The sequence below is a fragment of the Arenibacter troitsensis genome, from assembly GCF_900177645.1.
GTDB lineage: Bacteria > Bacteroidota > Bacteroidia > Flavobacteriales > Flavobacteriaceae > Arenibacter > Arenibacter troitsensis.
This window is the reverse complement of record NZ_FXAO01000005.1, coordinates 144,143-201,813: the sequence shown is the minus strand read 5'-3', so window position 1 is coordinate 201,813 and position 57,671 is coordinate 144,143. Positions and strand designations below refer to the sequence as shown.

Here is a 57,671-nt window from a genome sequence, read left to right as displayed (position 1 = left end):
TCGCCACTTGTTAATTGAATGGGTTGATTTTTAATGGGTCCAAGAATTCCCTCAGGAAGTTTTACAGGTTTGGACCAGGTTTTTCCATCATCATTCGACGTCATATAGAGTCCCCACCATTCGGTAGGACTTGGTCCTACCTTATAATATAGAAAAAGCGGTTGGTCTTTGGGTTTAAACAGAACAGGGTTCCAACATGGGTATCTACTTCCATCTTCCTGTACACCATTTATTACTTCTACAGGGGTAGTCCAGGAACCGTTGGTCTTTCGGGAAACCCAAATACCTACGTCATCATTTTTTTCTTCGGTGCCACCAAACCAAGAGGCTATAACGGTACCATTGCTTACTTCTACTGTAGAAGCATGGCATTCCGGGGTAAGTGCATCATCCAATTCATAAATAAATTCCTGTTCCACTATGGCAGGATGGTCCAATGGAACAACTTCCGGTAATTTTTCCATTTTTCCTTTACACGATACCACTAAAAAGGTGCACAATAAAAATAAAAGTCTCATAAGGTAGATTTATAGGATTGTTTGTTAATTAAAAACTGTGGCTCTTTGGCCATAATGAAGGTCAGTTGGGCCCCTTCGGCTATTTCATCATGCTTAATCCAAGTGCGGTCCAAGGGACGCCCGTTTAGCAATATTTTTTTTACATATATATTTTTGGGGTCGTAATTTTCCGTACCTATGGTCAATTTATGTTCGCCCATTTGCAGAACGGCGTTTTTGAATAATGGTGCGCCCAATTGATAAATGTCCGTTCCGGCAATGGGATAAAATCCAAGGGAGCTAAAAATATACCAGGCGGACAAGGTGCCCGCATCATCATTACCGTCTATGCCCACATAGGAATTATCGTATTTGTTATCCAAGATCCAACGGACCCATTTTTGCGTCAAGTCTGGCCGGTCCACAGCATTGAAGAGATAGGCCGCATGGATATCGGGTTCATTGCCATGCCAATAATAGGACCCTGGGGTCCAGGTAGCCATTTTTGGATCTGCTTTGGCAAAAAAGTTGTTCAGTTCGTCAACAAAATAATCTTTGTTCTTAAATAGGGATACCAAGCCGTCGGTATCATAAGGTACCGCCCATCGCCATTGCAGGGCACTTCCTTCGGTATAGTCCTTGGTATATTCATCGTTCCAATCTGTATAGGTGAGTTGTAAGGGCTTAAATTTTTCCACAAATCGTCCGTCCTTGTGTCTGGGTTGAAAATATTGGGTGTCTGGGTTCCATACATTTTTGTAAAATTTGGAATGATTTTCAAAAAGTGCTTGGTCTTCAGGGAGTTGTAGTTCTTTAGCCAAAAGGCTTATGGAATGGTCGGCCCAGGCATATTCCAAGGTCTTGCTTACGGCTTCATCGCCAAATTCCGTAGGACAATAACCGTAGGTAAGGTATCCGTTTATCTCTTCCCGGCCAGCAGCGGAACTGTCTTTGGGAATGGTTTCCAGGGCCACTTGTCTCATTTTTTTATAAGCAAGGTGCACATCAAAATTGTGTATGCCCTTTAGGTAAGATTCCGCAATAACCATATCCGCTGGAGAGCCCAGCATGGAGTTGCTATATCCGTAACCTGAGGGCCATCTGGGCAGGCTACCCCCTTGTTTGGACATTTCCACCAAAGAGACCAACATATCCCTTTGCTCCTGCTTTGCTATTAGATTGAATAATGGATGGACGGTTCGGAAAGTGTCCCATAAGGATAAATCCGTGTAGTAGTTGAAATCGGTAGTTTGGTGTATTTTTTTGTCAAATCCTTTATATTCCCCATTTAAGTCATTAAAGATGGTAGGCATTTGAAAACTGCGATATAAAGCACTGTAAAAGACTTTTTTTTCCTCCAAGGAGCCGCCTTCGATCTTAATTAAAGCCAGTTTTCTTTCCCATTTGTCCTTGGCCATTTGGAGTATTTCGGCAAAATTAAAAGGGCCCGCTTCTGTCTCCAGGTTTAAACGGGCATTTTCTATACTGACATAGGAAATACCAACCTTGGCGTTTATGCTTTCGGGGGCAAATCGGAGATAAATTTTTAGACTGTCACTTTTTTTGCTCAGAACTTTTTTGTCCAATTTTTGTCCATCCCAGATACCATAATCGGAAAATGGTTGGTCAAATTTGGCCACAAAGAAAACCTGTACGCCACCGAATCGGCTAGCAAAGCTGCCGAAAGTCCTAACCGAACCTTCAATTTCATTGTTTTTGGGGATTATGTTTACAAATCCGTCTTTTGACCGATGGTTTCCGGTGGTATTGGTAATATGGACAAGTAAATTTCTGTTGCCTTCTTTGGTAAAGGTATACCGATGCAGGCCACTGCGTTCTGTGGTCGTTAGTTCGGCAACAATGGCCTCTTTATTCAATGCTACACGGTAATAACCCGGAAATGCGGTTTCATCCTTATGGGAAAATTTATGTGTGTAATCTAAATGGAAATCAATTTTATCAATGGGGCTCGTGGTTGGTGTAAATAAAAAATGTCCTCCATCGGTAGCTCCTGTGCCGGCCAATCGGGTATGGCTAAAGCCAAGTATTTTATTGTCCCCGTAATAGTACCCAGAGGTGCTAAAATCTTTGGTGTTGTTAAAGAAGGACATGGTTTCGGGGCTTAGGCGTACCATTCCGAAAGGGACCGTAGCGCCCGGAAAGTTAAATCCACACACCCAATAGGGAAAACCTCCGGTACCTATAAAGGTATTTACGAATTTGCCCAATTGTCCGGGGCTTATATTTTCTATTCGGTTATTGGGAGTTGCCTTTACAATGGTATTGTACTTATTGCTTGCAATAAAAATAGCAACCAGCACTACGCATATGGCCGTTACAATGGCAATGAACGTGACTTTCGCTATTCTTTTCAGCAACTTCATGAGGATTCTTAAAATTTAGTTGAATGGGATGTACTTTTCAAAAAACCTGTCCATATGGTATTGGCCATAGGCATTTACCTTTACCGAGGCATCCATCGTATGGGGCCATCCTTTTAGTTTGTGGTAATAGGAAATGGCACCGGCCTTTTGCAGGGTGGCATGTAATATGTCCGATTGCTCATAAGGCACCAACTCATCCAAAGTTCCTTGGAAAGTTAGGGTTGGAGGCACTTTATTGGAGATTAGAAATAATGGGGAGGCCTTTTTGTACATTTCTGGGGCCTCTTCATAGGATTTGCCTATTAAGTATTGTACAGAGGACGCATTGATGGCTGTTTCGTCGGTTAGGTTGGAAGGCCCATAAAAATTTACAATAGCCTGAACATTTGCGGATACCCCGTTTGCATCCACATCATCAGGTGTGTTGGAGTAAGCGTTCATCATGGCCAAATGTCCACCTGCCGAACCACCTACCATAGCAACTTTGGAAGCATCTATATGATAATTGGCCGCATTGAGTTTAAGCCATCTCACAGCGTCCTCCACGTCAAGGAGCTGGGCAGGATATTTTGCTACACCCGTCAATCTATATTGAACGGTAGCGGTAACATAGCCCTTTTGCGCGAAACTGGCCAAATAGACCAAATAGTCGTGCTTATTTCCTTTTTTCCAGGCTCCACCGTGGATAAAAATTATAAGGGGTGCATCCTTTTTTAGGTCTTTGGAATGGTAAATGTCCAATTTAAGCTGGATAGTGTCCACGGTTTTGTAGGTGACATCTTTGTATTCCTTGACATCCTCAGGAAGGGGGAAGTCTTTTTCAATTATTTTTAATGCACCGGTTGCATAGGCCAACTTTAAGGTGGTATTGTTGGAATATCCTTTTGGTGGTACCGAAACATCATTTTGTTTCGCTTTGCAACCCAGTAATAAGGTGAATGTAACTATGGCAATGAATATATATCTAATCATGATTTTAAATGTTTTTCCAAGAATATGTCCGTATGATATTGAATGTATGAGAATACCTTTGCGGAAAGGTCCATGGCATGTGGCCAACCCTTCAATTCGTGATAGTAACTGGGTACTCCATAAGTTTTCAGGGTTTCATGAAGTTTTTTGGATTGGCTATAAGGTACCAGTTCATCCAAAGTGCCATGAAAGGAAATAGTAGGCGGGGAGTTTTTGTTTACATATAGAATGGGTGAGGCCTCTTTGTACATTTCCGGAGCTTCTTCATAAGTTTTTCCAATAAATCTATGTACCCGCTTTTCATTTTTTGCAATCTCGGTTGTTAAATCGGAGGGCCCATAAATATTAACTACGGCCTGGACATTGGAGGGTAAGCCATTGCTGTCCATTGTATTGGAAGAATGGGTATAGGCATACTGCATGGCCAAATGCGCCCCTGCAGAACCACCAGCGATAGCTACTTTATGGGCATCGATGTTGTATTCCTTGGCATGGGATTTCAGCCATTCTACGGCGTCCGAAACATCAAGGAGTTGGGCAGGGTATTTTGCCACGCCGCTTAATCTGTATTGTACGGTTGCCGTTACATATCCCTTCTGGGCATAGCTGATCAAATAATGTAAAACATTGCTTTTTCTTCCTTTTTCCCAAGCACCACCATGCAAAAAAATAATTAGGGGCGCATCCTTTTTTAAAGCTTTTGGTTGGTAGATGTCCAGTTTTAATGAAGTGGTGTCTATGGTCTTATAAACCAGGTTCTTATGTTCCTGTATATTTGCAGGGATTGCTACCTTGGTAATGGTGGGCTCAATGGCTCCCAGGGTGTATGCTATTTTAAGGCTAATGTTATTTGCAAAGCCTTTGGGTGGCAGGGAAGGGTCGTATTGATTTGACTTACAACCAACAAATAATAAAACCATCCATAAAAGAAACACTATTCTAGCGGCCATAAATGATTATCCTTAAGGTTCGGATTGTTTATTGTTGCCAAAAAAAAATTCAGTTTTATTGTTTTGCTTTTTGCCAAGGGAGCTGAAATATGGATAAGCAAGGAAATGACAAAAAAGATGAATAAAACAAGGATATCAATGTGTTGATTTTTTTCCATCTTAATGTTGGTCAGGATTAATTGGCCGAGTCTTTCTCAAGGCTTAATTCATCTTTTACCCCAAGGGGTTTCCTTATAAAAATTATTACCGTGGCCGTAACGAACATTAACAGGCCATAAATGGCAGGCACAATAGAGTATTCGGCATTGTTGAGGGCAATGGTTGCCAAGGTAATTGCCAAGGTGCCATTTTGGATTCCGGTTTCAATGGATATGCTTATAGCCTGTGGTCTTGTTAGTTTAAAGAGTACTGCCATTAAAAACCCAATGGTCATGGTACTCACATTGAGCAATATTGCCGGTAGCCCTGCCTCGCTTAAATAACTCATAAAAACATCCTTGATGCTAATGGTCACCCCAATGATAACCAATACAAATATAAGGGCCGAAGCTATTTTTACCGGTTTCTCCATCTTGTTCGCAAAGGCTTCAAATTTACTTTTTATGAACATGCCGATGCCTACTGGAATGATCACAATGACCAACAATTGTTTTATCATAGTAAGGGCATCGACAGTAATGGCCATACTCTCATTGGAAAATTCTTGTAGCGCAAATTGAACAATAAATGGGATGGTTAAAATGGAAATAATACTGGATACAGCCGTTAGGGAAACGGATAAGGCCAAATCCCCTTTGGCCAAATAGGTCAACATATTGGAGGTAGGTCCGCCAGGGCAGGCCGCCAATAACATAATGCCGATTGCGGTAGTCGGGGACAAGCTTAGGGAAACGGCAATAAGGTATCCTATCATTGGCAACAACATCATCTGGCAGATAAGACCTACAATCATGGCCTTTGGATAGGTTACCACCCTTTTAAAATCTGAAAGTGTCAAGGATAGGCCCATTCCGAACATAATAATGATCAATGAAATGGCAAGGATAATTCCAGAGGTAGAATTCATGACAATAAGGTTTTAAGTAAATGAGTATCATTTCCCGCTAAAATGGGGCATACACAAATAAAACTTATTAAATATTATTTTCCTTATTATATTTTGTTGGATTTGCATTATAATTTACCAGAAAACGGTATACCTGTTAATTTTTCTGTTAAAATGGTTAGGATAATTTAGATTTTATAATTGTTTCGTTTGAAGGTCCAAAAGAAAGGACCGGGAAGGTCGGTTGGCCTTATCCGGTCCTTAGATTAACGTGCTTTTAAGTGAATATTCCCTTATCTTCTATATATAGTGGATATCCTATATGGGTGTTTATTTCATGGAATTAAAACGGGTCATAATTTCTTTCCAATTGGTAAAAATTATACCCTCTTCTTTGAAGAAATTGATGAGGTCTGGATCACCAAAAATCTGTGATTCCCAAACACGCTGTTGCCATGATCCCGTTATGCCCCTTAGGTTATCGGTTTCTACGGATGGGTGAAAAATGATTTCCGTTAATCCGGGGGGTAAGGATTTTATCAAGGTTTTAAAACCTTCCACCTTTTCTTCATAGGAATCCGCCTTTGGTGCACTGGAAAAAAAATCCAGTTTGGGTAAGGTGTACTCTTCGGACATTTTAACCACAGTATCATCCATAGGATAGCCCTGTGCTCTAAACTCGGCCAGGACCGAAGGTACGGAAATATCTATAATATTGGCGGGAATGCCGTATTCCTGGGCCACTTTCATATAGACCTTTACATAGCTGGGGTCGCCGAACAGGGTCCCCATATGGGTGTCTATATGGTCTGGCCTATAGCCCCAGGCTATGGATTGTTCTATTTGTGCCCTTATTTCTTTTTCCACTTCCTCGGCTGAAGCGTGTTGTACTACTTCCGGTACGCTCCTCCATAGCTTGTCTTCCGGGTCCAATAGCCCGGGGACTTCTGCATCTGGGGTAATTGGGCCCCAACGATGTTTTTTCCATTCACTGGTTAAGGTAAGGTGTAGGCCAATATCCATAGCAGGATTTTCCTTGGCCCAATTGATGAATTCTTCGGCGTTGGGGCAGGGTATCATCACTGCAGCGGATTGAATTTCCCCTTTGGTCAGTTGTTCCTTGGCAGCAATGTTCGCCTCTGGACACATCCCAATGTCATCTGCGTGTAACATGATTACCTTTTTACCGGCAGGCCATCCCAATTTTTCGGCCCAGTTTTTTGCCTCTAAGGTTGTTTCCAATTCCGCAGGGGTATTATTGATGGCCTCATCGGCATTTTTTTTCTTTTCCCCACAACTAAATAGTAAGAGAGCCATACAAAGGCTCATGAACAAGGTAATTGGATATGACTTTTTCATTTTTTTCATTTTTTATTGATATTGTAATTTATAAATATTCTCTAAACCAATTGAGCCCGTCACCATAAATGGTATCTATAGGGGCATCGCGATGTTTTGCATCGTACCATATAATTTCTTTGGGCGCTTCTGCAGCTTTAAAAAGCAGTCTGCTCATTAAGGGAGGTACTATTTCATCATTTTTTGCATTTAACATAAGTAAAGGACGGGGAGCAATCTGCTTTACAAAGTTTAAGGGTTCAATGATGCTAACAAAATCTTTTGCCTCCTTGGTCAATGCTTCTTTTTCGTACAATAAATTTAATTGTCCACCAGCCAAGGCTACAATTGGAACTTTTATTCGATTATCTATTCCGCAAAAAATGGTGCCTGTAATGCCACCTAAACTGATGCCGTAGTATCCAATTCTCTGGGCATCCAGTTCATCCCGTGTTTCGATAAAGTCGACCGCCCGTCTTAGGTCGAATACGGTCTGACTAATAATGTTCCTGCTCCAGTGTTTATATTTCCCTGTAAGGTTAAAATCGTATACATCTTCTTTTCTTTCCCCGTGCCCGCTGAAGTCTATCCTTAACACGGCATAACCGTTTTTAAGGAAAAGTTCGTTTCCGTAGGATACATAATCTACCTTTTTGTGGTCTCCAAGACCGTGCATTAATATAACTACGGGTAGGGGAGATGTGGCATTTTTGGGTAGGCTCAAAAGGCCTGTTACCTTTTTATGGTGAACACTATAGTAAGATAAGTGATATAACTTAAAATCTGTAGTGTCCTTTAATAGACTAAGGGTATCTTTAAGCGGGATGGCCTTGTCATAGGTATAATATTCCCTTACCGGAAAAGTCTCACTAGTATCACCGGCGAAAATGATGGTAAATGCCAATAGGAGGAGAATGGTGATAATACCAAAAAACCAATATATCCGTTTTTTCTTATAGGATTTCATCGTCGTCCGCTACATACATTCTGGTACTCTTGGTGTATTTTCCGCCGTTGGGGTCTTTATACTCCAAATCTATATAAAATGCCTTATAACCACTTGTAGGAAATTTTACCTGCTGTAAAATCTGGTCGTGGTTTTTGGAGTCCAATTTTTTGGAGGTCCATGTTTCGTCCCTAAAGTCCCGATCCGAGGAATCTGCAGACCATATATAGGCATTTTCAAGTTCATCGGAAGTGGTTTTTACCGTTAGGGTCGCCGAGGTATTATCGGTCGTTAGGTCATAGGATAATGAGGCCTGTGGCGTTTTCTTCAGTGATTTTCCCCAAAAGGCGCTCAAGGCCCTTAAGGCCTGTTCCCCGTCACCAAGGTCATGGCCGGCATTGGGCACATAATGTATATAATTTTCGCCAGGAATATCATCAATATAGTTTTTGATGGCATCCACAGGCCAGTACTCATCATTGGTGCCGATAAATATTAATTTGGGCATGGTTAAATTGGCCCTATAGGAATATGGGTCAACCATTTGCGTTATGGCTTTTCCATCCTCAGTTCCTACGGTTTGAGGGATTTCCAGTTGAATATAGTCGTTGATCTGTATACTATATTCGTTCCAGGCCGTAATTTGATAATCCAGACTTACGGGCATATTTAAAACATCTATTACCATCGGAGCAATGGTCTCGACCCTCTTGTCGTTTGCTCCGGTCAACCAAGTCGTCCAACCCCTTTTGGAAGCCCCTGTTACCGTAAATCGTGTTATCTCCTTTTGAAGGTTTTTGCTAGTGAATTCTTGTACGGCATCCATGGCTCTGACGGCGCTTTTTACCATTGGAAATAACAAAGGCCATGTTGGGTCCTTGTCATTTTTGTAATTGTGGAGGGTATACGATATAAGTGCATCTTCCGTAAGGCCATCGTACAAAGGTTGGTTGGGAACCTGTCTTACAATGGCTACTATGGCCTTGTTCTTATCTGCTACTTGGGCAAAACTGATGGATTTCTTGTCCTCTTCATTGGATGACCAATTGGGTATCCCCTCTTTTATGCTGCCACCTGTGATTAATAGTAGTGCTCCATCATGGGCAACTTCATTGGGAACCAATACGGTAAGTTCATGGTTCCAGACATGTTCGCGCCATTTTTGGGAGGTCAGCATAAGCTCATAGGCGGTGACATCCCCTATGGCGTAATTCTCCTTTAGTTCCCATTTATACGTTGTGTCGTCATTGTTTAGGTAGCTTTGCAACGCAATGGAAGGGGTTATCTTAGTTGCTGCTGGGGCTATGTTTTCCACCAGTTTTTTTGGACTGTCCTTACAGGAAAAAACAAATAATAAGGACATCGATAAAAAAATAGAAACCAACTTTTTCATTTGGAACTTGTATTAAAAGGTTAAGAATTGTTTTATTTATCAGGTTTTGGACTATTTTGGATGAGGGTCAATAAATCATTGATAAGGATTTCTCCTGTTTTTTCCCCTAGGCTAGTGCGACTTACATACATATATCTTTTAAAACTGTTAAAATCTTCTTTGGTCAAAATATACCCAAATGCATCATTGGTCAGCCCAAAAAGAAAGGGATGTTCCGTGGGCATATTTCTTTTTAAATAGAATCCTATATTGGGTAGGGCTTCACCAGGTATGGTCAGTATTTGGGCCGATCCAATATTTAATAGGTTAAGGGTTGTATTAATAAAACGGTCGGAGTTTCCCATTTGTAAAGGCGAATTGTTTATAATATACCGCATCATTTCCGAATCTATTGGGAATTCGGCCTGGATGGAAGTACAAAAGATCTTTGGGTCCTCCTGAATCTTAGCGTCGGATAAAATCCTTAGGGCCTCGTCCGCCAAAAGGTTTCCTATACGTGTGCATTCTTCCCAATCATTGGCTTCCATATTATTGTCGCGCCTATTATCTGCCGTTACCATGCCTCCTTGGGCACCGTTCATAAACAAGGCCATTCCACCTGCTTTGGCTTCAATTCTATCGTATAAGGGGCCTATTAGATCTGGACTCAATATTCCCTGATCGCTACCTATGATCTCTGGATGAATGGCATAGTTTACCAAAGTTACTATGGGCAGGTCCTTGTTTTTGCCCTTGGTCCCGAGTGCCTGTATTATACCGCATCTGGGGTCGTACAATTCAGGGGCGTAATAATTGTAGGCTATTTTGCCCAGGGCTTCGCCAACAGCTATTTTTAATTTTGCGGGTTCCAGATTTGCTGAGGCTTCATTTACGGCATCGGCAATTTGTGTTACGCACCAGTCAAGATATTTTAAATCGGCTGCATTATTACCTTTTTCATCAGGGAAAGCATACGCATCGGGAGCGCTATGGGTATGCGTGGCACCGATGAGTATGTTGTTGAACGGAATATCCTTGATCAATTTCCTTGCCCTATTGCCGAGTGCCGCCGGCCATCCCAGATTGTCTATATTAACAATGGCAATTTTTTCGTTTCCCTTTTCCAGAACCATGGCCCTAACATAAAGTTCACCTTTCTTTTCGGTAGTGGGTTTGGGGGTGCCCACACCGCCGGAAACGGCAATCAGGGGGTCGGGGGTAATTATTCGTTTGGCCGCACCCGCCTTTAGTTGCTGGCAATGTACTTGGAAGGAAACAATAAAGATAAAGATTTGTAACATCAAAATTGACTTACAGGCTTTGTAAGAATAAATTTTCATAAATCTTCACATTTAAATGTTAAAAATGCTCCTATTATGCATGCATAAAACTTAATAAGAATATTGACTTATTTTACAAAAATATATTTAATTTCCTAAATCGAGGGTTAATATTTAATGCATATTTAATAATATATCTGAATTGTTTTGAAAAATTTAAATATATTTTTGGTAATAGTGTAATCAAAAGGTTCTTAAATTAACATATCGTTAACCTGAGGTTATCAAACTGGGAACAAGATTTTGGCAATCGTTAATTTTTGATCTTTGACTGCAGAAAAAACTAACTAAAAACTGTTATTTATGACTAAAAAAAATCTAATACTGTTGTATGGAATTTTATTTTCGATGATGCTATCCCTGTCTTCCTGTAGCTCAGATGATAGTTCAGGTTCGAATGATATTCCTCTTTCCGCCGATATTTTTCAAAGTGTCGTTGGGAAAAAAGTAGCCTTCCAGGGGTTGACCAATAATGCTGTGTCATGGACGTGGGATTTTGGGGATGGATCTACTAGCAGTGAGAAAAACCCGGTACATGTTTATTCTGATGGGGGGTACTATACGGCCAAGTTAACGGCCACATCTTCAGATGGAAGTTCTGTTAGCAAGGAAATTACACTTGCCATTGATCTTACTCCATATATCTTGCTTACAGGTGGACCAACTGCTACCAATGGTAAAACTTGGAGGATTGCAAGTGCACATTCGGCTGCTGATAAGTTGGCGGATGCCGATGCTGATTTAAGTCCCATAGAGCAGCCATTGGCTACTGGAATATTAGGATTGTTGGGGATGGGTGAGGTTTACGAGGATACCTTTACTTTCCACTTTGAGGGAGGTTATGAGATTGATACCAAGGCCGATGGTGCGGTTTTTAGTGGTTTGGTTTACCAAATAGTAACTGCGGGCTTTGGTGGTGTTGTAAATCCCAATGGTCAGGATTATGGTCTTTGTACGGGGCTGTTTACACCCGATGATAATCTAACTTTTACTTTTGTGGAAAATGAGGATTTGAATGTGCCTTCGGTATATGGTCCGGGCGGCGTATTAAATTTTGGTAATGTAGCCACGCTTGATTTTTCTGGAAATGGTTTTCTTGGATTCAAGGATTTTCAGAGCAAAGTGATTGTACAGGAAATAAAGGATAATTCTATGAGGGTGGTTATGTTTATGGCAGCTTCGCAAGATTTTATTGGGGTAAATACACATGCCTTAGTGTTTACTTTTGAAGTTGTGAAGTAATAAATTATGGCGTAAGCATCTAATATAAATAACTAACTACAAAATAATTCTATGAACACATATTTAAAAAATAAAATTCGGATGTTTGGGCAAATGTCCATGGTGTTGCTAGTTTTTTGCACCACTTCGCTAATGGCCCAATCTGCTCAACATACGGTAACAGGTAGTGTTACATCTTCCGAAGATGGAATGCCATTGCCAGGGGTCAGTATCGTACTTAAAGGGACTTCCCAGGGAGTTTCATCAGATTTTGATGGTAACTACAGTATTAATGTTCCCAACGGTAACGGTACCTTAGTTTATTCCTATTTAGGTTTTGAAACTCAGGAAGTGGCAGTAAACGGAAAAACCTCCATTAATATTGCCTTGGCCCCTGGTGCACAGGCATTGGACGAGGTGGTAGTAACGGCCCTAGGTATAAAAAGGGAAGATAAGTCTTTAGGTTATTCCGTAGAAAATGTAGCAGGGGAGGAGCTAACAAGGGTTGCCCAAGAAAACGTTTTAAACTCACTGTCCGGAAAGGTAGCGGGTGTAACGCTAAACTCCACTGGAGGTACAGGTTCTTCGGTTAGTATGGTAATTCGTGGGGCCATATCCCTTAGTTCGGACAACCAACCGTTATTTGTTATAGATGGGGTTCCGGTTACCAACTCTTTGAACAATATAGGAGGTTTTGGTAGTGACAACCGCGTGGATTACGGAAATGCCGTATCGGATTTGGATCCAAACAGTATAGAAGATGTAAGCATCCTTAAAGGTCCTAGTGCTGCTGCCTTATATGGATCAAGAGCAGGTAATGGGGTAGTGTTGATTACTACCAAAAAAGCGAAGGACAAGGAAAAAATGAAAGTTTCCTTTACTACCAATACGGTGTTCGATGTTCCTTATAGATTCCTTGAACAACAAACTAGGTTTGCTTCAGGTCTGTTCTCTTTTTCTCCTGAATCACAAGGTGGTAGTTACCTACTTCCAGATGTTCAATTATCTGGAGGCAACGGTGGTCCGGAATTGGATCGTGGATATTTTGCGGTACAGTGGAACGCTCCTCGGGATGCCAATGGCGCTCCTATTCCAACGGAATTGAAATCATACCCGAATAACGTAAGGAATTTTGTACAGACCGGAATTACAACCACCAATAGTCTTGAGGTTACCAATAGTACTGAGTTTATGAACTATAGAATGGGGGTGACCAATATGCAGAATACCGGTCTTGTCCCCAATTCCGATGTCAACAGGAATAGCTTCTCCTTATCGGCCTCATCAAGTCTGAACGATAAGTTAATTTTGAGTACCAATGTAAACGTGGTGCACAGTTATGCTGATAACAGGCCGGCCTCCAACAGGGGTGCCAATCCTTTACAATGGGCATATTCTACTCCGGCCAATATTGATTTGGGCCTTTTAAGGGATTATGACCTTCCTGGAACGGATGTACTAACCTTGGCGCCAGGCTACAATAACCCTTATTTCTTGGCTTATGGGGTAAATAACAGTTATTCTCGATACAGGGTATATGGGAACATGGTGTTGGATTGGAATATTTCTCCTTCCTTTAAGTTGCGAAGTAGTTATAATTTAAATAGTTATAATCAGACCCAAGAGACTAAAATGTCTCCAGGTTATAGTGCCGAATCCAACAATGGTACCTATGGAATCTCCAAGACAGATGGTGTGGAGACCAACGTAGATCTATTGGCCACTTTTACCAAGGATTTTGGGGATTTTGATTTCAGTATCTCCGGGGGTGGAAACCTGATGTACCAAAAGAATTCAGGCTTGAATAATTCGGCTTCTTCACGTGTGGGACTTGTGGTACCAGACCTTTTTACGGTTTCAAACATTGCCCCAACGGCATTGAATTATTCCAGTTTTATAAGCGAAAGGGGAATCAATAGTGTGTATGCACTAGGTAACTTTGGTTTTATGGACATGTTGTATCTGGACGTAACAGCTAGGAACGATTGGTCCAGTACCTTGCCTGTAGATAATCGTTCTTATTTTTATCCTTCAGCATCCTTGAGTTTCTTGCTGAGCGAGGTTGTAGATATTCCTAAGGTAGATCTATTTAAACTTAGGGGCGGTTGGGCCAGAGTGGGTAACGATACCAGTCCCTATCAGTTGGGTGCATATTACAATAATGCAGGGCAATGGGAGAATGCGGTATTGTATTCGGCACCAGGAAGTTTAAGTACGCCTACCTTGGAGCCTGAAGAGGCCACTTCCAAGGAATTGGGGCTAGACTTGACCATGTTCAATAACAGGTTTCGTTTTGAGGGTACTTATTATACGGTTGAAAATAGGAACCAAATTGTTCCCAGTATTCCCATTCCAGGATCTTCTGGATACAGTAGTGTAAGTATAAACGCCGGGGTATTGGAGAGTAAGGGGTATGAATTGTCTTTGGGCATTACCCCTGTAAGAACTGAAAATTGGAATTGGGACCTCAATCTAAACTACACTACCAATGAATCTAAAGTAGTTGCCTTGGCTCCAGGAGTTGATTATATTGAACTTTGGAGTGAAAATAAGAGTGTTTCCAGAGCTTATATTGCAGATCCTACGACCGGTGAGGACGGGTTAGTAGGGAATCTGTATTCTCCTAGGATTAAAAGGGTTACCGATCCCAATTCGCCATATTTTGGTTATCCGCTTATTGGACAGGCGGAAGATTCCGAATGGTTGCCAGAGGAAGAACGTGTAAAGGTGGGGAACTATAATCCAGATTTTATTATGGGTCTACAATCCAGCCTTACCTTTAAAAACTTTACTTTGAATATGACCTTCGATTGGCGTTCGGGAGGACAGTATATGTCACAAACCTCAAGATACATGGTAGAGGATGGTTACGGCCAACAATTGTTGGATAATTTGGTTAATCCAGGAATAGCGGAAGCAGGTCCGGAATTGAAACAATGGGTACTGGATAGAGCCGATGAATTGATTTACGGAGAGAATTTCCTTTCCGTTGGTGGTACACCAGGTAATGGCGGTTTTCCGGAGACCTTTAGTGGAAACGTGGTTTATGACGGAGTTTTTAGTCCAGGGGTTAGGGGAACCCATGATGAAAATGGTAACTTTATATTGGAAAGTGAGAACTTAGGGGATGTGGGAACAACTTTTCTTCCCTTTTCCGTTGCGAATCCTTGGGAATTTGGAACTCCCCATATGTTCGATGCCGATTATATTAAACTAAGGGAGGTGTCCTTAAGTTATAGCCTACCCAACAAGGTGATAGAAAGGACAGGATTGGATAATATTAGTGTATCCGTTTACAGCAGAAATATCATGTTATGGACCAAGGATTCTTCCTTTGGAGTAGATCCTGAAAGGGCGTTCCAGGCAGAATCAGGCAGGGATAAAAGGGGAACACAGTTTAAACAGGGTATAGAACGGTATAATGTTGATCCCTGGGTAATCCCGGTAGGTTTTAAAATTGGTATAACATTTTAATATAAAAAACTAAGATCATGATGTATCAAATAAAAAGTAAAATGGCCATATTGGTTTTGGGACTCATCGTATTGGTTTCCTGCCACGGTCTAGAGGATTTAAATGAAAACCCCAACCAAATTGGATCGGACAATGTGGATCCCAACCTATTGGTGGGTACCGTAATTTCGGGAACCGCTAAGAATGTGGTCGGTTTGGGATTCGGTGAAATGGCCGGTGTTATGCAACACACCCAAAAGGATGGTTGGTCTAGCGGGCATAATGCTTATGACTGGAGTAATGATTCCCATAGTTGGAGCGGGTATTATAGACTGTTGACCAATAATAAAACCTTAATTGAAAAGGCGGAAGCCGATAATTTGGAATTCCATATAGGGGTAGGTTTGGTAATGAAAGCCTATCTGTTTGGGATGATAACGGATTTGTGGGGAGATGCTCCCTATTCCCAAGCGCTTAGGGGTGACGAGGGAGCTGAGTTTTTTGATGCTTCTTTTGATGATCAAAAGGATATCTATTTGGGTATTTTTGCCGATTTGGCTCGGGCCAATACCCTGTTGTCCAAAAATCAGAGTGAATATTTTGGCATTCAACCAAATCAGGATGTACTTTATAGTGGTACCGTATCACAGTGGCGTAAATTCGCTAATTCCCTGGCCTTGCGCTATTATATGAGATTGTCTGCAAAGGAACCCGGTTTGGCGGAAGAGGGCATAAGAAGAATATCTTCCAATCCTGGGCAATATCCCCTTATTTTGGATGCTTCCAACGATGCCAATGTAGATTATGTTGGAACCAGTACCAGTGACTCCTGGCCTACCAACACTAAATTTGATGTAGATCCACAAGGTGCGTATTTTAGAATTAAAATGGCAGCTACCCTAGTGGAAGCATTACAGGCACTGGACGATCCCAGATTAGGGGTTTGGGCCAATAAGATTGAAATACCATTGGTTTTGGCTACTGGAGAGGCAGAGGATACGGATGACATAAGAAACGGAGAACGCTATGTTGGGCAAAAATTGGTAGATGATCATTTGGATATTGTTGGTGTGCCGGTGAATTTTGACAAGGAATATGTTGGACTTCCTACCGCCATACCATTGGGACCGGCTTATAACTTAAAAAAGGAATTTAACCAAGGGTCCTTTAATCCACATGTTTCCCAATTAAATGATATTTATAAGGAGGCTAGTGGGCCGCTGCTTAAATCTCGATTAATATCGGCTGCCGAGGTACATTTTATCCTGGCCGAGGCAGCCTTGAAAGGTTGGGCTTCGGGGGGTGCGGAAGCGCATTATAACGAAGGGGTTAAACAATCCCTGAAAGCTTGGGGCTTGGAAGCTGACTATTCCAGTTATATAGCTGGAGCTGCCTATGGTGGCCTGGAAGATATTATGGAGCAAAAATGGATTGCAAGCTGGACCTCTGCAGCTCAATCCTGGTTCGATTATAGAAGAACTGGTTTACCAGATTTACAAGCAGGTCCTGCAGCTAAACGTCCGGCTTTGCCCTTGCGTTTCTACTATCATATTGATGAGATAGATAACAATACACAAAATGCTGAAGCGGCAATTCAGAAATTGGAAACTACTTCGTTCAAAGGTGACGATGTAAGTAACAATAGTGCTTGGTCCAAAATGTGGTTGCTGCAAGGTACTGGAGAACCGTACTAAATTATTTATTTGAATTATTATAGCAGCTAATTTAAAGGAGGCATTCCGTAAGGGCTGCCTCTTTTTACTGTTGTGGACAGCCCGGACAAGCAAATTTCCGGAACCAGTTTTATTTAGGAAAAGAACAGTAATGCCTTATGGAAAATTACTTTCTTAGAATATTCGATACCCAGAAAAAGTGGTTGGAAACGTTTTGGAATGGGATTGGGAAGCTGGATTATTGTCCATTTTTCAACGAAAACCCTTGTGTAGTACCATGAAAAATGGAAGGGCAAAAACGGAACAGACCCTTAAATTCTGGGGAAACATTTTTGAACGGCATAAGGTTCAGGTGTTTTTGAATGGTCATGTTCCCCATTATTACTGGGCTACTAAGAATGGAGTGCATTGAATAACCTCTGCAGGAGCAGTTTTGTATGATATTGAGATGGCCTTACCAGAAGCTAAGATTTGCAGTTAAGTGGAACATTTTGCAATGTACGGATCAATAAGTAGCATGACTATTTGTAGTCACCCATAATATTGGCAATGAAATTGAAACTATTGAAATAAAGCGAAGAAAAATAAACCTTGGTAAAAGTATAAACCGATGAAAACTAATAAAATAGGAATTCAAATTTTGATAGTGGGTATGTCTTTGGCCACAGCTTGGGCTATTAGGGGGCAGTTTGGACATGAACAGGGAGCAGCCTGGGCAGGAGCAATAGGAGGCTTGGCCTTAGTGCTCGTTTCCGGTAGAAAGGACTGGTATAATAAAATGATGTTGGTGGCTTTGGCATCGGCCGTAGGTTGGGGGGCTGGAGGAATGATCAGCTATGGCATGGTGGTAGGTTACGGTTTTGCCGATAACTTTGTAAATGCGTATTATGGCTTGGGAATGCTCTTTGTTATAGGTGGGTTATTCGGTTTATTGGGGGGTGGCCTTGTAGGTTTAACCTTGGATTCTACTAAGGAAAATAGAGTAAGATGGGGGTCGTTGCTGTCGGAAATGACGGTTGGTGGCATTATCAGCTATTATTTTCTTATAGAGCAGATCGGCTTCAAAATGACACCTCCGCGTTCAGAGGCCTGGGCCGTGTGTTTTGGTGCTGGATTGGCCATGTTGTGGTATATGGCCAGGGAAAAGAGAAACTCGGCCATTAGGGTGGCCTTTTACGCTATGTTGGGCGGGGGTATTGGTTTTAGTTTTGGTAATTTTTTACATGTTCTGGGGAATACCTGGCAAATCCCTTTTAATATGTGGAATGTTATGGAATACTGCATAGGTATTTGTGGTGGCTCGGGTATGGCTTATGGGGTGTTTACTTCCAAGTGGCCTAAGGAGATTCCAAGGGCTGTGAAATGGGAAAATTGGTCGGCCTTGATTATAGTGGTACTTTTTATTCCATTGATCGTTTATAGGGAATCATTGACCTATGATCATATTGCCAGACGTTTGGAGAATTTGCCCAATATAGAATCCATTGCATCCATTAGCACCATTATGGTCCTTTTGGTGTTGTTGGCAATGGTGATATCCATCTTTTGGCGATTTAAAAAAGATCAGTTCACACAAAAGGATGTTCTGATTACATTTTTTACCATGCTATTGGCTTATACGTTTATGAGCTATGCCGTAACGGGGATTTTTGGGGGTGAAATGCATCTTAACCACCATCTTTATGTGGGGAACATCCTTTTAATTTTTGTCTTGCTCAGATCGGGTAGCTTACAGTTCAACTATACGGAAATGGATAAGGTAGACCTTAAAAAATGGTTTTTTTATGTGTTGGTCGTACTTGGTGTACTGGCCATTCTGGCAATGATAGCCATAAGTGTACACGGGGATCTGGGAGACAGGGATAGATTTCCTATGAACTAAACTGAGGATTATTTTTAATGGAGGAGAACGTACAAAGAAAATACCTGAAGACTATTGGAACTTTATCTTCGGAGTTTTAGAAATCGATCTAGAAATAAAGAATTACGTATAAAATAATTACGTCGACGGAGTTTCCATTGGGACTGTTGTTCATGTTGGGGATACATCTATTTTTTGGGGTATTCTACATGGGTGAGTCTATTAAAATGGCAGGGGGCTACCTCTAATAAGTCTTATTTCCTCCGACCTAGCATTTTTCGCTTGCGTTATAAATGCCTTTGGTCGTACTCCATTTGGAAAAGTATAGTTAGTGTTCTCTTAATCAGAGGATTGTATGTAGCTTAAATGTGATAAGCAAAAGTAATACTTGGAAATTTGATTTCTATGGATAAAGAGTTGGAAGGTTGAAAAATTTAACATTATAAGCTTGGGTATCCAACGCTTCTTTTTATTACCTTAGATTGTAGTATTTGTATAACTGTTGTAATATAACTCAATGTAAGCTTTGTGTTATTATTATGTAAAATCAACAAAGTAGGGTTACATTTTTAATAATGTGCTTAAACGTTTTACTACATTAGTATACTTTTACAATTTAACCAACTAATCAAACTGTAGATGAAAAAACAAGAACACTTGGTATTTTCCTTCTATTTGCAAAAATGGAGGGATTTATGTTTTTTGCCAAAATTTGAAATTAAGCACACTTTGTTGCTTTACACCCTTCTTTTTGGTTTGGGTGTCTACGAAGGACGGGCCAATGTATCGATTATTATTGAAGCTATTGGGCAAGATCCCGTAACGGTGAGGGGAAATATCACCGATTCCCAAGGTATGCCCCTTTCAGGAGCCTCCGTACAGGAAAAAAATACGAGTAATGGCGCTGTTGCCGATTTTGATGGTAATTACACCATAGAAGTAAGTTCAAGTAATGCCATATTAGTGTTTTCCTATTTAGGAATGCAGACCATGGAAAGAACGGTTGGGCAGAATACCTCAATTAATGTACAACTGGAAGAGGACGCCAATTTCCTGGATGAGGTAGTCGTTGTTGGTTATGGTACAACAGCAAAAAAGGATGTTACCGGTGCCATTTCCTCTATTAAAGGAGACGACTTCAAGAATTTGCCAATATCTGGAATAGATAAGGCCCTTCAAGGAAGAATGGCTGGAGTCCAGGTAGTGCCCAATGGAGGAGCACCAGGAGGCTCGGTCGCCATTAGAATTCGCGGAACGGGTACGGTAAACAACTCGGAACCTTTATATGTAGTCGATGGAATACCAACAGCTAATATTGATGGTGTAAATCCGAACGATATTGAATCCATCCAAGTTTTAAAGGATGCTTCAGCCTCAGCTATTTATGGTACCAGGGCTGCCAACGGGGTGGTTATTGTTACAACCAGAAAAGGTAAATCCGGGAAGTTGAATATGAGCGTTGATGCTTACACTGGTTTCTCCAATGTGGGCAAAACTTTGGATGTTTTGGATGCACCTACCTTGGCTGAAATAAAGAGGGAGCGTTATGCCAATGATGGTATTCCAGTAAACCCTATTTGGCAAGATGCACAGTATCAGACACAACTTACCAACTGGCAGGATGCCCTTTTTGTAACAGGTAAGACGCAAAATGTGGATCTTAACCTAAGTGGAGGAAATGACTATTCTACTTATCTTTTTGGTTTAGGGTATTACAATGAAGAAGGAATCATAGAGAAATCTGCGGCAGACAGGGTAAGCTTAAGAATCAATTCGGATCACAAGATTAAGGAATGGTTGAAAATTGGGCAGACCATGTCTTTATCTTCAAGGACCAGTAATGGTTTTAATACCACTTCCGCCCAAAACGGATTAATTTGGAGTGCCATTCGTTTCCACCCTGGACTTCCTATCAAAGACAGTGATGGTAATTATAGTTCCAATCAAATTAGTGGCGAATTTGGCGACATTAACAATCCACTTTTCGAGGTAGATATTCAAGATGCTGATAGAAGGGATACCAGGCTTTTGGCAAACATAACTCCGGAAATAAGCATTACGCCAGATTTGAAGTTCAAGGCCAATTTTGGCGTTGATTACACTATTTTAGATCAAAGGAGTTTTAGACCACAGGTATTGAATCAAATTAGGACTACCAATGAAAACAGTGCCAATCGTAGTTACGATGAGCAGTTTTCGTTTTTGATGGAATACTTCCTTACTTATGACAAAATATTTGGGGACCATAGAATTGGTGTTGTGGGGGGGTACACTCAACAGTCTTTTGATTATCAAGGATTTAGTGCAAGTGCCAAGAATTTACCTGACGAAGATCCTAGCCAACGTCTACTTGGTACTGGGGAATTGAATAATATGGGTGAATACAAGGCACACGATGGATTGGAATCTATCTTCGGAAGGGTAAATTATTCCTTTATGGATAAATATCTGTTGACCGCAACTGTAAGGTCGGATGAATCCTCAAAATTTGCCGAAGGAAATAGAACTGGTGTTTTTCCTGCCTTTTCTTTAGGTTGGAGGGTTTCTGAAGAGTCTTTTTTTGATGTGCCCTTTATGGATAATTTAAAAGTAACCGGTGGTTGGGGAGAATTGGGAAACCAGAACATAGACAGATTACAATATCTGGCAAGAATAAGCAGGGGACAAAGATACTCCTTAGGTTTGGATGGAAGTGTTGATGTAGTCGGTGCCAATCAATCCAGTTTTGCCAATACCGATATTTCTTGGGAAACGGTGAGAATGACCAACTTTGGTGTAGATATGGGTTTCTTGGACAACAGATTAACATCAAACTTTAATTACTTTATAAAGGATACCGACGATATGTTACTTAGGCCACCAGTTATTGGATCCCAAGGAAGCAACCCATCGCCATACCTAAACATTGGTAAAGTAAGGAACAAAGGTTTGGAAGTGGAATTGAATTGGCAAGATACTAAAGGAGACTTTGGTTATAGTTTAGGGGCCAATGCTTCCTTTGTGAAAAATGAAGTAGTGAAATTGGTCAGTGGTACTTTTTTGGGTTCTAGTTTTTATGGAAGACCCAACCAAGAGATTAGCCGTACTTATGAAGGCCACCCTATTGGTACCTTTTACGGATGGCGAACAGATGGTCTTTTTCAGACCCAAGCAGATATCGATGCCCATGCTGAGCAACCAGGAGCCGTACCGGGCGATGTTCGGTTTATCGACATAAACAACGATAATGTAATTGATGATAAGGACAGAGAGATTATAGGAAGTCCCCATCCAAAAATGACTTATGGTATAAATGCCAGCGCAAATTATAAAGGTTTTGATCTAACCATGTTCTTCTTGGGTGTTGCCGGGGTGGATATTTATAACGCAGACAGAATGCAAGGGTTAGATGCCAGTTATCCTTTCAATCTCTACTCGGATATTACCGGTCGTTGGACGGGACCAGGTACGAGCAATGAGATTCCAAGAGTCTCCACCCTGCGTACCAACTTAAATCATAGAACATCTGATTTGTTTATTGAAAAAGGAGATTTTTTAAGGTTGAAAAATCTTACTGTTGGCTATACTATTCCGTCGGACTTAACCGATAAAATTGGATTGTCGCGGTTAAGGTTCTATGTTACCGGACAGAATGTCTTTACCATAACTGGATATTCAGGTTTTGATCCGGAATTGGGATTAACCGATGGAAACCTGCAGCAGAATGTAGATTTTGCCCAGTTTCCACAGGCAAGAACGTATTTGTTGGGTGCTAATATTGGTTTTTAATATATAGGTATAGATTCAATTTAATAAATAGAAAACTTAAAAATCATGATAAACATTATAAAAAACAGATACCTACTTCCCATAGCGTGCTTATCGTTTTTGGTTGGTAGCTGTGATAAGAATATTCTGGACACTACTGCATATGGCGAATCTACTTCGGCCACTTTCTGGCGTAATGGGGATGATGCAGTAGCGGCCGCCAACGCCATGTATACCCTTCTTAGGGAAGAGGATTCCTATGGGCACAATGAAAATGTTTTCGACAATTGTGCCGATGATATTTTTAGGGCAGGAGACCACGGTTATGAAGAAGCTATGGAGAATTTTACCATGGATGCCAGTAACTATGGTGTAAGGGCAGGCTGGAAAAACAAATACGAAATGATCAATAGGGCCAATGCAGTTTTGATTAATGTTCCGGGAATTGAGGATATGGACGAAACCTTAAAGAATAGGGTTTTGGGTGAAGCACATTTTATTAGGGCATTTGGGTATTGGAGATTTTCAGTGATTTATGGTGGGGTACCTTTGATACTGGAGGACAATATCATAGAAAGTAATTTCAACGTCCCAAAAGCCACTCTGGCAGAAGTACAGGCGCAGATTGAATCCGATCTAATTGCTGCCGTAAGTTTGTTGCCTGCAACCCATAACAGTGAAAATCTAGGTAGACCCAATAAGGGATCAGCCAATGGATTATTGGCTAAGCTTTATCTTTATCAGGAAGACTTTGATGGAACTATCGCTGCTGGTACGGAGGTCATAAATGGTCCATATCCTTTGGCCGATAACTTCAGGGATAATTTTACCCCGGCAACAGAGAATAATCCCGAGATGCTTTTTGCTGCACAGGGCTCAGATTGGGTAGATAATCCTCAATATTTTGTAACTCCAAGACCATGGGGTGGTTGGGATTTTCATAACCCCGTACAAAATGTGGTGGATGAATTTGAAGATGGTGATCCACGTTTGGAATATTCTATCTATAAACCAGGCGATATGGTGCAAAGAGGACCAGAGTTAACAGAATTTACTGCAGACTTGACCCAAACTGGATTTAGTTTGAACAAGTTCACCACCTTTAATGACGATGGAAGTTTAAGTAATCAGGCCAATGTACCTATCCTAAGATCGGCGGATGTCTATTTATTGGTGGCTGAAGCAAAGATCCGGAAAAATGGTCTAGGCGCAGGGGATGATGAAATTAATGCTGTTCGAGATCGGGTTGGATTACCTTTTGTCTCCAATGCCGGAATGCCGGAATTAATCCATGAACGGCGTGTGGAATTGCTCGGTGAGAACCAACGTCATCAAGATCTTATGAGATGGGATAAGGCCGGGATTGTAGATATAGTGGAGATTTATGGGGAAGATAGAGGACAATTTGATCCCGTAAGAGTCTTTGTTAGGCCTAAAAATTACTATTTTCCAATACCACAAAACGAAATTGATCTTAGTAATGGGGTATTGATTCAAAATCCTGGTTATTAAACACCAGAAGTAACACTTTTGGCATTTAGTTGTTTCTGGTGTATATATAAATAATGTTATACCTGAACGGATTAATTGAAATTAAACCTGTACTGACAGATTTTCTTAAAAGGGGTTTGACCTTCTAAAGATTATCTGTTAGTACTTTTTAATAAGGAAAGGTTGCATAAAGAGGAAACAGGGGGGGCATATCATTTGTTGGATTTTTTTGATGATTTCGATTCTTGGACATTCTTCTTAACCTTAGGTTTAATTTAAGTAAATTGTAATTTTTTAGCGGTTGAAGTTTAGGTTTGCCAAATGGTCATTTCTGAGGTAAAAACGCATTTGAAGATAATTATTGTATATAATGAAGAAGACTAGTGTCATTTTAGGTTTGAGCTTTTTGTTCCTTAGTTGCGGGGAAAATAAAGGAAAACAGGAAGCTATAAATGAAGGCCAAGAAGATACCGAAGCTCTTTTTACCTTAATGAGTCCCAATGAAACCAAATTAAATTTTATAAATGTTATTAATGAAAGCCCTACCGTAAATGGGGTACTTTATGAATATCTTTATAATGGTGGTGGAGTGGCCGTAGGGGATTTAAACAATGATGAACTTCCCGATATTTATTTTGTTTCCAATCTTTACTCCAACAAACTTTTTATAAATAAAGGTAATCTTACTTTTGAGGAAACTACCTTGGTATCGAAAGTGAAGGGTGTAAACGGTTTTCCTACCGGAGTTACCATGGTAGATATAAATGCGGATGGACTTTTGGATATTTATGTCTGTAAATCAGGAGACTACACAGAATTGGATCAAAGACGGAACGAGCTTTATGTGAATAAGGGAAATAATAAGGATGGCATTCCTATGTTTGAAGAAGAAGCTCAAAAATATGGCCTAGATCTTCCACATTATTCAACCCAGGCCGCTTTTTTGGATTATGATAAGGACGGGGATTTGGACATGTTTCTAATCAATCATGGCATTGAACCTGCAGATGTTGAACCCAATATTAGCGCTCTAGTAAATAAAAAGTCGGACTACAGTAGTGAACGATTGTTTAGAAATGACAATGGTAAATATATAGATGTATCCGAGGGCAGCGGTATTATAAATAATTCCATAGGTTTTGGTTTGGGAATTGCCATTGGGGATCTAAACAATGACCAATGGCCCGATATATTGGTGGGTCATGATTATTCGGAAAAAGACCATCTATATCTAAACCAAAAAGATGGCACTTTTAAGGAGGTAATCCTGCAAGCCACCAACCATATTTCGAATTTTTCCATGGGTAATGATATTGGGGATATAAACAATGATGGTTTGCTCGATTTTATTTCAGTGGATATGGTGTCCAATAATAATTATGACCTTAAGACCAGTATGAGCGGTATGAGCATAAAGCGGTTTCAAGATATTGTGGACCTGGGACTGCACCATCAGTATATGTTCAATACTTTACAGTTAAATAATGGGAATTTTATAGAAAATGATATTCCCGCATTTTCAGAAATAGGCAAATATTCCGGGATATCCAACACCAACTGGAGTTGGGCACCCCTTTTTTTTGATATGGATAACGATGGTTGGCAAGATGTTTTTGTGTCCAATGGAATATTGCGGTCGTTTAGAAACAACGATTTTGTGATTTATAAGCGCAAAAGAGTAGATCAGTTATACAAGGATCTTGAAATTTATAAGAATAGGGATTCCCTGATTAAGACCTACTACGAGGATGTTTTGGACAGAATGCCCGAAAAGAAGGAGGTAAATCTACTTTTTCGTAACAATAAGGATTTTACTTTTTCCTTGATGAACGAAGCGTGGCAATTAAATACTCCCAGCTGCACTAATGGCGCAGCTTATGTAGATTTGGACAACGATGGTGATATGGACATCATCGGGAATAATATTAATGATGCTGCTTTTGTATATAGGAATAATGCCCGAGAGTTGGCATCCAAAAACAATTATCTTAAGATAAAATTATTAGGACCAGAAAGGAATACATTTGGAATAGGTGCTCGTATAACGGTTGAAAGCAATGAAGATAAGCAGATCAAAGAGCAGTATTTGTCAAGGGGGTTTCAATCGTCGGTAAGTGAAATTTTACATTTTGGAATAGGGGCAGCTGATCATGTAAAGCATTTGAAGATTGTTTGGCCCGATGGGAAGTCTCAATCGATGAATGGGGTAACGGCAAATCAGCAAATTACATTGTCCTATAAGGATGCGGTTATTTCCGATAATCCAATAGACGAAATTCAGCAATCCATTTTTAAGGATGTTACAGAAGTTGTTCGGACCAATTATAAGCATGCGGAGAATAAATTTGACGATTTTGAAAGGGAAAGTCTTTTGCCACATAAACTCTCCGAATATGGCCCTTCCTTAGCCATTGGTGATGTTAACAATGATACTTTGGATGATTTTTATGTGGGCGGAGCCAAAGGCCAACAAGGAGCATTGTTCTTGCAGCAGCAGGATGGTACTTTTATATCTGTACTGGAATCACTTTGGGAAAAGGATAGGAATCATGAGGATGTTTCCTCTGTGTTCTTTGATGCAGACGGGGACGGGGACCTGGATTTATATATAGTATCAGGAGGTAATGAAGAAATGGAACAAGATGAATATTATCGCGATCGCTTATACGAAAATTTAGGTAATGGGCAATTTGTCAAAAAGGAGAATGCCCTGCCCAATGATCTTGTAAGTGGTTCTTGTGTTAAAATCGCGGATTTTGACAATGACGGGGATTTTGACCTATTTATTGGTGGTAAATTGATTCCTGGCAAATATCCTCTACCTGCCAGTAGTTATCTCTTGAGAAATGAGAGCAGTGACGGAAATTTAAAATTTGTCAATATAACTGAGGAATTAGCTCCATTTATGAATCAATTGGGGATGGTTTCGGATGCGGAATGGTTGGATCTGGACAATGACAAGAATCTAGACCTAATAATTGTTGGGGAATGGACACCCATAATGATTATTAAAAATACAGGTGGCAAGTTTGTGGATGTTACCAGCAGGTCTGGTTTGGAAAATACTACCGGCTGGTGGTTTAGTGTTGCTTCGGCCGATTTTGACCACGATGGCGATAGGGATTTTATTGTTGGAAATTTGGGATTAAACTATAAATATAAGGCCTCTCCAGAAGGACCTTTTGAGGTTTATGCCAGTGATTTTGATAAGAATGGCAGTTTGGATATTGTACTTAGTTATCAAGAAAAGGGTGTTGCTTATCCGTTGAGGGGAAGGGAATGTACCTCTAATCAAATGCCATTTATTAAAGAAAAATTTCCCAGTTACCATGATTTTGGAATGGCAGACCTGGCTACCGTTTATGGAGAAGAGGAATTAAAGAAATCCACTCATTATAAGGCAACGACGTTTGAAACGACCTATGTTGAGAATTTGGGCAACTTTCAATTTAAAACCCATCAGATTGAGGGGGTGGCACAGTTTTCCTCTGTTAACAGTATTCTGATCGAGGACTTTGATAAGGACGGCAATTTGGATGCACTTTTATCTGGCAATTTGTATCAATCAGAAGTAGAAACTCCGAGAAACGATGCTGGTTATGGTGTTTTTCTCAAAGGTAATGGCAAGGGGCGGTTTGTAACTCTTTATCCCAATGAAAGCGGTTTGTTGGTAAGGGGAGATGTGAAAAATGCCGGAATATTAAAATCTAAAAGTGGAATAGGCCAGCGTATTGTTTTTGCAAAAAATGGGGAGGAGTTACAATTCCTTGGGTATTAATGGTGAGAAATTAATAGTAAAGTTATTTTTGGTGTACAAGAGGAATCACCTAAACGTCTTTCGGTAATCCGAGGGGGTCTTGCCCATAATATGCTTAAAATAATGGTTAAAATTGGCCAGATTGTTGTAGCCACTTTCAAAACATATCTGCGTTATCTGCTTATCGGTTTCCGCTAGTAATTTGGCCGCTATGCCTACCCTTACACTTTTTACATATTCCATAAAGGTTAGGTCTGTCTTCTTTTTAAAATACCTACAAAAGGAACTGGGCGCCATATTCAAAACGGCTGCCGCTTCTTCCAATTTAACCCCTTCCTGTATGTTTTGAAAAACATATTCGTAGACCTTATTAATTTTATCCAAATTCTTGGAGAAAACGGCCGAACTGTTGTTGGGATTGGATAGGTTTTCCCGTTCATCTACCTGCAAAAGAAAATTAAATATCTTAAGCATTTCTATGTAGTACTCCAGACCTTCCAATTGGGTCATTTTCTCGAGACTTTGTCTAATATGACTGTCGTTATTAAGTTTAAACCGAAGCCCGGTATTCGATTGTTTTAAAAGGTCTACCACTTGTTCCAGCTCGGGCATCTTAAAAAAGTCCGAGTTGATGATATCTTCAGAAAAATGGGTAACAATGCAAAAAGGGTCATTGCCTTTTTCAAAATCCAAGGCTTCCCAGCAGTGAGGCAAATTAGGCCCAAGCAGGACCAGATCACCTTTTTCAAATCCAGAAATGTTGTCGCCGACGATTCTTCTCCCAGATCCCGAAGTGATAAAGTTTAATTCAAAATTCCTATGGGAATGTATTCTGGCATTTGATGCCAAAGGTAATTTTCGCGATATAAACGAATGCTTATTAGGGACAAAAATTTTTTCAAAAATAAATTCCATAGCTTGGTATATTGACAATATAGGACTAATATAATTAAATTATTCAGAATTAAGGTTAAAATATAATGCAATTAAAACAATATTGTAGTGGCAGGAGGTTTTAAATTGAGTTTATTTTGTTAGAGTAGCAATTCAAGTTTTATATAATTAGTATCAGTAGGTCCGATTGTGGAATTATCGGTTTTGTTGATTCAATATAAATTCATAAACAACCTAAAAATACCAACCCTTATGAAATCAATAATTACAACGTTTTGTTTATCGCTAGGTATTGTCATTTATTAGTGCTAATCCTTTAAATATACAATGATGAAATTGGTTATAAAAGGAATAATACCACCTATGATAACCCCTTTGCTAGAGAACAAACAGCTAGACCTTGTGGGTTTAAAAAATTTATTGCACCATTTGATAAATGGCGGAGTCCATGGCATTTTTATTTTAGGGACTACAGGGGAAGGCCCTAGTCTTAGTTATGCTGTAAGGAAACAGCTCATTACCGAAACCTGTAAAATAGTAAATAAAAAAGTTCCGGTTTTGGTAGGGATTACCGATACCTCTATAGATGGAACCATGGAAATAGCAAACCATGCCAAAAAAGTTGGAGCTGACGCTTTGGTGGTGGCACCTCCCTATTATTTTCCCATTGCCCAGGAAGAAATGGGGGATTATCTGGAAAGTTTGGTGCCTATGCTTCCCTTGCCATTTATGATGTACAATATGCCCAGTTGTACAAAGCTTCATTTGTCCATAGATGTGGTTAGAAGGGCTAAGGAATTGGGTGCCATCGGCATCAAGGATAGTTCGGGAGACCTTACTTATCTCTATAGTTTGATAGAAGAGTTTAAGAGCGATCCTTCTTTTTCCATAATTGCAGGGACCGAGTTGTTTTTACCGGAGACCATTTTAAACGGTGGCCATGGTTCGGTTGCCGGGGGAGCCAATTTTTTTCCAAGGTTGTTTGTAGATCTATACGAGGCGGCAATGGATCAAAATTTGGAGAAAATAAAAATATTGCGTGAAAAGGTGATTATGGTTCACCGGACAATTTATGAGGTAGGGGAGTATTCCTCAAGGCATATAAAGGGTACCAAAGCGGCTTTGATGGCCATGGGTATTTGTCAAGATCATAATGCGGAACCATTGGACCGTTTCACGGAAGAACAGCGAAATAGGATTAAAACGTATATAGCCCAATTTAATTACAAAAATGAGTATAATACAGTTCAATAAAACGAGGACTTGGGAGCTGTTGTTATGCTTGCTTGGATAACGGTTTAAAACCTTTGTGTTTAATGGGGTTTATCTGGCAGTTCAAGAATAATGGATAATTTAAAATGTTAAAAAAGTCTCTTGTTGCAATTCCGATTTTAGTTATCGCTTTTTTGGCACTTTTTTATCATTTTGATATCCATATTATTGATGCCCTTACCCTCAAGACCGTTCCCGAATACACTATCCATATCCCAATCTTAAGAATAGTCTTTGAACCAATCCTGGGATTGTTGCTATATTTAAACCGTGCCATTTATCCGCTACAGGAATTGCCGATTACCTTGTTATGGATATTGGTATTTTATATAAGTCTAAGTCTAATCAAGATTTTTAAAGTTGCTGCAGTTCCTTGCAGAAGGCAAACAGTATTGCGGTTTTTGGGTAACCTGCCTTTGCTGATCGGTATTTGTTTTTCAGTTTTTATAGTTATTCTTTTCATTCGCCTGCCTAATAATACCATTGTAAACAATACTTCGGATGAGATACTGCTAACCAGTCACGCCCATACCGAATTTAGTCATGATGGGTTGATATCCCAAGAAAAAATGTGGGAATGGCATAAAAGAAATGGGTTCGATGCCTTTTTTATAACGGATCATGCCAATCACAAAAAAACATTGGAATTTGCAACCCAACAAAGAAATAAGCAATTTTCAATAGAACCTTTGATCATGGTGGGACAAGAGCACTCAGGTTCCAATCATATGAGCTTATTGGGGCTGAACGGTAAATTTGAAACCAAGGACAAATCCGATTCCCTAATTGTGGAATTGGTGCAGGAACACGGCGGGGCGGTTATTGTGAATCACTGGTTTGACGGGAAGGGAAAGGATAAGGAATTTTATAGGGACCTAGGGGTTGATGGTTTTGAAATAGAAAATGTGGGCAAGGAACTTTATTATGACCGCGCCATTTTTAAGGATCTTAAAAGGTTCTGTGAGGAAAACAAGCTCCTCATGATAGGGGGACTTGATTTTCATGGTTACGGTAGGGCCTGCGGTATATGGAATTCCTTCCAAATTCCAAATTGGCATAAAATGGATCCTCATAAAAAAGAAAAATCTATTTTGGAAATAATAAGAAATAGGGATCAAAGTAAAGTAAAGGTACTTATGTACCAAGACCGACCTTTTTATTCTGGAGAAAATTTGTTGTTTCAGCCCTTTATTACTTTGTTGAATTATTTTAGGACCCTTAATTTTTGGCAAGTTCTATCCTGGGCTTTCTGGTTGGTTTTGTACCAATTGCTTTGGAATTACAGAAGGGAACATTTTATTCCGATGCATAAGAGAATGGCCATGACGGGAATGTTAAGTGCCTTGTTTTTGGTTGTCTTGGGTCTGTATTATATGGTTAGGGGCAATGAGGTAAAAGGCTATAGCAAGGTGTTTACAGAATATAGTTCCTTGCTTCTTACTATAGGTTCTATTTTTATGGTCTATTCACTTGTGGCCATCTATTTTAGATTCTTTAGAAAAGTTAAAAATGTTAATTGAAAAGTAAAGCTCTAAAAATTGGTATTTGGGTTTTGGCGACTATAACAGTCGTTGCATATTTTTATTGGATTTTCCCTGTATGGGGAATGCCCTTCAATAGTCAGCGACATGGAAATCCGCCTTTAACCCCTCCTTGGGCATTGGAATGTTGGCTTTGGGAGGATGATGTCAACACTTCAGATTATGTAGACGAATTATTGGCAGGGTATGAGGAAAATGACATTCCCGTTAGAACCATTATTTTGGATAGCCCTTGGTCCTTGCGTTATAATGATTTTGAAATTGATACGAGCCTGTATAAGAAGCCGGCACAGTGGTTTAAGAAGCTACAGGACAGTAATTATAGGGTGGTTCTGTGGATGACCTCTATGGTGAATAGTTTTAGTAAGGATGCCAACATTAAGGAATCCAAAGATTGGTATCAACAGGCAATGGATAATGGTTTCTTGGTTAAATCCCGCCACCCCAATAAATGGTGGAAAGGTGAAGGTGGTTTTATAGATTATACGAATGATAAAGCCATGGATTGGTGGCGTGGGTTGCAGCAAAATGTTTTTGATCTTGGTGTAGATGGATGGAAGCTGGATGGTACCGCAACCCTTTTTTGGAATCAATTGGGACCCATACCAATATTTTATAAGCGTACGTCCAATGGGATTATGACCACTAGAACCTATATGGACCATTATTATAGGGATGAGTACGCGCATGGGCTTACCCAAAATCCTGAGTTTGTTACGCTTTCCAGATCTATAGACCGTGGCTTTCATCCTGAAGGCTTTGCGCCCATTGATGCTTCCCCGGTAAACTGGGTAGGCGATCAGAAGCACGAATGGGTTACCAATGAAATGCTTATGGAAAATGGGGGTAACAACGTGGACATCGCTTTGGATGGAATCCAAGGTTTTGAATCGGCCATAGAGAGTGTCCTGAAAAGTGCCGACTTGGGATATAATATAGTAGGATCTGATGTAGCCGGATTCTCGGGGAAAACCATTCCTGCTCGACTTTATATCCGTTGGGCGCAATTTTCTGCTTTTTGCGGTCTCTTCATGAATGGCGGCCATGGAGAAAGGCGCCTTTGGAAAAGAACAGAAGAGGAGCTTCAGGTAATACGGAAGTTTTCCTGGTTGCATACGGAATTGGTGCCCTATATGTACCACTATGTGGTAACGGCCCATAACGGAGGAAAAAGATTGCAGACTCCTCTAAAAAAAGGCAAATATCACTATATGTTCGGCAATGATTTCTTGGTGGCCCCAATATATATGGATTCCAAAACTAGGACCGTTACCTTGCCCAAAGGTCAATGGAGGTATTTTTTTGATGATCATAAACTCATTGAAGGAAAGGTTGAAATTAATCGGGATTTTCCAATGGACGAATATCCAGTCTATATCAAGGAAGGGGCTATTGTTCCAATGGATATTAAACGATCCTATACCGGATTGGGAAATAGGGATTCTGAAGGCTTTACAACCGTTTTAATATATCCCAAAGATGAACATAGTTTTATTTATCATCATACGGATACCGTGGGTATAACTACCATTTCTTATGAAACAACAGCAGGTATTTTGAAGCTATCCCTGGAAGGAACAAAATTCGCCCATCTGTTAAGGATTCATTCCAGCAAAATCCCGAAATCGGTTTCCCTGGATGGGAAACTATTGGAAAGGGAGGTGTTTTGGAATTATGATGCCCAACACCATAAACTTTTAATCAAAAAGGATAGCGGTTATGGGAAGGGGGTATATGAAATAAAGTATTGATCCTCCTACCTTGATAGTTTTCCTTCCCGAATATCATAAATCTTATCGGTGCAGGTTTCTTAATCTAAGATAACTTAATAATTCTTCGGGTAAATCGGTTTGAATTACGTTCACGTACTTTCGGGACAAGAGGGCATCAAAACCTGAATTTTTAGCTTCGGTTTCCATCCTATCATACTTTCCCAAAGCATTGATCCATACCCTATATCCAGATTTTATAAGTCGGCGCATGGTTCCATTTCTATAATAGCTATCATCAATATGTATTATGGAAATATCCTCCAATTTCCTTATGTTCCTAATATCCTTCCTGGAATATGCCCTGGGCATTATTTTGATATCCTTGTTCAAATTTTGGTATTGCGCGGTTTCGGGATAATCATAAAGGAAAAATAATATCTGGTCTTCCATTCCGTATGTTTCTATCAACTTAAAAGTTTGTCTTACGGCGGCCTCTCCTTCCAGCTTAAAATCCACATCCAATAGCATCTTGCCTTTGGTTAATTGTAGTACCTCTTCAAAAGTAGGTATCTGCTCATTTGTAATGTCATTTCCCAACTTAAGTCTAAACTCCTTGAGTTCTGCAAGGGTAAAATCATCTACTTTCCCTGCCCCATTAGTAGTTCTGTCAATAGTTTTATCGTGCATTATTACCAATTGGCCGTCCTTACTTTTTCTGATATCAATTTCCACGATATCCACTCCTATGCGAATACTTTCTGCTATGGCGGCCAAAGAGTTCTCGGGGTAGTTGGGATTGGTGGCTCTATGGGCCGCTACAAGGATCTGTTCCGGGTTATTGTGGTAATCGTCAAGAATACTGTCTAGTTTGGTTTCTTGAGCCAAGGAGCTTAGGCTTAAGAAAATTAGAAGGATAAAAATGGTTTTGGTCCAAATTGGATAAAAGCTACTATTCATATTTAATTATGGGTTAGGGATTAGGTTGGGATTCCCATTATTATTATGGCGCAATATAATAAGACTTTTTGTTTACACGTTTAAGCTAGTGCTAATATCTGCTTTGGAGCTTCTTTTTTTTGATGAATTAATTTGTGGTTGATGTCCTGTTGGCGGACCAGTCCCTCATAATTCCTTAAAACAATTGCGTGTATGGCACTATTGAATGCGCCCGTTTAAACAATAGCTAATTGGTAATGGAACGGGAATTGGCAGAGCCCACTCCAATAATACTGTCATACATATCGCCAAAATTGCGATAATAGACCAGGATGAGGTAGTTGTTTTCCGTAAAATGAAAATTTCCCGAAATGGTGTTCATGTCAATTTCACCTTCATTGTTTTTCATTACATATTTGTAGTTGTAAAATCCTTGTTTCATTTTTATGACCGCCTCCATATTGCCGGTAACTTCATTATAAGTCATTTTATTCTCTTCATCGAGGGCGTAATTATTGTATTTTCCAAATACATATACATCGTTAAGGCCAATTTTTTCAGTATATGGTAGGGTAAAATGTATATAACTATATTCTGCCTCCCTGGAGCTGTCCTCTCCCTGCAAGGTTCTGACCACAAAATCACCGTTAACGTCAGGGTAATATGTATAGGGGCGGTCGTACCTAAAATAATCCACAAACAAAAAATGGTTGTAAAGATCTGTAAGTTCTATTCGGCTAATGGATGAACTTGGTGCCCTAAGGTCTTTGGTGTCAAAATTAAAATATTCATTTCCGCCATAAAAACTGGTTTCCTTATCATATTTATATACCAATTCCGATCCGAGTATAAACTGAGGACTTATATTGGTAATGGTGGTGGGCCACAGATGGTTTTGTATTATGGCCACTTTTACCTCCTTGTTGGGGTTTACTAATTTTACCTGATTGGCATTAATGGTAAATTGCACCACTTGTTTTTCGTTTAGATAGTTAAAATCCCTGGAACGTTTTACCACTCCGCCTACGGTTACCTTATCTTCATATACTATGAATCTTCTGGAAAATTGAAGCTCGTTATAACTGTTGTAAACTTCCAATATGTAATTGCCGCTAACTTTTAGTCGGGTATTATCATTGGGTATCGTAAGCTTGTAGTTGGAATAGGGTTGTAGTGTGGAGTAGCTGTTGGCATAATCTACAATACGCTCATTGTCCATTCCGTTTAGATATTGGGATTTTAAAAGTGAAGATGGGGTCCAGTCATAATCACAATGTACTATTTTATAATAATAGTCCTGTTCATTGGCCAGAAGGTCATCAAATTCCAGATAAATTGGGTTGCCCAAGCTTACGACCGGAAATTGGTCATCGGTGTCACCTTTAAATATAATGGTTTTGATATTTGATGGAGGGTTTATTTCAATCTGCACCTGGGCAAAAGCAAAATGGCAGGAAATGAACAGTATAAGCGCAAAAAAATTCAATCTCATTTGGTAATATTTTCACGTAAAGGTAAGCAAAAAGCAAGCCTAAATAGTTTAGCGTGGTTTAATCTCTAAATTTATAAGTAATAATTATGAAAACTTTTTATTAAGTATTAAATTTGCTCGAAATTTTGATAACCTAAGGTCTACTAAATATGTCTAAAGACATCCGAATTAAAAAAGGCTTGAACATTAATCTTATTGGTGATGCGGAAAAGACTACTTCCAAAGCTGTTTTAAGTAATGTTTATGCGATTAATCTTCAGGATTTTCACGGAATTACACCTAAATTAATAGTTAAGCAAGGCGCTGAAGTAAAGGCGGGAGAGCCACTTTTTTTCAATAAAAATGTGGAAGACATGCTTTTTGTTTCCCCGGTAAGCGGAGAACTGATCGAGGTAGTGAGAGGTGCAAGAAGAAGAATTTTAACTTTGAAAATATTGGCAGACAAAAGCCAAGAATTTGTATCGTATGCACCATTATCTCCTAAAAGCGCCAAAGCCGAGGAGGTTAAGGCCATGCTTTTAAAATCTGGGTGTTGGCCTTTCATTAAGCAAAGACCTTATGATATTATTGCAAACCCAAGTGTAACACCTAAGTCCATATTTATATCTGCTTATGTTACCAGTCCTATGGCGGCCGACTTGGATTATGCATTAAAGGGAAAGGAAAATGAAATTCAGGCTGCAATTACTGCCCTAGGGAAATTAACCCCTGGTAAGGTACATGTTTCTATAGGTAAAGGTGGACAGTCTATTTTTTCCAAGATGGAAGGTGCGGAAATACATAAGGTTTCCGGTCCCCATCCTGCTGGATTGGTAGGTACCCAGATCAATAAGATAGACCCGATAAATAAGGGCGAAGTAGTTTGGACAATTGCTGCGCAAGACCTTGTTATAATAGGGGAGCTCCTGCTTACCGGCAGGTATAACCCAGAAAGGGTTGTTGCCTTGGTAGGTTCCAGTGTTAAGACCCCAAAATATTACACCACCAAAATAGGTTCTGAAATAGCTACCTTTCTTTATGCCAGTGGCGTGAATACGGAAAATTTCAGGGTGATAAACGGGGATGTACTTACGGGTTCCAAAACGAAGCCGGACGGATATTTGGGGTATTATAACAATACCGTAAGTGTTATTCCTGAAGGTGATGATTATGAATTTTTTGGCTGGAACAAGCCTGTTTTCAATAAAATATCTTCAACTAGGGCCTTGACCTTCTCATGGTTGCAGCCCAATAAGAAATATGATTTGGATACCAATACCAATGGTGAACATAGGGCTTTTGTGGTAACTGGATTGTATGAAGAGGTTTTTCCAATGGATATTTATCCTTTACAACTTTTAAAAGCTTGTATGGTAAAGGATTTGGATGAAATGGAGCAGTTGGGTCTTTACGAAGTTGCTCCCGAAGATTTTTCACTTACAGAATTTATTTGCATCTCTAAACAACCACATCAGCAGATCATCAGGGAAGGGTTGGATTTATTATATAAAGAAATAGGATAAAAAGATGAGCTTAAAAAATAATTTACATAACCTAAAGGAGAAGTACAAAGGCAAGAAAATGGCCCCTGCATTCAATGCAATCCATACCTTTTTGTATGCTCCCAACGAAACTACACATTCTGGTTCCCATGTACGTGCCGTGGATGATTTAAAGCGTACCATGAACACGGTTATCATGGCTTTGGTCCCCGTACTTATTTTTGGGATTTTCAATGCCGGGTATCAGCACTATGCCGCTGTTGATGCGGCCAATGGTGTGGTTAGGCAAGCTTCTCTTTTTGGAAACTTCCTAACTTGGGAGAATTTTATTATGGGAGCATGGACAGTGCTGCCATTGGTAATCGTTTCCTATGCGGTTGGACTTGCGGTTGAATTCTTGTTTGCCGTAATCAAGGGTCATGAGGTAGAGGAAGGATATTTGGTAACCGGTATGTTGGTTCCCTTGATAGTACCTGTTGATACTCCCTTGTGGATGTTGGCCGTAGCGGTAGTATTTGGAGTGGTTATCGGAAAGGAAGTTTTTGGAGGTACCGGAATGAATATTTTGAACCCGGCGCTTACCATTAGGGCATTTTTATTCTTTGCTTATCCTACTTGGATGAGTGGGGATAAGGTTTGGGTACACCAAGCGGTTGATTTGGCCGGTGGTCCCGACGCTATTTCCGGAGAAACTATTTTGGGTTATTTGGCACAAGGTAAGGGGGCAGAAATGTCTTATTCCGTTGCCGATATGTTTTTTGGATTTATCCCCGGATCTGTTGGGGAAACCTCTACAATACTAATTTTATTGGGCGGACTGTTCTTGATCTATAGTAAGATAGCCAGTTGGAGGATCATGCTGAGTGCGGTAATAGGGGCCTTGGTCATGGGGCTTATCTTTAATGGTGTGGTCGATGCGGGCTGGATAACCGAGACAAGCAAGTTTTATGGATTAATGAGTTTTGCCTTCTGGCAACACTTGATCGTTGGTGGTTTGGCCTTTGGTATTGTGTACATGGCAACCGATCCGGTTACCGGTGCCCAGACCAATAAGGGCAAATGGTATTATGGATTCTTTATAGGATTTATTTCAGTATTGATAAGGGTTTTCAACCCTGCTTATCCAGAAGGCGTATTCTTGGCTATTTTGTTGATGAACGTTTTTGCTCCAACAATTGATCACTATGTGGTTAGGGGAAATATTAATAAAAGATTGAAGCGTGCCAAGAACGCTACTATTTTACCTAGGGACGGTGAAGGAAAAGCACAGGAATTAAAAGCAGAAACAGTATAATCATGGCAGTTAATACAGATAAAAATAGTTACACCGTTATTTTTGCCGCCGTTATGGTGGTCATAGTAGGGTCTCTTTTGGCATTTTTTGCGTCTTCACTCAGTGAAAAGATCCAAGAGAATGAAAGACTGGAAAAACAACAGAATATCCTTTATGCCATGGGCGTAAACGAAAATGTGGATGAGGGAAGTGTAAATTTTGTTTCCACCGATAAGGTTGCAGGTGAATTTGAAAAATATATCACGGAGCAATTGGTAATTGAGGGGGATAAGATTACCAAGGACGACAATGCCTACCTGATAGACCTTAAAAAACAGGAAACTGAGGCCAAAGCTGGTAAAACAAGGAAATTACCATTGTTCATTGGTGAAAAGGACGGCTCAAAGTATTATATCATTCCTATGAGGGGCAAAGGTCTTTGGGATGCTATATGGGGATTTGTAGCCCTGGATAATAATTTGGTAGTAAAAGGCGTGTACTTCGACCATAAAGGGGAGACCCCAGGTTTAGGGGCCAATATTAAGCAACGTTACTTTATGGACGACTTTACCGGAGAATCCATTTTAAAAGGTACGGAATATGCCGGTATAGCCGTTGCCAAGGGAAATAACGATCCTACCAACGAAATTAAAGATGATAATGAGGTGGATGCATTGGCGGGAGCAACCATTACCGGTAACGGTCTGTCTGCAATGATCAAAGAAAGCGTAAACCTATATAAGTCCTACTTGGAATCAATACGAGCTAAAAATTAAAACATGGCACTACTTTCAAAAAAAGATACGAGTCTAATATTAGACCCTTTGGCAGATAACAACCCTATTACCATTCAGGTATTGGGAATTTGTTCAGCATTGGCAATTACAGCAGAACTAAAGGCATCCATAGTAATGGCCTTATCGGTGATGTTCGTATTGGGTATGGGAAATGTTGTTATTTCCTTAATGCGGAACATTATACCTTCCAAGATTAGAATTATTGTACAATTGGTGGTTGTAGCCGCCTTGGTTATTATGGTGGATCAGGTGCTTAAGGCCTTTGCATATGAATTGAGCAAAACGCTTTCTGTGTTCGTTGGCCTTATTATAACCAACTGTATCATTATGGGACGTTTTGAGGCTTTTGCTTTGGCAAACGGACCATGGAGGTCTTTCCTGGATGGTATCGGGAACTCGGCCGGATATGGTTTAATATTGATCATAATTGGATTTTTTAGGGAGCTATTGGGTTCAGGTACATTGCTCGGGTTTAAGGTCTTGGGCGATCCTATAGAGAAAACGGGTCTTTATGCCATAGGTTATGAGAATAACGGATTTATGTTGTTGTCCCCCATGGCCTTGATCGTTGTTGGTCTCATTATCTGGGTACAACGTTCTCGAAACAAAGCTTTAATAGAAGAAAACTAGTAGTCATCATAAGAATAGAATGTTATGTTAGAACATGTAGAATTATTTTTTAAATCCATATTTATAGATAATATGGTATTTGCCACGTTCTTAGGAATGTGTTCTTATCTTGCCGTTTCTAAAAAAGTGACTACTGCAGTTGGTCTTGGAGCAGCTGTGATCTTTGTATTGGCAGTAACGGTGCCCCTAAACTGGTTATTGGATCAGTATCTTTTAAGGGATGGGGCCTTAGCTTGGTTAGGACCTGAGTATGCGGATTATAACCTAAGCTTTTTATCTTTTATCCTCTTTATTGCAACCATAGCCACTATGGTGCAATTGGTAGAGATTGTTGTGGAAAAATTTTCTCCAGCGCTCTATAACTCTTTGGGTATATTTTTACCACTTATTGCGGTAAACTGTGCCATATTGGGAGGTTCGTTATTTATGCAGTCTAGGGACATCCAAACTCTTGGATTGGCCTTTAATTATGGACTTAGTTCCGGTATCGGCTGGTTCTTGGCTATTTTGGCCATTGCAGCCATACGTGAGAAAATTAGATACTCCAATGTTCCACCACCACTTAGAGGTCTAGGAATAACCTTTATAATCACTGGACTTATGGCTATTGGTTTTATGAGTTTTGGCGGTATGTTAACTGGCGGTGATGAGGCTCCCAAGGAAGTGGAGCAAAATACTGCACAACAGTTAGAGGAAGATAAAATAATTAAGGAGACCAAAGAAAATACGGTTTCTTATAACAACGCTATAATAAACGAGTAAAAATGATATTAGCTACAAGTACAATTGGAACAATAGTGATCACGGTAGTTGCTTTTTTAATACTACTGTTATTGTTGGTGGCACTATTACTGTTTACCAAGGAAAAATTATCCCCATCGGGGCCGGTAACCATAACCATTAATGGTGAAAAGAAAATTGAAGTAAGTTCTGGGGGGTCATTATTGTCCACTTTGGGAAACCAGAAAATATTTCTTCCTTCTGCCTGTGGAGGTGGAGGAACCTGTATTCAGTGCGAATGTCATGTGTTGTCCGGGGGTGGAGAAGCGCTTCCTACGGAAACACCTCATTTTTCCAAAAAGGAATTGAACCATGGTGCCCGTTTGGCCTGTCAAGTAAAGGTGAAGCAGGATATGGAAATCACTATTCCTGAAGAAGTTTTCGGAATTAAAAAATGGCAGGGAACTGTGGTACGTAATTATAACGTGGCTTCATTTATCAAGGAATTTGTGGTAGAAATTCCTGAAGATATGGGGTATAAGGCCGGTGGATATATACAGATCGAGATTCCTCCCTGTGAAGTGAAATTCTCTGAAATGGATATCACTGCGCATCCTGAAGAGCACGAAACCCCAGATAAGTTTCAGGCAGAATGGGATAAATTTAATTTGTGGCCGTTGGTCATGAAGAACCCGGAAACTGTGGAAAGAGCTTATTCTATGGCTTCTTATCCTGCTGAGGGAAGGGAAATTATGTTGAACGTTCGTATTGCCACTCCACCTTGGGATAGGGCCAAAAATGGTTGGATGGACGTTAATCCAGGGATTGCATCTTCCTATATCTTCAATTTGAAAAAAGGAGATCCAGTGGTAATTTCCGGACCTTACGGTGAATTCTTTATCAACGAATCGGATTCGGAGATGTTATATGTTGGTGGAGGTGCAGGTATGGCTCCAATGCGTTCACATTTATATCACCTGTTCAACACTTTAAAGACCAACAGAAAAGTTACCTATTGGTATGGTGGTAGGTCTAAACGTGAATTGTTTTATTTGGAGCATTTTTATAGACTTGAAAAGGAGTTTCCAAACTTCAAGTTCTATTTGGCGCTATCGGAGCCTTTACCAGAGGATAACTGGAAGGTAAAAGAGAATATCGATGCCCCAGGAGATGGGTTTGTAGGTTTTATTCACAATTGTGTAATAGAAAATTACTTGAACCATCACGAATCGCCTGAAGATATTGAACTATACTTCTGTGGGCCACCATTGATGAACAAGGCAGTTCAGAAAATGGGAGAGGATTTCGGTATTCCTGATGAGCATATTAGATTTGATGATTTCGGAGGTTAATTTATAGCCTTCACAAATTACAGGACCTTGAAGGTCTAATATTAGACCTGTCAGGTTTTAAAACCTGACAGGTCTTTTTTTTGAGCAATGTTTTAAGAATGTCAAGATTTATTTTTGGCTTAGAAATTTAAAATATAGACAATGAGTACGCCCTTAACGGAACAGGAATTGCATAATTTGGCCATGAATATTGTTGGAAAACAATTGGAAGCCGAGGGGTTCGAGTTTATGGGGATTAATAGTAAACCCAAAAAAAATCCCCAATTTGTCTGTCTTAAGGATAAGAAATTATTTTTTATAGTGGTGCGTAGTGTACTGCATCCGCAAGATCCAAGGGATTATGATAGATCCCTAATGCAGAAAATTAAGGATCATGCCCTGGCCCAAAACGGAGAAGCCTACTATGCCGGGGTAGGTCTATATAATGCAGAGGATAGGAATCTACCGGTTTATCTTAATGAAGCTTATATATTGGATTATGACGGACTTATTAAAATATAGTGTTATTCGTTTAGGGGTAATTTTTTTAGTTCTGGTCTTTGCAGGCTGTAGGAGCAATGAGTCCAAATGGGTAAAGAATATGGCCTCTGGATCTGCCTTGGGAACTTCCTATAACATTACCTATTTGGCGACTTCGGAATTGAATTTTGAACAGGAAATTGATTCCCTTTTTCAGGTTTTAAATCGATCTATGTCTACCTATATACCTACTTCCGATATCTCACGAATCAATGCGGGAGATTCTACTATTGTTGTAGACGGTATGTTTAGGGAGGTTTTTGAACTTTCGGGTAAGGTTTTTGAAGCTACGGGTGGTTATTTTGATCCTACAGTTGGCGTTTTGGTGAACGCCTGGGGTTTTGGACCGGGAACGGAGTTGGAAATGGACAGTATTAAGGTAAATAGTCTGTTGGATTACGTGGGGTTCAACAAAGTGGCCATTAATTCCGATAATACAATAAAAAAATTGGATCCTGCCATATATTTCGATTTCAATGCCATAGCCAAGGGATATGCGGTAGATCGTCTTGCCGTTTTATTGAGGAACAAGGGAATTGCGGATTTTTTGATAGAGGTAGGAGGAGAACTTCTGGCCCAAGGGGAAAACAGGCTCAAGAATAAAAAATGGGTCGTGGCCATTGATGATCCCATGATGCAGGAAAGTAGGACCTACAAAAGAACCCTGTATATGAAAGACATTGCCATGGCATCCTCAGGGAATTATAGAAAATTCAAAATTGATCCCGATACTGGTGCCAAGTACGTCCATACAATAGACCCTAAAACTGGCTATACCAAGAGCTCCAATATCTTGGCAACAAGTGTAATGGCTAAGGATTGTGCCACTGCAGACGCTTTTGCTACTTCTTTTATGGCTATGGATCTGGAGAAAACTAAGACCATATTGGCCCAACATAAGGAATTGGAAGGCTATATTATTTATTTGGATGCAGAAGGAAACGTATTGGAATATATGACCAACGGATTTAAGGTAAATGTACTGGAGTAGTTATTTGGATACTAAGGGTATAATTTCTCCTTTGGCCAAACGATACTGGTCCACATCGGCATCGGATAGTTTTTTGGTGTAATCCACTTCCTCTACCTTAAAACCCATAGATCTTAGCTTTGAAAAATAATCCCGTCCATAAATACGAACGTGGTCGTACTGTCCAAATATTTTGGCCCTTTCCTTTTTGTCCGTAATACTATTGTCCTCATAAGTATCCGCCCTATTAAGGTCTTGCGGAATTTGAAAAATACCCCATCCTCCAGGTTTTAATACCCTGTACAATTCTTGCATTGCTTTGGTATCGTTGGGGATATGTTCCAGAACATGGTTACAGAATATGACATCAAAGGAATTTTCGGCAAAAGGAAGGTTACAAATATCCGCTTTTACATCCGCTAAGGGCGAATTTAGATCGGTGGTAGTGTAGTCCAGGTTTTTTTGGTTTCTAAATCTTTTATAAAATGCCTGTTCGGGCGCAAAATGCAAGACCTTAAGTTTGTCCGTAAAAAAATTGGTCTCATTTTTTAGATAAAGCCATAATAATCGGTGCCGTTCCAAGGATAGGGTAGAGGGCGATAATACATTTTCCCTGGGATGTTCATAGCCATAAGGAAGAAAGTTCTTAAATCTCTTTCCATCTATTGGGTCGGTATAACGATCGCCCCGCATGCTAAATGCCATAAGGGGCCGTACCCAATAACTTAGTTTAATAAGTAGTGGCCTGGGGATGGTATTTAAGATGTATTTAAATAATGTTTTCAAAGTGCTTTACCGAATTTGCCATAGAACTAAAGAAATTTCACCAAGCGTTTTCAAGAGGTAATTTATAATGGCTTTACTAGTGAATGGCAGACCTGTCTATTTGGACCTACTAAGCGGTCTTGGTTATAGGCCCTAAAAATTAAACAAGCTTGAAAAACTGGATTAATGTTATAGCACCAGAGCTTTTTGGCGGAATTCCGCTTCCTCGTCACTTTCTATTCCCAGGGCCTCATAGATATAAGCAAAGGTGGATAATAACTCGGGCTTTCCATCTATGATGGCAACATCATGCTCAAAATGAGCACTAGGTTTATTATCTGCCGTTAGAATGGTCCAGCCATCCTTTAGTTGCTTTATTCTTCTGGTGCCTAAATTAATCATGGGTTCAATGGCCACAACCATGCCTTCTACAAATTTCTTGCCGCGTCCACGTTTGCCGTAGTTTGGCATTTCTGGATCTTCGTGCATTTCCCGGCCCAATCCGTGACCCACCAATTCCCTGACCACACCGTAACCATGGCTTTCGGTATACTGTTGAATGGCATAACCAACGTCTCCTACACGGTTTCCGACCTTAAATTCACGTATCCCCACATATAGGGATTCTTTGCTGACCTGTAACAGTTTTTTTGTTTCGGCATCGACCTCCCCGACCTCAAAGGTGTAGGCGTGATCCCCATAAAAGCCGTTTTTAAGGACCCCGCAATCTATAGAGATAATATCCCCTTCCATCAAAGGGGTGCTATTGGGAATTCCATGGACCACCTGGGCATTGGGGCTCATGCACAATGAATTGGGAAAATCGTACAATCCCAAGAAACCCGGGACACCACCGTGATCCCTTATAAATGTTTCTGCCATGCTGTCTAGCTTTAAGGTGGTAACCCCTGGCTTAACCTCACTGGCCAACATTCCCAAAGTCTTGCTCACGATCAATGCACTTTCGCGCATTAATTCTATCTCTTCTAAAGTCTTGATCTTTATCATAGAATGCAAATGTAAAACAATACTTTTAAAACTGCACGTTTAGAGGTATTTGCAAATACGTTGAAAGCTGAAAAATAATTACACCAAGGGGTTTCTTGTCATCAATGCCGGTTGTGGAACACCCATTAGCTTAAGAATGGTAGGTGCAATATCACCTAAAACACCATCCTTTATACTCTTCAATTCTTTGTCTACCAAAATTAAAGGGACTGGGTTTGTGGTATGTGCCGTATTTGGACTACCGTCCGGATTTATCATGGTCTCGCAATTTCCGTGATCGGCAATGACCAAAGTGGTATATCCGTTTTCCAGACCCGCGTTAATTACGGATTCCGCACAACTATCCACAGTCTCACAAGCTTTTATTGCCGCTTGCATATCTCCGGTATGCCCAACCATATCGGGGTTGGCAAAATTGAGACATACAAAATCTACCTCTCCTTTTTTCAACTCGGGAATTATGGCATCCCTTATTTCGTAGGCGCTCATCTCTGGTTTTAGATCATAGGTTGCTACCTTGGGGGACGGACATAGAATTCGCTCTTCCCCCTCAAATGGAACTTCCCTGCCACCGTTAAAGAAAAAGGTAACATGTGGGTATTTTTCGGTTTCTGCTATTCTAATTTGTTTCTTGTGGGCCTTGGCCAAGGTTTCTCCCAAGGTTTCGCTAATGTTATCCTTATCATAAACTACTTTCACTCCCTTGTAAGAATCATCGTAGTTGGTCATGGTAACATAATATAGGTCCAATTTATGCATGTTGAGTTCATGCATATCTTCCTGACTTAGCACTTGGGTAAGCTCCCTACCACGGTCTGTCCTAAAATTGAAAAAGATTACAACATCACCATTTTTAATAGTAGATAAGGGGGCCCCTTGATCATCAGTGACCAATAATGGTTTTAAGAATTCATCCGTAATCCCGGATGCATAGCTGGCCAGGATGGATTCTTCAACGTTGGTTGTTTTTTGTCCTTCACCATTCACCAATAGGTCATAGGCCAATTTTACCCGTTCCCATCTCTTGTCCCGGTCCATGGCATAATAACGGCCAATAACACTGGCCAGTTTTGCATTTTTGTCGGAGCAATAATTATTCAGCGCTTCTACATACCCAATTCCACTTTTAGGGTCTACGTCCCTACCATCGGTAAAGGCATGGATATAGGTTTTTGTAAGGCCGTAGCTTTCGCTGGCATCAATAAGTCCCCTAAGGTGGGAGGTATGGCTATGTACGCCTCCATCACTGAGCAATCCCAATAAATGGACCGGTTTGTCATTGTTTTTGGCATACAGCAGCGCATCTTTTAGTACTTGCTCGTCTTTTAAGGTATCCTGATCAATGGCCAGGTTTATCTTTGCCAAATCTTGGTATACTATTCGGCCGGCCCCAAGGTTCATATGGCCCACTTCACTATTGCCCATTTGTCCTTCAGGCAACCCTACATTCATTCCATCGGTGAGGAGATTGGAATTGGCGTATTTGGTATAAAGGGAGTCTATAAAGGGCGTATTGGCATTTTCTATGGCGGAGACTTTAGGGTCTGGAGATTTACCCCATCCATCCAAAATCATTAAAATTACTTTCTTGTTCATATTATGTTTGTTGTTAGTGTCAAAAATAAAACTATTGTATATGGATTGCTAGAATTTTGGGCAGCTTTTTCTAAAATTTTATATACACAGAGCATTTTCTTTAATAGATAGGGGGGAAGCGGATTTTTTGTTAAAATTTTGTTATTTAAAGGAAAAAAGTGAAACAAATTAAACGTTATGGAGTCTGTTAGGGTAATCAATAATCACTAATTAATCTTATTCATCATGAGAAAAACAATTTTAACAGTCGCCATTGCTTTATTGTTTATGGTTGCAGGCGTTCGTGCCGAGAGTAGTAACAGTCTTTACGCCCAAATTGAATCGGGAATAATGGTTAAGCCAGGGGAACTAAGTTCTTTTTGTAAGGCCATCGTCCAAGGAGATTTGGAAACAGTTAAACGACTAATTGAGTTAGGTGAAGATGTTAATCAAAAATCCTTGGGAAAAACACCTGCCATTTTTGCCGCACGTTACAACAAAGTGGAAATTCTGGAGATTCTTATCGCCAATGGGGCCAATCTTAAAACGAAGTGCGATAATGGTTACAATGCCAAGAAACATGCCGAAATATCCAATGCCAACGAGGCCTTGGAGGTAATCAACGCTAGCCTACAGAAGAAATAGTTGTTGCGAATGCAGTAAAAAAAAACCTATCGAATGTATTCGATAGGTTTTTTTTATTACCTCAATTTGCTTTTATAGTGTTCAGGTAAAAGAGCAAATTAAATGGTCTAGAATTCAAATCCGGTAAAGGCCCTAAATAATAACGCATAAAGTGCCATGGACAGCATTGCCATACAGAATACGGAGTAGATCTTTAATAATACAACTACGAATTCTGGTTTACAATTTTCGAATGCCGATACATAAATGTTCTTAAAATGTAATAAAGTTCCCATATAGTCTCATTTAAATGATTGTAAATCAAAGCTATAAGGGTTAAATTTGTGTGGGTAATAAGATTTGGTTCCGGTGCAATATACTAATAATACACTTAAATTCTAATCTTGAAAAGAGAATTTGGCTATTGTTGGCCCTTAATTCGGTCAATGGCCTCTTTTATCCGTTCAATGCGATTATCGGGGTCAGGATGTGTACTTTGAAATTCGGGTACTCTGTTTGGACCGGCCGCGGCCTTTAAAATTTCCATTACCTTAATCATTTCATAGGGGTCATAGCCAGATTGTATCATAAAAAGCACTCCCAATTCATCACTTTCCAATTCATCCTCCCGGCCATTGGTCAATAGGGTATTTTGGCCAATACTATTTACGATTCCACCGGCGTCTGCGCCAACGGACGCTCCCATACTTATGGTCTGCCAAAAGTTACTATCCGCAATCCTCTCTGCGGAATGTCTGCCAATTACATGTCCAATTTCATGTCCCAAAACTCCTGCTAGCTGAGCTTCGTTCAATTGGGAGAAGAGGGCATAGGTTACAAATACGGGACCACCTGGTAAAGCAAAGGCATTAATGGTTTGCTCATCTGCCAATAAATGAAAATCATATTTATATGGGGTTTCCCTGGCAATACTGTTATTTACCAATTTATTGCCCACCTGATCAACAAAAGCCTGCAATCGTTCATCGGGATATAGACCGCCATACTGCTGTGCCACTTCAGGTGCACTTTGCAGGCCAATGGCCACTTCTTGCTCCGTGCTCATATTTATGTTCTGAATCCTGCCGGTATAAGGATTTTCCTCCTTGTTGTTACAGCGCTGTATAAAGGCAAAGGCCACAATTGCCAAGCCTATGAATATCCTGATTTTCCAACTACCTCTTCTCATTTGTAATTTTTATGTCACAGTTATGAAATTACAAAAACTAATTATAGGAGATCTGGATTAATATCCAAAATATTGTTCTGAATGTAACCTTTTAGAAATCCTGTGGTGAAGTTTTCCTTCCCTATTATGTCTTCCTCCAATAATAGCTTAAAAATATTCCTTCGTCTAAAGGACTTTAACATGGGGACGGAAAGTGGGGCATAGCTATAATGCCATGGTTCATATTTAAATCCCTTTCTTTTAGGATTATCCGTATAAACCAAATAAAAGCCATATTTGTTGGCATTATCGTCCATCCATTTTTTTAATAGGTGGAAAGGGCCCCCTTCTTCAAATTTTTCGGGCACCAAAACATCCCCAGTTGTTTTTGGATAGCCGTCAATGATATCTATATCTGTTCCCCAATGGTGCCTGCTGGTACCGGGGATGGTGCTATATTCTATGATTTTTTCAATGGCACCCAACTTGGTCATTCCTTTTTCTTCCGTAAACTGCAGGTATTTACGTTCCCAAATACCTTCCTGGCGATAAAAATTACGATAACTAGATACAATTTTTAGATCCATGCCCTCACTATAGGCAGCTCTTTTCATCTCTACAAAGGCATCATGGGCTTCTTTTCTTAAATTGATGTGCTCACCATATAATTTAATATCCACTTTGCCCATTAATTCGGCTACTGAATATTCTGTTTCCTGATTAAGGGTGAGGCCTGGCAGTAGTGAAAGGGCAAGACCGGTATAGCTGCTTTTTTTGATAAAAGATCTTCTTTGCATAGGGTATTAATTATATAATTTTAAGCAATTCATGTATTCCAATTACCCCAAAAATATTGCCATGTTTTACCTACCATGGGCAATGATTCCTTTAACTCGGGAAATATGAACAAAATTGAAACTATAAAGTTACTTAATTTCTGTAAGACTTGGTTAGGACCAATGAGGAATTACTGGTTGGGATAGGGGAGATTTGGGAGGATTTTTCTTGGAACAGGCAATACCTGTCCTTATTAAAACCATAGTAAAAATTAGTGGCTGATAAAGATGTGGAAGTGTAAGCAATTTTTAATTCTGGGAATTTTGGGAAAGATATAAATAGCCCTGATGCTTTATTTTTAGATCGTTTAGGGTAATAATGTAGAAGTATACCCCCGAAGGCAATCCAATATCCCCTTTGACCAGCATATTCCTATTGGAGATACCTTCAAATTCATCCCTATAGTTTTCTTTGTAATATACCAATACGCCGTATCTATTGAAGATTTGTAGTAGATTGTTGGGGGATTCCTCTATGCCGTCTATTACAAGATAATCGTTGGTGCCATCGCCGTTAGGCGTTAAAAAATAATTGCCCAAGTCTATGGTGGTAAGACTTTCATTAATATCCAGAACCCCTCCAATGGTAATTATCTCGTAATTATTTGGAACAAACGTATCCGAGCTTAAAGTTCCAAAGGAAAATTCACCTTCCAAAGCGGAATTCCCGAGATTGATCCATTTCTGCTGACTTTTGCTCCAACCTACCACGATTAGGTCACTAATGTAATTCGCCAGCTTGCCTATATTGCTCCTGTTGTCCCAGCTTAGGGTAACGGTGCTTGGCAAGTCGCCTTCCAGGCGCCAAAATTCCTGATTGCTAACTGCGGCCACGTTAAAATCCTTTGCCCCTGTATCAAAATTTTCGTTGAAACTGGATAAGTTATCAGGGCCAACAAAGAAATAGGCACATTTGGCCAACGCATTAACGCTTTCCGAAGTTATCGTTAAAGGTCGAATTCGGTCATCATCCCCAACCGGAAAAGTAAAGGATTCCTTATTGGCAATAGCCCCGTAGCCATCAATTTTAGTATTGTTTCCCTCACCCACATAAAATGAATCATCGGCAAAATTTAGGAAAACATTGGAACGATTCCTGGGGGTAAATACATTGCCATGTATGAAGTTGAAATTATTCAGTATCCCTACGCTCGTTTCCAGATAGAGACCTGCATTGACAGCTACCTCGGAATCATAAAATACGGGAGTAAAGGCTCCGGAAATGGTCAAGGGGTCGTTATCGCCATAAAAGCCTACCAAACCTAAATTTTCATCAAAGGTCCCGTCGTTGATTACGTTCATATGGAAACCCACCATGGCCGTTTCATGGACCTGTATATTGCCATAATTATGCACTGCGTCCTGCGCATTACCTAACAATACACCTATGAATATAATTGTAATAAATATGTTTTTAATACAGTTCATAAGGTTTCTGGAATGTGGGTGACTTTACCATTATATGTTGTACTTGTCTAATTGTTTGTTTTTATCTTTTGTGCCAGGGCGGGCCATTCTTTCGTCATATATCATTAACTGTGCTGCTTAAGGCTTAATTAATCGGGTATTTCTTAAATTAATTTATTGGAGGCATGTTCAATATTTTTTTACTTCGTTATAATCTATAAAATGAGACACAGTTACAACTATCCCCAATGCCTCTAGGGGAAACTCTGGATCCTCTTATGGTGGTATTGTCATAAGCACCTAGTGCCTGTGTACTTCTAAATATGTGGTTATAGGTACCATTCCCGTTATCTATTACCTGGTGGGTGTGGTTGCCTAAATTTAGGTTTGGGATCCTGTCATAAGGGACATTTTCAACTACGATCCTGTAATCTATTGGGGAATTGGTTCTATTCCCAAATTGTAACATGAATCCACTGTTCCATTGGTCTTGGAAAGTATAAACGATCAAATCTGTGGTCAAGGTGCCGTCAGGGTTACTGCCACCATTTCCATTTTGACCTCCCAAGCGATTAATTAACTGCCATTGGGTCCCATCACTCTGTAGCCAAATTACGGTTTTGGAGGTCAATTCTGTAGTTGAATCCCCTATTTCATTTATATAGGGACTCATGGTCAAAGTTTGCTGTGTAATATTTTTTAAGACATATACTCTACCCGTTGCTCCATTTGCGGCTGGGAGGGTAATGGAAATATTGGAATTAATAATTACTGTGTGATGGCTTTCATTCAAGGTTAGGTTACTTCCGGCAGTAGTAATTCCAGTAGACATTGAGCCATTAATTTGTAAGGTTGAATTGGCCAAAGATCCTGTATTGATACCTACCCTAGGCAGTGCATTTTGGGAATCACTGCTTCCCTGAACCCGGAAAAGCTCTTTGAGGAGACCATCCCTGTAATCATATCTTTTAAAGATAAAGGGTTCCGCACCGTCATCGCCAATTATAAATTCTACCTGTCCATTATTTGCGGTACCTGTCGATCCAATTTCAAAAAAATCGGTTCCTGCCGCACTACCTTTAAGCCTAAAATTACCGTCGGTATTGGTATAGAACATGGGCTTATAGAAGGAGGCGGCATCTGCTTGGAATTGCAGGGCAGATACACCGTTGGCGCCGCCCACATAGGTTAAATATTGATTTTGGTCCGTATAATCCGGATAATTTTGGACTAAACCAAGGGTTTGTCGCCTACCAAATTTTAGTATACTGGTATTGTTGGATCTAATATCCATGGCTACATCATTTTTAGTTCCTAAAAATGATGCTCCGGACACAGCAGTATTCCCATCCAATAACCAGTTGTCATTTGATGGGGTTACCCAATTGGTTCCATTGTAATAGTATACTTTCTTATCTGTTGTATTGTAGATCATGGATCCCGTAATAGATCCATTTATGGCGTTCATTTCTGTAGTGGTCGCCGTATTTAGTCCCAGCAAAAGTCCAGGATCTATTTGGGCGCGCGTTACATACGGAATTACATATAATAGCATGGCTATTATATAAGGGAATACCTTGCAGATCCTTGTATAGTCCGGGATGCCTTTATTATTAAAAATTATATGATCGAAATTATTAGTCATCTACTACAGATAAATTTATTTTAAATTAAACACCTAGATATATAAATGTATTTGCGACCAAATAAGGCTGATATTGATCGAAAGGCTGGTTGGAACCACCACTATTTACATTTACACTATGGGTATGGTTTCCAGTAGTATTGGTACTGTTAGTACCACCACTAAGTAAGACTTCCCTATAGGCATCGGAACTATGTCTAATGGATTCCCAAGAAAAATATCCCGAAAAGTCATGATTATGGTTCCCATTTGAGCTAGTGGTACCCGTAAAGTTAACATTGGGCAAATTGGCCTGGTTTAGTGTTGTGCTGGCTGCACCCCCTATATCCCCTAGGCTTTCCCCTGAATTGGGATGTTTTAGAACGCGGTCCGTAGCATCTGGAAGATTTCCTGTAATACCTATGCTATTGGCAGCACTGGCAGCGGAACTGGACAAGCTGGTCAAAGACCTTCCATTCAATAAATACCATCCTCCATGATCTGCAGATTGAAAACTATGTTTGGTTCGTCCAATTTCGGGTCCATTTGCACCAACCACCTTCCAATTTGTTCCATCAAAAATGTATAAGTTCTTGTCGGCTAGATTAAATACCAATGCCCCGGCAGAAGCTCCACTAATACTGGTCATGGCGGTGCTATTGGTTACTGAATGAACGGTAACCAATTCCTCTGCAGTTGGAGTTTGGGCCCTGGAAAAGGGAATCGCCAAAATAATAAATAGAAGAATTAATAAGTTATTTTTCATTCACCTAAATAAATTAATGTATTTACCACAATAAATGGTTGGTATTGGGCTATAGCAACAGATGATCCGCCACTATTTACAGTAAAACCGTGATTGTGATTGCCGTCTGTGCTAGAAGTAATACTACCACCCGCCAGTAATAAATTTCTATATGCATCTACATTGTTTCTTATTCTTTCGTCACTAAAATAACCGGACATGCTATGGTTATGGTTCCCATTGGAAGATGTAGTACCCGAGAAATCTACATTGGGTAAATTGGCTTGGGTAAGCGTTATTTGACTATTTCCTCCGATGTCGCCAAGACCCTGACTACCATTACTTTGTTTTAGTAGCGCATCTTGGGCATTGGGTAACCTTCCCCTAAATCCGAGATTTGAGGCGGCTGCTCTGGCATTGGAAGGCAGTCTATTGAGTCTGCGTCCATCCAGTACGTACCAGCCATCGTGATCCGAATTGCTAAAACCGGTCTTGATGTCGCCAATGTAAATATCTGTGGAGGCTTGGGTCCATGCAGTACCGTCATAATTCGTAAAGGAATTAGTAGTACTATTGAATGCCAAACTTCCTGTAATGGGACTGGCTACACCGGCCAACTCAGTGGCATTCAGGTTATGTACGGTCAACAGTAAGTTTCCGTCTACTTGTGCTTCCAAGGCCAAAGCGAAATTGAACAATATGAATATGTTAAAAATTCTTATCATCATTATTACCTAGAAATCCAAAATCATAAACATAAATTCAGAATTAAACCTTACCCTGTCTGATGCTCCATTATCATTGTCGCCAATAATAACTTCAAAACTGGAGGATGTTTGATTAATATATCCTATTCCAGGGTTATCATTACCCGCTCCATTACGATCGGGCTGCGTTAGTTGAATAATATAATTAGCGCTTGAAACCATACCTGAGGGTAAGTTTATTCTATAATGTCCATTGCCGGATAATTTGGTTACCGTTATTCCAGAGGTAGCCTTTACAATTCCTCCCGCTGCGGATATTTTTCCTATAGCTTTTATCATGTTATCTCCTTGAGGTCCTGTATCTCCCTTTTCACCTGTGGGGCCAGTTGGTCCTGTGGCGCCATCATTTCCGTTGGTACCTGCAGCACCGGCTGGACCAGTAGCTCCAGTGTCCCCTTTGTCTCCTTTAGGTCCAATAGCACCATCAATACCATCCGATCCTGCTGGGCCTGCTGCTCCTGTAGCACCAGTGTCACCCTTGTCGCCTTTAGCTCCAGTTGCTCCGGTCGCACCGGTATCTCCTTTGTTGCCTTTAGCTCCTGTTGCTCCCGTAGCACCTTTTACACCTTGTATTCCTTGGGCTCCAGTTAGTCCTGTAGCACCAGTATCTCCTTTTAGACCTTGAATTCCTTGAGCGCCAGTAGCACCAGTTGCTCCTGTGGCTCCGGTATCTCCCTTGTCACCCTTGGCACCAGTTGCTCCTGTGGCACCGGTTACCCCTTGAATTCCTAGCGCACCAGCAGCACCAGTAGCTCCGGTTGCTCCGGTTGCACCAGTATCTCCTTTATCACCTTTGTCGCCTGTGGCACCAGTAGCGCCAGTTGCTCCAGTAGCTCCTGTGGCTCCGGTATCACCTTTGACACCTTGTATACCTTGCTCTCCTTGAGCTCCAGTATCACCTTTTAGGCCTTGAATTCCTTGTGCACCAGTAGCACCTGTAGCACCGGTATCACCTTTGTCTCCCTTGTCGCCTTTGGCACCAGTATCTCCTTTCTCACCAGTTGCTCCAGTAGCTCCAGTGTCACCTTTTAGACCTTGAATTCCTTGTGCACCAGTATCTCCTTTATCACCTTTTACACCTTGGATACCCTGTTCTCCTGTGGCTCCTGTAGCACCAGTATCTCCTTTGGCTCCGGTGTCACCCTTGACACCTTGTATTCCTTGAGCGCCAGTGTCACCTTTCTCACCAGTAGCACCAGTTGCTCCAGTTTCACCTTTGGCGCCTGTAGCACCGGTATCACCTTTCTCACCTTGGATCCCTTGAATTCCTTGAGCTCCAGTGTCTCCCTTGACACCTTGAATTCCTTGAGCGCCAGTAGCACCAGTTGCTCCTGTGGCTCCGGTATCACCTTTGACACCTTGTATACCTTGCTCTCCTTGAGCTCCAGTATCACCTTTTACACCTTGTATACCTTGCTCTCCTTTATCACCTGTGGCTCCAGTAGCTCCAGTAGCTCCTGTGGCACCGGTTACCCCTTGAATTCCTAGCGCACCAGCAGCACCAGTAGCTCCGGTTGCTCCGGTTGCACCAGTATCTCCCTTGTCACCTTTTTCACCAGTCGCACCAGTAGCCCCGGTTTCACCTTTGTCGCCCTGATCACCTTTGGCACCAGTAGCACCAGTCGCACCGGTATCACCTTTGGCTCCTGTAGCTCCGGTTGCACCAGTATCACCAGTATCTCCTTTATCACCTTTTACACCTTGGATACCCTGTTCTCCAGTGGCACCGGTATCACCTTTCTCACCTTGGATCCCTTGAATTCCTTGAGCTCCAGTGTCTCCCTTGACACCTTGTATTCCTTGTGCGCCAGTCGCACCAGTATCTCCTTTATCACCTTTTACACCTTGGATACCCTGTTCTCCAGTGGCACCGGTATCACCTTTCTCACCTTGGATCCCTTGAATTCCTTGAGCTCCAGTGTCTCCCTTGACACCTTGTATTCCTTGTGCGCCAGTCGCACCAGTAGCTCCAGTTTCACCTTTGTCGCCCTTGTCGCCTTGGTCTCCCTTAGCACCGGTATCACCCTTTATACCTTGGATACCTTGCTCTCCGGTTGCACCAGTAGCTCCGGTATCACCTTTCTCACCTTGGATCCCTTGAATTCCTTGAGCTCCAGTGTCTCCCTTGTCACCTTTTTCACCAGTATCTCCTTTGTCGCCTGTGGCACCAGTAGCACCAGTAGCACCAGTAGCACCAGTTGCTCCGGTTGCACCAGTATCACCAGTATCTCCTTTATCACCTTTGTCTCCCTTAGCTCCGGTTTCACCTTTGTCGCCCTGATCACCTTTTGCACCAGTATCTCCCTTGTCTCCTTTCTCACCAGTCGCACCAGTGTCACCTTTGGCTCCGGTATCTCCCTTGTCACCCTTGGCTCCAGTTGCTCCTGTGGCACCGGTTACCCCTTGAATTCCTAGCGCACCAGTAGCTCCGGTTGCTCCTGTAGCACCAGTGTCACCCTTGTCGCCTTTGTCACCTTTAGCACCAGTGTCACCTTTGGCTCCAGTTGCTCCGGTTTCACCTTTGTCGCCTTGGTCTCCCTTAGCTCCTGTGTCACCCTTGACACCTTGTATTCCTTGTGCTCCAGTGTCTCCTTTGTCACCTTTGGCTCCAGTTGCACCAGTTTCTCCTTTATCACCTTTGTCTCCCTTGTCACCTTTCTCGCCAGTCGCACCTGTAGCCCCGGTTTCACCCTTGTCGCCCTGGTCACCTTTAGCGCCAGTGTCACCTTTGTCGCCCTGATCGCCTTTGGCTCCAGTTGCACCAGTATCTCCTGTGGCTCCAGTTGCACCAGTATCACCCTTGTCTCCTTTATCACCTTTGGCTCCAGTAGCACCAGTATCTCCTTTATCACCTTTGTCGCCCTGATCGCCTTTTACTCCGGTGTCACCCTTGACACCTTGTATTCCTTGCGCGCCAGTGTCTCCTTTGTCACCTTTCTCACCAGTAGCACCGGTATCACCCTTGACACCTTGTATTCCTTGAGCTCCAGTGTCGCCCTTGTCGCCTTGGTCACCTTTAGCGCCAGTGTCACCTTTGTCGCCCTGATTGCCTTTGGCTCCAGTTGCACCAGTATCTCCTTTGGCTCCAGTTGCACCAGTATCACCCTTGTCTCCTTTATCACCTTTGGCTCCAGTTGCTCCCGTAGCTCCAGTTGCACCAGTATCTCCTTTATCACCTTTGTCTCCCTTGTCGCCTTGGTCTCCCTTAGCTCCGGTTTCACCTTTGTCGCCCTGATCGCCTTTTGCTCCGGTGTCACCCTTGACACCTTGTATTCCTTGCGCGCCAGTGTCTCCTTTGTCACCTTTTTCACCAGTATCACCTTTGTCACCTTTCTCACCAGTTGCACCGGTATCACCTTTTACACCTTGAATTCCTTGGGCGCCAGTCGCACCAGTGTCACCTTTGGCTCCAGTTAGTCCTGTAGCACCAGTATCACCTTTCTCACCTTGGATTCCTTGAATTCCTTGAGCTCCAGTGTCTCCCTTGTCACCTTTTTCACCAGTATCTCCTTTGTC

The 57,671-nt window shown here is 40.8% G+C and carries 42 protein-coding genes (1 of these 42 cut by a window edge); 19 read left to right on the top strand and 23 right to left on the bottom strand.

Annotated features, from left to right (window positions below; all coding sequences use genetic code 11):
* From B9Y87_RS12745 to B9Y87_RS12705, 9 genes are all read right to left on the bottom strand, one after another.
* Window positions 1-518 carry the start of a sialidase family protein gene (locus B9Y87_RS12745; protein WP_139827224.1) on the bottom strand. Its footprint begins 562 nt before the window's first position, so the window shows 518 of its 1,080 coding nt (coding positions 1-518); it begins with the start codon at window positions 516-518; its stop codon lies beyond the left edge, outside the window.
* Window positions 515-2,881, bottom strand: coding sequence for a GH92 family glycosyl hydrolase (locus B9Y87_RS12740; RefSeq protein WP_085499383.1), 2,367 nt, complete (start codon window positions 2,879-2,881; stop codon window positions 515-517). Before B9Y87_RS12740 ends, B9Y87_RS12745 begins: the two co-directional genes overlap by 4 nt.
* A 15-nt stretch (window positions 2,882-2,896) precedes the next feature.
* A complete protein-coding gene (locus B9Y87_RS12735) occupies window positions 2,897-3,853 on the bottom strand; it encodes an alpha/beta hydrolase (protein WP_217807519.1) in 957 nt (318 codons plus the stop codon).
* Complete coding sequence (locus B9Y87_RS12730; protein WP_085499382.1) at window positions 3,850-4,803, bottom strand: alpha/beta hydrolase; 954 nt, start codon at window positions 4,801-4,803, stop codon at window positions 3,850-3,852. Before B9Y87_RS12730 ends, B9Y87_RS12735 begins: the two co-directional genes overlap by 4 nt.
* A gap of 175 nt (window positions 4,804-4,978) precedes the next feature.
* Window positions 4,979-5,869 carry a bile acid:sodium symporter family protein gene (locus B9Y87_RS12725; RefSeq protein WP_085499381.1) on the bottom strand — a complete coding sequence of 297 codons (891 nt, stop codon included), beginning with the start codon at window positions 5,867-5,869 and terminating at the stop codon, window positions 4,979-4,981.
* 309 nt (window positions 5,870-6,178) lie between these two features.
* Window positions 6,179-7,207, bottom strand: a complete 1,029-nt coding sequence (locus B9Y87_RS12720) for a polysaccharide deacetylase family protein (RefSeq protein ID WP_217807518.1) — start codon at window positions 7,205-7,207, stop codon at window positions 6,179-6,181.
* A gap of 28 nt (window positions 7,208-7,235) precedes the next feature.
* Complete coding sequence (locus B9Y87_RS12715) at window positions 7,236-8,153, bottom strand: alpha/beta hydrolase (protein WP_085499380.1); 918 nt, start codon at window positions 8,151-8,153, stop codon at window positions 7,236-7,238.
* Window positions 8,140-9,525 carry a PhoPQ-activated pathogenicity-related family protein gene (locus B9Y87_RS12710; protein WP_085499379.1) on the bottom strand — a complete coding sequence of 462 codons (1,386 nt, stop codon included), beginning with the start codon at window positions 9,523-9,525 and terminating at the stop codon, window positions 8,140-8,142. The genes B9Y87_RS12715 and B9Y87_RS12710 overlap by 14 nt, the downstream gene beginning before the upstream one ends.
* A 32-nt stretch (window positions 9,526-9,557) precedes the next feature.
* Complete coding sequence (locus B9Y87_RS12705; RefSeq protein ID WP_217807517.1) at window positions 9,558-10,844, bottom strand: hypothetical protein; 1,287 nt, start codon at window positions 10,842-10,844, stop codon at window positions 9,558-9,560.
* Window positions 10,845-11,147: 303 nt separating this feature from the next.
* Between B9Y87_RS12705 and B9Y87_RS22310 the strand changes: the two genes are divergently transcribed.
* The 7 genes from B9Y87_RS22310 (at window position 11,148) to B9Y87_RS12665 (ending at window position 28,068) form a co-directional block, all read left to right on the top strand.
* Complete coding sequence (locus B9Y87_RS22310) at window positions 11,148-12,086, top strand: PKD domain-containing protein (RefSeq protein ID WP_085499378.1); 939 nt, start codon at window positions 11,148-11,150, stop codon at window positions 12,084-12,086.
* 51 nt (window positions 12,087-12,137) lie between these two features.
* Window positions 12,138-15,539 carry a SusC/RagA family TonB-linked outer membrane protein gene (locus B9Y87_RS12695; RefSeq protein WP_217807516.1) on the top strand — a complete coding sequence of 1,134 codons (3,402 nt, stop codon included), beginning with the start codon at window positions 12,138-12,140 and terminating at the stop codon, window positions 15,537-15,539.
* A gap of 17 nt (window positions 15,540-15,556) precedes the next feature.
* Window positions 15,557-17,212 (top strand): SusD/RagB family nutrient-binding outer membrane lipoprotein, encoded by a 1,656-nt coding sequence (locus tag B9Y87_RS12690; RefSeq protein ID WP_085499377.1) that lies wholly within the window; start codon window positions 15,557-15,559, stop codon window positions 17,210-17,212.
* 589 nt (window positions 17,213-17,801) lie between these two features.
* Window positions 17,802-19,073 (top strand): hypothetical protein, encoded by a 1,272-nt coding sequence (locus tag B9Y87_RS12680; RefSeq protein WP_085499375.1) that lies wholly within the window; start codon window positions 17,802-17,804, stop codon window positions 19,071-19,073.
* Between the two features lie 618 nt (window positions 19,074-19,691).
* Window positions 19,692-22,820 (top strand): SusC/RagA family TonB-linked outer membrane protein, encoded by a 3,129-nt coding sequence (locus B9Y87_RS12675; protein WP_085499374.1) that lies wholly within the window; start codon window positions 19,692-19,694, stop codon window positions 22,818-22,820.
* 45 nt (window positions 22,821-22,865) lie between these two features.
* Window positions 22,866-24,311: a RagB/SusD family nutrient uptake outer membrane protein gene (locus B9Y87_RS12670; protein ID WP_085499373.1), complete on the top strand. Its 1,446-nt coding sequence runs from the start codon at window positions 22,866-22,868 to the stop codon at window positions 24,309-24,311.
* 349 nt (window positions 24,312-24,660) lie between these two features.
* Window positions 24,661-28,068, top strand: coding sequence for a VCBS repeat-containing protein (locus B9Y87_RS12665; RefSeq protein WP_085499372.1), 3,408 nt, complete (start codon window positions 24,661-24,663; stop codon window positions 28,066-28,068).
* 45 nt (window positions 28,069-28,113) lie between these two features.
* On the opposite strand, the gene B9Y87_RS12660 is transcribed toward B9Y87_RS12665, so the two are convergent.
* On the bottom strand, window positions 28,114-28,962 hold the full coding sequence (locus tag B9Y87_RS12660) for an AraC family transcriptional regulator (protein ID WP_085499371.1): 849 nt from the start codon (window positions 28,960-28,962) through the stop codon (window positions 28,114-28,116).
* A 306-nt stretch (window positions 28,963-29,268) separates the two neighbouring features.
* On the opposite strand from B9Y87_RS12660, the gene B9Y87_RS12655 reads away from it, so the two are divergent.
* The 3 genes from B9Y87_RS12655 to B9Y87_RS12645 all read left to right on the top strand — a co-directional run bounded on the left by B9Y87_RS12655 (window position 29,269) and on the right by B9Y87_RS12645 (window position 33,505).
* Window positions 29,269-30,195 (top strand): dihydrodipicolinate synthase family protein, encoded by a 927-nt coding sequence (locus B9Y87_RS12655; protein WP_085499370.1) that lies wholly within the window; start codon window positions 29,269-29,271, stop codon window positions 30,193-30,195.
* 152 nt (window positions 30,196-30,347) lie between these two features.
* On the top strand, window positions 30,348-31,733 hold the full coding sequence (locus tag B9Y87_RS12650) for a PHP domain-containing protein (RefSeq protein ID WP_217807515.1): 1,386 nt from the start codon (window positions 30,348-30,350) through the stop codon (window positions 31,731-31,733).
* Window positions 31,730-33,505: a TIM-barrel domain-containing protein gene (locus B9Y87_RS12645; protein WP_217807514.1), complete on the top strand. Its 1,776-nt coding sequence runs from the start codon at window positions 31,730-31,732 to the stop codon at window positions 33,503-33,505. Before B9Y87_RS12650 ends, B9Y87_RS12645 begins: the two co-directional genes overlap by 4 nt.
* Before the next feature lie 42 nt (window positions 33,506-33,547).
* Here the strand turns inward: B9Y87_RS12645 and B9Y87_RS12640 are convergent, their stop codons facing one another.
* Together B9Y87_RS12640 and B9Y87_RS12635 are read right to left on the bottom strand one after the other, a co-directional pair.
* Complete coding sequence (locus B9Y87_RS12640) at window positions 33,548-34,423, bottom strand: glycerophosphodiester phosphodiesterase family protein (RefSeq protein WP_085499368.1); 876 nt, start codon at window positions 34,421-34,423, stop codon at window positions 33,548-33,550.
* A 226-nt stretch (window positions 34,424-34,649) separates the two neighbouring features.
* A complete protein-coding gene (locus B9Y87_RS12635) occupies window positions 34,650-35,894 on the bottom strand; it encodes a type IX secretion system plug protein (RefSeq protein WP_085499367.1) in 1,245 nt (414 codons plus the stop codon).
* Between the two features lie 149 nt (window positions 35,895-36,043).
* On the opposite strand from B9Y87_RS12635, the gene B9Y87_RS12630 reads away from it, so the two are divergent.
* The 8 genes from B9Y87_RS12630 (at window position 36,044) to B9Y87_RS12595 (ending at window position 43,657) form a co-directional block, all read left to right on the top strand.
* Window positions 36,044-37,396, top strand: a complete 1,353-nt coding sequence (locus B9Y87_RS12630; protein ID WP_085499366.1) for a Na(+)-translocating NADH-quinone reductase subunit A — start codon at window positions 36,044-36,046, stop codon at window positions 37,394-37,396.
* Window positions 37,397-37,400: 4 nt separating this feature from the next.
* Window positions 37,401-38,669 carry an NADH:ubiquinone reductase (Na(+)-transporting) subunit B gene (locus B9Y87_RS12625; protein ID WP_085499365.1) on the top strand — a complete coding sequence of 423 codons (1,269 nt, stop codon included), beginning with the start codon at window positions 37,401-37,403 and terminating at the stop codon, window positions 38,667-38,669.
* A 2-nt stretch (window positions 38,670-38,671) separates the two neighbouring features.
* Window positions 38,672-39,424, top strand: coding sequence for a Na(+)-translocating NADH-quinone reductase subunit C (locus tag B9Y87_RS12620; protein ID WP_085499364.1), 753 nt, complete (start codon window positions 38,672-38,674; stop codon window positions 39,422-39,424).
* Window positions 39,425-39,427: 3 nt separating this feature from the next.
* Complete coding sequence (locus B9Y87_RS12615; protein ID WP_072863479.1) at window positions 39,428-40,075, top strand: NADH:ubiquinone reductase (Na(+)-transporting) subunit D; 648 nt, start codon at window positions 39,428-39,430, stop codon at window positions 40,073-40,075.
* A 24-nt stretch (window positions 40,076-40,099) separates the two neighbouring features.
* On the top strand, window positions 40,100-40,837 hold the full coding sequence (nqrE, locus tag B9Y87_RS12610) for an NADH:ubiquinone reductase (Na(+)-transporting) subunit E (protein WP_072863477.1): 738 nt from the start codon (window positions 40,100-40,102) through the stop codon (window positions 40,835-40,837).
* Between the two features lie 2 nt (window positions 40,838-40,839).
* Window positions 40,840-42,147 carry an NADH:ubiquinone reductase (Na(+)-transporting) subunit F gene (gene nqrF / locus B9Y87_RS12605; protein ID WP_085499363.1) on the top strand — a complete coding sequence of 436 codons (1,308 nt, stop codon included), beginning with the start codon at window positions 40,840-40,842 and terminating at the stop codon, window positions 42,145-42,147.
* Between the two features lie 141 nt (window positions 42,148-42,288).
* On the top strand, window positions 42,289-42,648 hold the full coding sequence (locus tag B9Y87_RS12600; RefSeq protein ID WP_085499362.1) for a Na(+)-translocating NADH-quinone reductase subunit F: 360 nt from the start codon (window positions 42,289-42,291) through the stop codon (window positions 42,646-42,648).
* On the top strand, window positions 42,626-43,657 hold the full coding sequence (locus B9Y87_RS12595) for an FAD:protein FMN transferase (protein ID WP_085499361.1): 1,032 nt from the start codon (window positions 42,626-42,628) through the stop codon (window positions 43,655-43,657). The genes B9Y87_RS12600 and B9Y87_RS12595 overlap by 23 nt, the downstream gene beginning before the upstream one ends.
* On the opposite strand, the gene B9Y87_RS12590 is transcribed toward B9Y87_RS12595, so the two are convergent.
* The 3 genes from B9Y87_RS12590 to gpmI form a co-directional block, all read right to left on the bottom strand.
* Entirely contained in the window at window positions 43,658-44,422 is a 765-nt protein-coding gene (locus tag B9Y87_RS12590; protein ID WP_085499360.1) for a class I SAM-dependent methyltransferase, read from the bottom strand. It lies immediately after the preceding gene.
* Between the two features lie 168 nt (window positions 44,423-44,590).
* On the bottom strand, window positions 44,591-45,409 hold the full coding sequence (map, locus tag B9Y87_RS12585; protein ID WP_085499359.1) for a type I methionyl aminopeptidase: 819 nt from the start codon (window positions 45,407-45,409) through the stop codon (window positions 44,591-44,593).
* A 78-nt stretch (window positions 45,410-45,487) separates the two neighbouring features.
* Complete coding sequence (gpmI, locus tag B9Y87_RS12580; RefSeq protein ID WP_085499358.1) at window positions 45,488-47,005, bottom strand: 2,3-bisphosphoglycerate-independent phosphoglycerate mutase; 1,518 nt, start codon at window positions 47,003-47,005, stop codon at window positions 45,488-45,490.
* A 225-nt stretch (window positions 47,006-47,230) separates the two neighbouring features.
* Here gpmI and B9Y87_RS12575 point away from each other — a divergent pair, with 225 nt between their 5' ends.
* Window positions 47,231-47,629: an ankyrin repeat domain-containing protein gene (locus tag B9Y87_RS12575; RefSeq protein WP_085499357.1), complete on the top strand. Its 399-nt coding sequence runs from the start codon at window positions 47,231-47,233 to the stop codon at window positions 47,627-47,629.
* A gap of 107 nt (window positions 47,630-47,736) precedes the next feature.
* Here the strand turns inward: B9Y87_RS12575 and B9Y87_RS21940 are convergent, their stop codons facing one another.
* The 8 genes from B9Y87_RS21940 to B9Y87_RS22370 all read right to left on the bottom strand — a co-directional run.
* Window positions 47,737-47,904: a DUF6747 family protein gene (locus B9Y87_RS21940; RefSeq protein ID WP_176225629.1), complete on the bottom strand. Its 168-nt coding sequence runs from the start codon at window positions 47,902-47,904 to the stop codon at window positions 47,737-47,739.
* Window positions 47,905-48,029: 125 nt separating this feature from the next.
* The gene (locus B9Y87_RS12570) at window positions 48,030-48,797 is read right to left on the bottom strand and encodes a M48 family metalloprotease (RefSeq protein ID WP_085499356.1); all 768 of its coding nucleotides are present in this window, start codon (window positions 48,795-48,797) and stop codon (window positions 48,030-48,032) included.
* Between the two features lie 41 nt (window positions 48,798-48,838).
* Window positions 48,839-49,573 (bottom strand): M15 family metallopeptidase, encoded by a 735-nt coding sequence (locus tag B9Y87_RS12565; RefSeq protein WP_085499355.1) that lies wholly within the window; start codon window positions 49,571-49,573, stop codon window positions 48,839-48,841.
* Window positions 49,574-49,861: 288 nt separating this feature from the next.
* Complete coding sequence (locus B9Y87_RS12560; RefSeq protein ID WP_085499354.1) at window positions 49,862-51,040, bottom strand: T9SS type B sorting domain-containing protein; 1,179 nt, start codon at window positions 51,038-51,040, stop codon at window positions 49,862-49,864.
* Window positions 51,041-51,227: 187 nt separating this feature from the next.
* Entirely contained in the window at window positions 51,228-52,664 is a 1,437-nt protein-coding gene (locus B9Y87_RS12555) for a hypothetical protein (protein ID WP_085499353.1), read from the bottom strand.
* Window positions 52,665-52,689: 25 nt separating this feature from the next.
* Window positions 52,690-53,409: a hypothetical protein gene (locus tag B9Y87_RS12550; RefSeq protein WP_085499352.1), complete on the bottom strand. Its 720-nt coding sequence runs from the start codon at window positions 53,407-53,409 to the stop codon at window positions 52,690-52,692.
* Window positions 53,406-54,116, bottom strand: coding sequence for a hypothetical protein (locus tag B9Y87_RS12545; protein WP_139827223.1), 711 nt, complete (start codon window positions 54,114-54,116; stop codon window positions 53,406-53,408). The genes B9Y87_RS12550 and B9Y87_RS12545 overlap by 4 nt, the downstream gene beginning before the upstream one ends.
* Before the next feature lie 6 nt (window positions 54,117-54,122).
* Window positions 54,123-57,671: beta strand repeat-containing protein (locus B9Y87_RS22370; RefSeq protein ID WP_217807513.1), on the bottom strand; the 3,549-nt coding region annotated here is incomplete at its 5' end.

Excerpts from the sequence above, each read along its gene's own strand:
- B9Y87_RS12675 (WP_085499374.1), top strand. The coding sequence starts at position 19,692 with ATGAAAAAACAAGAACACTTGGTATTTTCCTTCTATTTGCAAAAATGG.
- B9Y87_RS12665 (WP_085499372.1), top strand. The coding sequence starts at position 24,661 with ATGAAGAAGACTAGTGTCATTTTAGGTTTGAGCTTTTTGTTCCTTAGT.
- B9Y87_RS12545 (WP_139827223.1), bottom strand. The coding sequence starts at position 54,116 with ATGATGATAAGAATTTTTAACATATTCATATTGTTCAATTTCGCTTTG.
- B9Y87_RS12710 (WP_085499379.1), bottom strand. The coding sequence starts at position 9,525 with ATGAAAAAGTTGGTTTCTATTTTTTTATCGATGTCCTTATTATTTGTT.
- B9Y87_RS12730 (WP_085499382.1), bottom strand. The coding sequence starts at position 4,803 with ATGGCCGCTAGAATAGTGTTTCTTTTATGGATGGTTTTATTATTTGTT.
- B9Y87_RS12635 (WP_085499367.1), bottom strand. The coding sequence starts at position 35,894 with ATGAGATTGAATTTTTTTGCGCTTATACTGTTCATTTCCTGCCATTTT.
- B9Y87_RS12615 (WP_072863479.1), top strand. The coding sequence starts at position 39,428 with ATGGCACTACTTTCAAAAAAAGATACGAGTCTAATATTAGACCCTTTG.
- B9Y87_RS12695 (WP_217807516.1), top strand. The coding sequence starts at position 12,138 with ATGAACACATATTTAAAAAATAAAATTCGGATGTTTGGGCAAATGTCC.
- B9Y87_RS12550 (WP_085499352.1), bottom strand. The coding sequence starts at position 53,409 with ATGAAAAATAACTTATTAATTCTTCTATTTATTATTTTGGCGATTCCC.
- B9Y87_RS12690 (WP_085499377.1), top strand. The coding sequence starts at position 15,557 with ATGATGTATCAAATAAAAAGTAAAATGGCCATATTGGTTTTGGGACTC.
- B9Y87_RS12595 (WP_085499361.1), top strand. The coding sequence starts at position 42,626 with ATGACGGACTTATTAAAATATAGTGTTATTCGTTTAGGGGTAATTTTT.
- B9Y87_RS12630 (WP_085499366.1), top strand. The coding sequence starts at position 36,044 with ATGTCTAAAGACATCCGAATTAAAAAAGGCTTGAACATTAATCTTATT.
- B9Y87_RS12620 (WP_085499364.1), top strand. The coding sequence starts at position 38,672 with ATGGCAGTTAATACAGATAAAAATAGTTACACCGTTATTTTTGCCGCC.
- B9Y87_RS12735 (WP_217807519.1), bottom strand. The coding sequence starts at position 3,853 with ATGATTAGATATATATTCATTGCCATAGTTACATTCACCTTATTACTG.
- B9Y87_RS21940 (WP_176225629.1), bottom strand. The coding sequence starts at position 47,904 with ATGGGAACTTTATTACATTTTAAGAACATTTATGTATCGGCATTCGAA.
- B9Y87_RS12720 (WP_217807518.1), bottom strand. The coding sequence starts at position 7,207 with ATGAAAAAGTCATATCCAATTACCTTGTTCATGAGCCTTTGTATGGCT.
- B9Y87_RS12570 (WP_085499356.1), bottom strand. The coding sequence starts at position 48,797 with ATGAGAAGAGGTAGTTGGAAAATCAGGATATTCATAGGCTTGGCAATT.
- B9Y87_RS12680 (WP_085499375.1), top strand. The coding sequence starts at position 17,802 with ATGAAAACTAATAAAATAGGAATTCAAATTTTGATAGTGGGTATGTCT.
- B9Y87_RS12555 (WP_085499353.1), bottom strand. The coding sequence starts at position 52,664 with ATGACTAATAATTTCGATCATATAATTTTTAATAATAAAGGCATCCCG.
- B9Y87_RS12715 (WP_085499380.1), bottom strand. The coding sequence starts at position 8,153 with ATGAAATCCTATAAGAAAAAACGGATATATTGGTTTTTTGGTATTATC.
- B9Y87_RS12655 (WP_085499370.1), top strand. The coding sequence starts at position 29,269 with ATGATGAAATTGGTTATAAAAGGAATAATACCACCTATGATAACCCCT.
- B9Y87_RS12725 (WP_085499381.1), bottom strand. The coding sequence starts at position 5,869 with ATGAATTCTACCTCTGGAATTATCCTTGCCATTTCATTGATCATTATT.
- nqrE (WP_072863477.1), top strand. The coding sequence starts at position 40,100 with ATGTTAGAACATGTAGAATTATTTTTTAAATCCATATTTATAGATAAT.
- B9Y87_RS12670 (WP_085499373.1), top strand. The coding sequence starts at position 22,866 with ATGATAAACATTATAAAAAACAGATACCTACTTCCCATAGCGTGCTTA.
- B9Y87_RS12705 (WP_217807517.1), bottom strand. The coding sequence starts at position 10,844 with ATGAAAATTTATTCTTACAAAGCCTGTAAGTCAATTTTGATGTTACAA.
- B9Y87_RS12740 (WP_085499383.1), bottom strand. The coding sequence starts at position 2,881 with ATGAAGTTGCTGAAAAGAATAGCGAAAGTCACGTTCATTGCCATTGTA.
- B9Y87_RS12660 (WP_085499371.1), bottom strand. The coding sequence starts at position 28,962 with ATGGAATTTATTTTTGAAAAAATTTTTGTCCCTAATAAGCATTCGTTT.
- B9Y87_RS12560 (WP_085499354.1), bottom strand. The coding sequence starts at position 51,040 with ATGAACTGTATTAAAAACATATTTATTACAATTATATTCATAGGTGTA.
- B9Y87_RS12565 (WP_085499355.1), bottom strand. The coding sequence starts at position 49,573 with ATGCAAAGAAGATCTTTTATCAAAAAAAGCAGCTATACCGGTCTTGCC.
- B9Y87_RS12575 (WP_085499357.1), top strand. The coding sequence starts at position 47,231 with ATGAGAAAAACAATTTTAACAGTCGCCATTGCTTTATTGTTTATGGTT.
- nqrF (WP_085499363.1), top strand. The coding sequence starts at position 40,840 with ATGATATTAGCTACAAGTACAATTGGAACAATAGTGATCACGGTAGTT.
- B9Y87_RS12600 (WP_085499362.1), top strand. The coding sequence starts at position 42,289 with ATGAGTACGCCCTTAACGGAACAGGAATTGCATAATTTGGCCATGAAT.
- B9Y87_RS22310 (WP_085499378.1), top strand. The coding sequence starts at position 11,148 with ATGACTAAAAAAAATCTAATACTGTTGTATGGAATTTTATTTTCGATG.
- B9Y87_RS12625 (WP_085499365.1), top strand. The coding sequence starts at position 37,401 with ATGAGCTTAAAAAATAATTTACATAACCTAAAGGAGAAGTACAAAGGC.
- map (WP_085499359.1), bottom strand. The coding sequence starts at position 45,409 with ATGATAAAGATCAAGACTTTAGAAGAGATAGAATTAATGCGCGAAAGT.
- gpmI (WP_085499358.1), bottom strand. The coding sequence starts at position 47,005 with ATGAACAAGAAAGTAATTTTAATGATTTTGGATGGATGGGGTAAATCT.
- B9Y87_RS12640 (WP_085499368.1), bottom strand. The coding sequence starts at position 34,423 with ATGAATAGTAGCTTTTATCCAATTTGGACCAAAACCATTTTTATCCTT.